At 62.6% G+C, this 56,978-nt stretch carries 47 protein-coding genes, 6 tRNA genes and 1 pseudogene; 15 read left to right on the forward strand and 39 right to left on the reverse strand.

What is annotated here, in order from left to right; genetic code table 11:
• Positions 1 to 12: 12 nt before the first annotated feature.
• The 4 genes and pseudogenes from GU3_RS06310 to GU3_RS06325 form a co-directional block, all read right to left on the reverse strand.
• Positions 13 to 558 (reverse strand): DUF1439 domain-containing protein, encoded by a 546-nt coding sequence (locus GU3_RS06310; RefSeq protein WP_014291694.1) that lies wholly within the window; start codon positions 556 to 558, stop codon positions 13 to 15.
• A gap of 102 nt (positions 559 to 660) precedes the next feature.
• Positions 661 to 1,098 carry a YaiI/YqxD family protein gene (locus tag GU3_RS06315; RefSeq protein ID WP_014291695.1) on the reverse strand — a complete coding sequence of 146 codons (438 nt, stop codon included), beginning with the start codon at positions 1,096 to 1,098 and terminating at the stop codon, positions 661 to 663.
• Positions 1,098 to 1,499 carry a DUF2750 domain-containing protein gene (locus GU3_RS06320; RefSeq protein WP_014291696.1) on the reverse strand — a complete coding sequence of 134 codons (402 nt, stop codon included), beginning with the start codon at positions 1,497 to 1,499 and terminating at the stop codon, positions 1,098 to 1,100. The genes GU3_RS06315 and GU3_RS06320 overlap by 1 nt, the downstream gene beginning before the upstream one ends.
• A 33-nt stretch (positions 1,500 to 1,532) precedes the next feature.
• A pseudogene (locus GU3_RS06325) lies at positions 1,533 to 1,727 on the reverse strand (DUF2061 domain-containing protein); the annotation flags it as partial.
• 225 nt (positions 1,728 to 1,952) lie between these two features.
• Between GU3_RS06325 and aroG the strand changes: the two are divergent.
• Positions 1,953 to 3,008 (forward strand): 3-deoxy-7-phosphoheptulonate synthase AroG, encoded by a 1,056-nt coding sequence (gene aroG, locus GU3_RS06330; protein WP_014291698.1) that lies wholly within the window; start codon positions 1,953 to 1,955, stop codon positions 3,006 to 3,008.
• A gap of 143 nt (positions 3,009 to 3,151) precedes the next feature.
• Here the strand turns inward: aroG and lipA are convergent, their stop codons facing one another.
• The 14 genes from lipA to leuS form a co-directional block, all read right to left on the reverse strand.
• Positions 3,152 to 4,117, reverse strand: a complete 966-nt coding sequence (gene lipA / locus GU3_RS06335) for a lipoyl synthase (RefSeq protein ID WP_014291699.1) — start codon at positions 4,115 to 4,117, stop codon at positions 3,152 to 3,154.
• Positions 4,114 to 4,767 carry a lipoyl(octanoyl) transferase LipB gene (gene lipB, locus GU3_RS06340; protein WP_014291700.1) on the reverse strand — a complete coding sequence of 218 codons (654 nt, stop codon included), beginning with the start codon at positions 4,765 to 4,767 and terminating at the stop codon, positions 4,114 to 4,116. The genes lipA and lipB overlap by 4 nt, the downstream gene beginning before the upstream one ends.
• A 12-nt stretch (positions 4,768 to 4,779) precedes the next feature.
• Complete coding sequence (gene ybeD, locus GU3_RS06345; protein WP_014291701.1) at positions 4,780 to 5,043, reverse strand: DUF493 family protein YbeD; 264 nt, start codon at positions 5,041 to 5,043, stop codon at positions 4,780 to 4,782.
• A 166-nt stretch (positions 5,044 to 5,209) separates the two neighbouring features.
• The gene (locus tag GU3_RS06350; protein WP_014291702.1) at positions 5,210 to 6,382 is read right to left on the reverse strand and encodes a serine hydrolase; all 1,173 of its coding nucleotides are present in this window, start codon (positions 6,380 to 6,382) and stop codon (positions 5,210 to 5,212) included.
• A gap of 70 nt (positions 6,383 to 6,452) precedes the next feature.
• Positions 6,453 to 7,277 (reverse strand): septal ring lytic transglycosylase RlpA family protein, encoded by an 825-nt coding sequence (locus GU3_RS06355; RefSeq protein WP_014291703.1) that lies wholly within the window; start codon positions 7,275 to 7,277, stop codon positions 6,453 to 6,455.
• Positions 7,261 to 8,232 (reverse strand): lytic murein transglycosylase B, encoded by a 972-nt coding sequence (mltB, locus tag GU3_RS06360; RefSeq protein WP_041542987.1) that lies wholly within the window; start codon positions 8,230 to 8,232, stop codon positions 7,261 to 7,263. Before mltB ends, GU3_RS06355 begins: the two co-directional genes overlap by 17 nt.
• Positions 8,233 to 8,249: 17 nt before the next feature.
• A complete protein-coding gene (rodA, locus tag GU3_RS06365; protein WP_014291705.1) occupies positions 8,250 to 9,350 on the reverse strand; it encodes a rod shape-determining protein RodA in 1,101 nt (366 codons plus the stop codon).
• A complete protein-coding gene (gene mrdA, locus GU3_RS06370) occupies positions 9,343 to 11,229 on the reverse strand; it encodes a penicillin-binding protein 2 (protein ID WP_014291706.1) in 1,887 nt (628 codons plus the stop codon). Before mrdA ends, rodA begins: the two co-directional genes overlap by 8 nt.
• 3 nt (positions 11,230 to 11,232) lie before the next feature.
• The gene (gene rlmH, locus GU3_RS06375) at positions 11,233 to 11,703 is read right to left on the reverse strand and encodes a 23S rRNA (pseudouridine(1915)-N(3))-methyltransferase RlmH (RefSeq protein ID WP_014291707.1); all 471 of its coding nucleotides are present in this window, start codon (positions 11,701 to 11,703) and stop codon (positions 11,233 to 11,235) included.
• Positions 11,700 to 12,044, reverse strand: a complete 345-nt coding sequence (rsfS, locus tag GU3_RS06380) for a ribosome silencing factor (RefSeq protein WP_014291708.1) — start codon at positions 12,042 to 12,044, stop codon at positions 11,700 to 11,702. Before rsfS ends, rlmH begins: the two co-directional genes overlap by 4 nt.
• 31 nt (positions 12,045 to 12,075) lie before the next feature.
• Entirely contained in the window at positions 12,076 to 12,723 is a 648-nt protein-coding gene (gene nadD, locus GU3_RS06385) for a nicotinate-nucleotide adenylyltransferase (RefSeq protein ID WP_014291709.1), read from the reverse strand.
• Positions 12,720 to 13,742 (reverse strand): DNA polymerase III subunit delta, encoded by a 1,023-nt coding sequence (gene holA, locus GU3_RS06390; protein WP_014291710.1) that lies wholly within the window; start codon positions 13,740 to 13,742, stop codon positions 12,720 to 12,722. The genes nadD and holA overlap by 4 nt, the downstream gene beginning before the upstream one ends.
• Positions 13,742 to 14,227 carry an LPS assembly lipoprotein LptE gene (gene lptE, locus GU3_RS06395; RefSeq protein ID WP_014291711.1) on the reverse strand — a complete coding sequence of 162 codons (486 nt, stop codon included), beginning with the start codon at positions 14,225 to 14,227 and terminating at the stop codon, positions 13,742 to 13,744. Before lptE ends, holA begins: the two co-directional genes overlap by 1 nt.
• 89 nt (positions 14,228 to 14,316) lie before the next feature.
• On the reverse strand, positions 14,317 to 16,896 hold the full coding sequence (gene leuS / locus GU3_RS06400; RefSeq protein WP_014291712.1) for a leucine--tRNA ligase: 2,580 nt from the start codon (positions 16,894 to 16,896) through the stop codon (positions 14,317 to 14,319).
• Positions 16,897 to 17,011: 115 nt separating this feature from the next.
• Here leuS and GU3_RS06405 point away from each other — a divergent pair, with 115 nt between their 5' ends.
• The 6 genes from GU3_RS06405 (at position 17,012) to GU3_RS06430 (ending at position 32,242) form a co-directional block, all read left to right on the forward strand.
• Positions 17,012 to 17,497, forward strand: a complete 486-nt coding sequence (locus tag GU3_RS06405; protein WP_014291713.1) for a zinc ribbon-containing protein — start codon at positions 17,012 to 17,014, stop codon at positions 17,495 to 17,497.
• Between the two features lie 341 nt (positions 17,498 to 17,838).
• Positions 17,839 to 19,419, forward strand: coding sequence for a TolC family protein (locus tag GU3_RS06410; RefSeq protein WP_014291714.1), 1,581 nt, complete (start codon positions 17,839 to 17,841; stop codon positions 19,417 to 19,419).
• A gap of 1 nt (position 19,420) precedes the next feature.
• Positions 19,421 to 20,161 carry an efflux RND transporter periplasmic adaptor subunit gene (locus GU3_RS06415; RefSeq protein WP_014291715.1) on the forward strand — a complete coding sequence of 247 codons (741 nt, stop codon included), beginning with the start codon at positions 19,421 to 19,423 and terminating at the stop codon, positions 20,159 to 20,161.
• 69 nt (positions 20,162 to 20,230) lie between these two features.
• Positions 20,231 to 28,771: a VCBS domain-containing protein gene (locus GU3_RS06420; protein ID WP_014291716.1), complete on the forward strand. Its 8,541-nt coding sequence runs from the start codon at positions 20,231 to 20,233 to the stop codon at positions 28,769 to 28,771.
• A 3-nt stretch (positions 28,772 to 28,774) separates the two neighbouring features.
• The gene (locus GU3_RS06425) at positions 28,775 to 30,121 is read left to right on the forward strand and encodes an efflux RND transporter periplasmic adaptor subunit (protein WP_014291717.1); all 1,347 of its coding nucleotides are present in this window, start codon (positions 28,775 to 28,777) and stop codon (positions 30,119 to 30,121) included.
• A gap of 3 nt (positions 30,122 to 30,124) precedes the next feature.
• The gene (locus GU3_RS06430) at positions 30,125 to 32,242 is read left to right on the forward strand and encodes an efflux RND transporter periplasmic adaptor subunit (RefSeq protein WP_014291718.1); all 2,118 of its coding nucleotides are present in this window, start codon (positions 30,125 to 30,127) and stop codon (positions 32,240 to 32,242) included.
• A 38-nt stretch (positions 32,243 to 32,280) separates the two neighbouring features.
• Here the strand turns inward: GU3_RS06430 and lnt are convergent, their stop codons facing one another.
• The 5 genes from lnt to miaB form a co-directional block, all read right to left on the reverse strand.
• A complete protein-coding gene (lnt, locus tag GU3_RS06435; RefSeq protein WP_014291719.1) occupies positions 32,281 to 33,798 on the reverse strand; it encodes an apolipoprotein N-acyltransferase in 1,518 nt (505 codons plus the stop codon).
• A complete protein-coding gene (corC, locus tag GU3_RS06440) occupies positions 33,799 to 34,680 on the reverse strand; it encodes a CNNM family magnesium/cobalt transport protein CorC (protein WP_014291720.1) in 882 nt (293 codons plus the stop codon).
• A gap of 3 nt (positions 34,681 to 34,683) precedes the next feature.
• Positions 34,684 to 35,151 (reverse strand): rRNA maturation RNase YbeY, encoded by a 468-nt coding sequence (gene ybeY / locus GU3_RS06445; RefSeq protein WP_014291721.1) that lies wholly within the window; start codon positions 35,149 to 35,151, stop codon positions 34,684 to 34,686.
• Entirely contained in the window at positions 35,148 to 36,191 is a 1,044-nt protein-coding gene (locus GU3_RS06450) for a PhoH family protein (RefSeq protein WP_014291722.1), read from the reverse strand. Before GU3_RS06450 ends, ybeY begins: the two co-directional genes overlap by 4 nt.
• An 87-nt stretch (positions 36,192 to 36,278) precedes the next feature.
• Positions 36,279 to 37,709 carry a tRNA (N6-isopentenyl adenosine(37)-C2)-methylthiotransferase MiaB gene (miaB, locus tag GU3_RS06455; protein WP_014291723.1) on the reverse strand — a complete coding sequence of 477 codons (1,431 nt, stop codon included), beginning with the start codon at positions 37,707 to 37,709 and terminating at the stop codon, positions 36,279 to 36,281.
• 173 nt (positions 37,710 to 37,882) lie between these two features.
• Here miaB and GU3_RS06460 point away from each other — a divergent pair, with 173 nt between their 5' ends.
• Positions 37,883 to 39,052, forward strand: coding sequence for an FAD-dependent monooxygenase (locus GU3_RS06460; RefSeq protein ID WP_014291724.1), 1,170 nt, complete (start codon positions 37,883 to 37,885; stop codon positions 39,050 to 39,052).
• Between the two features lie 124 nt (positions 39,053 to 39,176).
• Here GU3_RS06460 and GU3_RS06465 read toward each other — a convergent pair.
• The 8 genes from GU3_RS06465 to pth form a co-directional block, all read right to left on the reverse strand.
• Positions 39,177 to 39,251, reverse strand: a tRNA-Gln gene (locus GU3_RS06465).
• A 9-nt stretch (positions 39,252 to 39,260) separates the two neighbouring features.
• Positions 39,261 to 39,345 (reverse strand) — tRNA-Leu (locus tag GU3_RS06470).
• 7 nt (positions 39,346 to 39,352) lie between these two features.
• A tRNA-Met gene (locus GU3_RS06475) sits at positions 39,353 to 39,429 on the reverse strand.
• Between the two features lie 136 nt (positions 39,430 to 39,565).
• Positions 39,566 to 39,640, reverse strand: a tRNA-Gln gene (locus GU3_RS06480).
• 121 nt (positions 39,641 to 39,761) lie between these two features.
• Positions 39,762 to 39,836, reverse strand: a tRNA-Gln gene (locus GU3_RS06485).
• A gap of 4 nt (positions 39,837 to 39,840) precedes the next feature.
• Positions 39,841 to 39,917 (reverse strand) — tRNA-Met (locus GU3_RS06490).
• Positions 39,918 to 40,145: 228 nt separating this feature from the next.
• Positions 40,146 to 41,237, reverse strand: a complete 1,092-nt coding sequence (gene ychF, locus GU3_RS06495) for a redox-regulated ATPase YchF (protein WP_014291725.1) — start codon at positions 41,235 to 41,237, stop codon at positions 40,146 to 40,148.
• Positions 41,238 to 41,254: 17 nt separating this feature from the next.
• Positions 41,255 to 41,851 carry an aminoacyl-tRNA hydrolase gene (gene pth, locus GU3_RS06500; protein WP_014291726.1) on the reverse strand — a complete coding sequence of 199 codons (597 nt, stop codon included), beginning with the start codon at positions 41,849 to 41,851 and terminating at the stop codon, positions 41,255 to 41,257.
• A gap of 199 nt (positions 41,852 to 42,050) precedes the next feature.
• Here pth and GU3_RS06505 point away from each other — a divergent pair, with 199 nt between their 5' ends.
• Positions 42,051 to 42,779, forward strand: coding sequence for a sulfite exporter TauE/SafE family protein (locus GU3_RS06505; protein ID WP_014291727.1), 729 nt, complete (start codon positions 42,051 to 42,053; stop codon positions 42,777 to 42,779).
• 114 nt (positions 42,780 to 42,893) lie between these two features.
• Here the strand turns inward: GU3_RS06505 and GU3_RS06510 are convergent, their stop codons facing one another.
• The 3 genes from GU3_RS06510 to lolB form a co-directional block, all read right to left on the reverse strand.
• A complete protein-coding gene (locus GU3_RS06510; RefSeq protein WP_014291728.1) occupies positions 42,894 to 43,841 on the reverse strand; it encodes a ribose-phosphate pyrophosphokinase in 948 nt (315 codons plus the stop codon).
• 283 nt (positions 43,842 to 44,124) lie between these two features.
• Positions 44,125 to 44,952: a 4-(cytidine 5'-diphospho)-2-C-methyl-D-erythritol kinase gene (gene ispE / locus GU3_RS06515; protein WP_014291729.1), complete on the reverse strand. Its 828-nt coding sequence runs from the start codon at positions 44,950 to 44,952 to the stop codon at positions 44,125 to 44,127.
• A complete protein-coding gene (gene lolB, locus GU3_RS06520) occupies positions 44,952 to 45,530 on the reverse strand; it encodes a lipoprotein insertase outer membrane protein LolB (protein WP_148265860.1) in 579 nt (192 codons plus the stop codon). The genes ispE and lolB overlap by 1 nt, the downstream gene beginning before the upstream one ends.
• 125 nt (positions 45,531 to 45,655) lie before the next feature.
• Here lolB and hemA point away from each other — a divergent pair, with 125 nt between their 5' ends.
• The 5 genes from hemA to kdsA are packed head-to-tail and all read left to right on the forward strand — an operon-like array spanning position 45,656 to position 50,521.
• The gene (hemA, locus tag GU3_RS06525; protein ID WP_014291731.1) at positions 45,656 to 46,915 is read left to right on the forward strand and encodes a glutamyl-tRNA reductase; all 1,260 of its coding nucleotides are present in this window, start codon (positions 45,656 to 45,658) and stop codon (positions 46,913 to 46,915) included.
• 24 nt (positions 46,916 to 46,939) lie between these two features.
• Positions 46,940 to 48,025 carry a peptide chain release factor 1 gene (gene prfA, locus GU3_RS06530; RefSeq protein ID WP_014291732.1) on the forward strand — a complete coding sequence of 362 codons (1,086 nt, stop codon included), beginning with the start codon at positions 46,940 to 46,942 and terminating at the stop codon, positions 48,023 to 48,025.
• Positions 48,025 to 48,867 carry a peptide chain release factor N(5)-glutamine methyltransferase gene (prmC, locus tag GU3_RS06535; protein WP_014291733.1) on the forward strand — a complete coding sequence of 281 codons (843 nt, stop codon included), beginning with the start codon at positions 48,025 to 48,027 and terminating at the stop codon, positions 48,865 to 48,867. Before prfA ends, prmC begins: the two co-directional genes overlap by 1 nt.
• Positions 48,860 to 49,666 carry a SirB1 family protein gene (locus tag GU3_RS06540; RefSeq protein WP_014291734.1) on the forward strand — a complete coding sequence of 269 codons (807 nt, stop codon included), beginning with the start codon at positions 48,860 to 48,862 and terminating at the stop codon, positions 49,664 to 49,666. The genes prmC and GU3_RS06540 overlap by 8 nt, the downstream gene beginning before the upstream one ends.
• Before the next feature lie 9 nt (positions 49,667 to 49,675).
• Positions 49,676 to 50,521, forward strand: a complete 846-nt coding sequence (gene kdsA, locus GU3_RS06545) for a 3-deoxy-8-phosphooctulonate synthase (RefSeq protein WP_014291735.1) — start codon at positions 49,676 to 49,678, stop codon at positions 50,519 to 50,521.
• 72 nt (positions 50,522 to 50,593) lie between these two features.
• Here the strand turns inward: kdsA and GU3_RS06550 are convergent, their stop codons facing one another.
• From GU3_RS06550 to GU3_RS06560, 3 genes are all read right to left on the reverse strand, one after another.
• Complete coding sequence (locus GU3_RS06550) at positions 50,594 to 51,394, reverse strand: slipin family protein (protein ID WP_014291736.1); 801 nt, start codon at positions 51,392 to 51,394, stop codon at positions 50,594 to 50,596.
• On the reverse strand, positions 51,391 to 52,731 hold the full coding sequence (locus GU3_RS06555) for a nodulation protein NfeD (RefSeq protein ID WP_014291737.1): 1,341 nt from the start codon (positions 52,729 to 52,731) through the stop codon (positions 51,391 to 51,393). The genes GU3_RS06550 and GU3_RS06555 overlap by 4 nt, the downstream gene beginning before the upstream one ends.
• A gap of 63 nt (positions 52,732 to 52,794) precedes the next feature.
• On the reverse strand, positions 52,795 to 53,499 hold the full coding sequence (locus tag GU3_RS06560) for a (2Fe-2S)-binding protein (protein WP_148265861.1): 705 nt from the start codon (positions 53,497 to 53,499) through the stop codon (positions 52,795 to 52,797).
• A 79-nt stretch (positions 53,500 to 53,578) separates the two neighbouring features.
• On the opposite strand from GU3_RS06560, the gene GU3_RS06565 reads away from it, so the two are divergent.
• Positions 53,579 to 54,013, forward strand: coding sequence for a GNAT family N-acetyltransferase (locus tag GU3_RS06565; protein ID WP_014291739.1), 435 nt, complete (start codon positions 53,579 to 53,581; stop codon positions 54,011 to 54,013).
• Here the strand turns inward: GU3_RS06565 and GU3_RS06570 are convergent.
• A complete protein-coding gene (locus GU3_RS06570; protein ID WP_014291740.1) occupies positions 54,010 to 55,434 on the reverse strand; it encodes a VWA domain-containing protein in 1,425 nt (474 codons plus the stop codon). The two genes, GU3_RS06565 and GU3_RS06570, sit on opposite strands and share 4 nt — an antisense overlap.
• Position 55,435: 1 nt before the next feature.
• A complete protein-coding gene (locus tag GU3_RS06575; protein WP_014291741.1) occupies positions 55,436 to 56,890 on the reverse strand; it encodes an AAA family ATPase in 1,455 nt (484 codons plus the stop codon).
• Between the last annotated feature and the right edge of the window lie 88 nt (positions 56,891 to 56,978).

Genomic DNA, 56,978 nt, shown 5'->3' on the forward strand with positions numbered 1-56,978 from the left:
GTGGTGGTCGCATCAGTCGCCGAAGCGGGGGCTCAGCACCAGCCGGCCGGGGACGATGTCCAGGGCCACGGGCACGTTTTTTACCCAGCGGTAGCGGCTATCGTCCAGCCGGTACACCGGCTGGTTTTCCAGCACGGCGCGCACCAGCTGCATCATGCCCGCCGAGGCGGCGGCCACGTCGCCCTGGTAGCCAAAGGCGTTGACCTGGCTTTTGAGCAGGGCGAGATCCCGAATAAAGATGGCATTTTTCTGCCGGTCGTACACCGGGCGGCCTTCAAGCTGCAAATCCAGGGCGGCGGGAAAACGGGCGATCAGGGCGTTGATGGCGGTTTCACCGCGAATGTCGAGGCGCACCACCTCGCGGCTGTCGGGGCCAATGGTGAGATCCAGGTTGTCGATGCGGGTTTCCACCAGCCCCTGGGTAAAGCGGGGCGCCTGCTCTTCCAGCTGGGTGTAGAGTGCCTTTTCCAGCTCGCTTTCGGAGACGCTGTACTGGCTGAAACTGGCGCAGGCGCTCAGCAGCAGCGCACTCAGGGCAAGGGTAAGGGTTCTGAACATGGTGTACCTCTGTTTGAAGGAAAGACGTAAGATGTGAGAGGTAAGAAGACAAAGCAAATCCTCACACCACGTCTTACATCTCACGTCATACGTTTTTACGTCTCACCGCAGCAGCCGATCAAGCTGGTTGGCAAAGGCCTGGCGGTCGGCCTGGCTGAGAGTCGGCGGGCCACCGGTCTGCACGCCGCTGGCACGCAGGGTGTCCATAAAATCGCGCATGGTCAGTTTGGCGCGAATGGTGCCCTTGTCAAAGCGCTCACCCCGGGGGCTGAGCACCTCGGCGCCCTTGTCCAGGGCCTCGGCGGCCAGGGGAATATCGGCGGTGATCAGCAGATCGCCGGGCTCGAGGCGCTGCACGATTTCGTTGTCGGCCACGTCAAAACCTTTCGCAACTTGCAACTGGCGCACCAGCTTTGAGGCCGGTACCGGCAACACATGGTTGGCCACCAGAATAAGCGGGGTGCCGGTGCGTTCGGCGGCACGCAGCAGGATCTCCCGGATCACCTTGGGGCAGGCATCGGCGTCGACCCAGATCTGCATCAGTTGCGCCGCCCCAGCGACTTTTTGCGATCCAGAGCGTCTTTCAGCTCATAAGGCTCCACCACCACCCCGGTTTCGTCGGCGGTGGGAAAGACCGCCACCAGCAGCTCGTCGTCGGTCATGCCGGGTACCCAGCGCTTGAGCCACACGTTGAGGCTGATGGCCTCGGGAGTGCAGTCTTTCCAGTCGCCTACGGCCCAGTCTTTGGCGTAGTCGGCATGGGGCCACACCGGAATGCAGTCTTCGTCATCGTCGGTGGTCAGCATCATGCAGCCGTGCTCGTCGGTGAGGATCCAGATTTCTTCCTGCTCGCATACCCGGTTGACGAAGTGGTTGAAGCGCTCGTCATCGCCGAGGGCGAGCACGGTGGCTTTGTCTTGTTCTGTGAGGGAGTAACTCATGCCAATTCTCGCTAAGGGAAATGTGACGCATGTTCACATTGCCGGGCCGGTCTTGTCCAGCTTCGCCTTGCCAAAGCGGCTCCAGGCCCGCTCGTGAAAGAAGTAGGCGACGGTATTGATCATGGGCTCGACCAGCGCGATCAGACCGCCTACCAGCAGGCTGCCGGAGATCAGCCAGGCCACGGTCAGGGCCACGGTAAAATGGACCAAGGCAAAGGTAAGAGTCTTGTACATGGCGCGGTTCTCCATTACCAAATTCATAAGTAAATAGTAATGGTTATCAGTTAATGCGCTAATCGTTCTTTTTTATCGGCTCCATCGGTGGTTCCTGTCAAACAAATGGCGTCGGGAGGCAATAGAGCGTTTACAGCCGGACCCTGCTCGGGATAGATTGAAAACAAGTCTTTTCGATAGAAACGAGCGAGAAGCTCGGAAATTCAAGCAGGATGGCTCATGCATTTTCAAACCGACGATATCCGCATTAACGAAATCAAAGAATTGCTGCCGCCGGTGGCCGTGCTGGAAAAATATCCGGCCACCGACACCGCTTCGGCCACCGTGTTTGAATGCCGCGAGGCCATCCACCGCATTCTGACCGGCGAAGACGATCGCCTGCTGGTAGTGATCGGCCCCTGCTCCATTCATGACACCAAAGCCGCCATTGAATACGGCAAGCGCCTCAAGGTGCTGCGTGAGCGCTATGCCGACACCCTGGAAGTGGTGATGCGGGTGTATTTTGAAAAACCGCGCACTACCGTGGGCTGGAAGGGGCTGATCAATGACCCTTATCTCGACAACAGCTTTCAGATCAACGATGGTCTGCGCATCGGCCGCAAGCTGCTGCTGGATCTCAACGACATGGGCCTGCCCACCGCCAGCGAGTTTCTCGACATGATCACCCCCCAGTACCTGGCGGATTTGATGAGCTGGGGCGCCATCGGCGCACGCACCACCGAATCCCAGGTGCACCGCGAGCTGGCCTCGGGCCTGTCGTGTCCGGTGGGCTTCAAGAACGGGACCGACGGCACCATCAAGGTGGCGGCCGATGCCATTGGCGCCGCCAGCGCCTCGCACCACTTTCTGTCGGTGACCAAGTTCGGTCATTCGGCCATCGTCTCCACCGCCGGCAACCCGGACTGCCACATCATTCTGCGGGGCGGCAAGGAGCCCAACTACAGTGCCGAGCACGTGGCCGCGGTGTGCGCCGGGCTGGAAAAAGCCGAATTGCCGCAAAAGTTGATGATCGACTTCAGTCATGCCAACAGCAGCAAGCAGTACCAGCGCCAGATGGTGGTGGCCGAGGATGTGTGCGGCCAGCTCGCTGCCGGCCAGCGAGCCATCATGGGGGTGATGGTGGAAAGCCACCTGGTGGAAGGCCGTCAGGATCTGCAGGAAGGCTGCGAGCTGACCTACGGCCAGAGCATCACCGACGCCTGCATCGGCTGGAACGACACCGAGAGAATGCTGGCGCAACTGGCAGAAGCCGTGGCTGCCCGCCGCCAGGCGTGAACGTTTGACGTAAGACGTGAGGGGCAAGGTGTGAGGCGTTGCCCCTGATCTGAACAACAAAAAAGGAGCCGTTAGGCTCCTTTTTTGATGCTGGTTGACGTGGATTTTTCGTCTAACGTCTCCGCGTCTCACCTTTCACGGGCTTATTTCACTTCCACACCCTGGGCCTGCAGATCGGCGTGGTAGGACGAACGCACGAAGGGGCCGCAGGCGGCATGGGTAAAGCCGATGCTGTCGGCGACCTCTTTCAGCTCGTCGAACTCCGCGGGCGGCACGTAACGCTTCACCGGCAGATGGTGACGGCTGGGCTGCAGGTACTGGCCCAGGGTCAGCATGGTGACATTGTGCTCGCGCAGATCCTTGAGCACCTCCACGATTTCCTCGTTGGTCTCACCGAGGCCCATCATCAGGCCCGACTTGGTGGCCACCTGGGGGTGCATTTCCTTGAACCGGCGCAGCAGCTCCAGCGACCACTTGTAGTCGGCACCGGGGCGAGCCATGCGGTACAGGCGCGGGGCGGTTTCCAGGTTGTGGTTGAACACGTCCGGCGGGGTGTCCTTGAGGATCTCCAGGGCGGTGTCCATGCGACCGCGAAAGTCCGGGGTCAGGATCTCGATTTTGGTGTTGGGGCTCTGCTCGCGAATGGCGCGAATGCAGTCGGCAAAGTGCTGGGCCCCGCCGTCGCGCAGATCGTCCCGGTCCACCGAGGTGATCACCACGTACTTGAGACCCAGCTCCCGAATGGTCTTGGCCAACTTGGCGGGCTCTTCCGGATCCACGGGCAGCGGGCGGCCGTGGGCCACGTCGCAGAAGGGACAGCGGCGGGTACAGATGGCACCCAGGATCATAAAGGTGGCGGTGCCGTGGTTAAAGCACTCGGCCAGGTTGGGGCAGGACGCCTCCTCACATACCGAGTGCAGGTTGTTCTCGCGCATGATGTTCTTGAGGCCCTGTATGCGCTGGTTGCTGGGAGGAAGCTTGATCTTCATCCACTCCGGCTTGCGCAGCACTTCCTCTTCCTGGTCGGGCAGGTGTTTGACCGGGATCAGGGCCATCTTGTCGGCGTCACGCAATTTTACGCCGGGTTCGACGCGTACGGGTTTGCTCATAATTTCACTTTCTCTGTGGTGTAGAAGAGGTGTTGATAGCCCAGCCGTTCCGCCAGCAGGGGAACCAGGCGGGACTGGGCTTCATCGAGGGTCTGGGGGCCACCCAGGGCACTGCACTGGGTCATGGCCATGCCCGCATAGCCACAGGGGTTGATGCGCAGAAAGGGGCTCAGATCCATGTTGACGTTCAGGGCCAGGCCATGAAAAGAGCAGCCGCGCCGTACCCGCAGGCCGAGGGAGGCAATCTTGCTGTCGGCCACATACACGCCGGGGGCGTCGGGCTTGGCGTAGGCCTCGATCTGGTATTCCCCCAGCAGGCCGACGATGGAGTCTTCCATGGCGGTGACCAAGTTGCGCACGCCCAGTTTCTTGCGGCGCACATCCAACAGCAGGTAGAGCACCAGCTGACCGGGGCCGTGGTAGGTCACCTGACCGCCACGATCGGCCTGGATCACCGGAATGTCGCCGGCGTTGAGCACATGCTCGGCCTTGCCGGCCTGGCCCTGGGTGAACACCGGCAGGTGCTCCACCAGCCAGAACTCGTCACCGGTGTCGCCATTGCGCTGATCGGTGAAGGTCTGCATGGTGTGCCAGACGTGCTCGTAGGACGCCAGTCCCCAGTGTCTGATGGTGAGTTTGTCCTGCTGCATGAGAAAGTGACCTCAGAGAACGTACTTGACCAGCTCAATCTTGCCGAGCTCGGTATACAGCAGCTCGACATGCTCCTTGCTCTGCACCATGACATGCACGCTCACGGAGTGGTAATTGCCCTTGCTGCTGGGGCGGACCTTGGGACTGTAGTCGCCGGGGGCGTGTTGCTGCAACACCTCCACCACCAGGTCGGGCAGGCGCTCGTCGGCCAGGCCCAGCACCTTGAACGGAAACCGGCAGGGAAAGTCGAGCAACTCATCAAATTTGGTATTCATGGCAACCTTTGAAAACGGCAGTATTCGATTGGGAATGGAGGCAATATCCATCACCCTTGGCGCATTTTTATCATAAACGCGGCTAATTCGAAACCGACAACTTGCAGGGTCTTTTGGACGGGAAACAAGAAAATGGGGCCGGATGAATACCGGCCCCATGGTGCTATCAGTTGAACAACCCTTGAATCAGCAGGGTAATGTAGTCGATCAGCCGGCTGAACAGGCCGCCCTGTTCAATGTCTTCCAGGGCCACCAGCGGCACAGTGGCGACGTCCTTGTCACCCAGCTTGAGGTGCAGGGTACCGACCCGCTCACCCTTGGCCAGGGGCGCCTTCAGTGCCTGATCCAGAGTGAAATCGGCCTGCAGGCTCTGGGCCTGGCCGCGGGGAATGGTGACCGCCACCGCCTTGTCCACGCCCAGGGCCACGGTGTCTTTATCCCCCATCCAGATCTGCTGATCCACCAGCTTGCTGCCGGCCTCGTAGGGGGTCAGGGTCTGGTAGAAGCGAAAACCGTAGGTCAGCAGCTTCTTGCTTTCCGCTGCCCGGGCCCGCTCGTTGGCGGCGCCCATCACCACGGCGATCAGCCGCATGTCGTCCTTGGTGGCGGAAGACACCAGGTTGTAACCCACGGCCTCGACATGGCCGGTCTTGATGCCATCCACGTTCAGGGACTGGTCCCACAGCAGGGAGTTGCGGTTGTGCTGGGTAATGCCGTTGAAGGTAAACGACTTCTCGGCATAGATGGCGTATTCCTCCGGCACATCACGGATCAGCGCCTGGCCCAGCAGCGCCATGTCGCGGGCGGTGGTGTACATGTCCTCGCTGTGCAGGCCGTGAGGGGTCACGAAATGGCTGTCGTTCATGCCTAAGCGCGCGGCCCAGGAGTTCATCAGATCGGCAAAGGAGTTGACGCTGCCGGCCAGGTGTTCGGCCACGGCCACGGTGGCATCGTTGCCGGACTGAATGATGATGCCGCGGTTGAGATCGTCAACGCTGACCTGCTTGCCCACCTCCAGGAACATCACCGAGGAGCCGGGAAAATTCTGGGCCCAGGCGGCTTCGCTGATGGTGACCAGGTCATCGCGCTTGACCTTGCCTTCCTCCAGCGCCTGGCCAAGGATGTAAGAGGTCATCATCTTGGTCAGGCTGGCCGGGGGCAGTTTTTGATCGGCGTTTTCCGACACCAGCAACTGGCCGCTGGCATAGTCCATCAGTACATAGGACTTGGCGGCAATGGCCGGCGGCTCGGGGATCATGGACACCGAGGTTTGTGCCTGGGCGGCAAAGGACATCAGGCCGGCAATGGCGAGAGTAGGCAGAGTGTTAACCGTACGCATAAGGTGAGTCAGACCCTTGTTTGAAAAATGAATGGGCAAGGTGTGCCGTTAAAAATACGTTGAAATCCGTTTACTTCAGGAAATATGCCTGTTCATAGCCTTCGGCGATCAGCCGGGCCAGAAGATCGTCCGTCTGGGTTGCCGGGATGGGCCCCATTTGCAGCTTGTACCAGTCGGACTGGTGCTCCACCCGTGCGGGGAAACCATACTCCCTGCTCAGACGGGCGGCAAGCTCCTTGGCCTTGTCGCCGGAGCGGGTGGCCAGCAACTGAATGTGCCGCCCGGGCCCCTGGTTGGCCAGGCGCACGTCTTCCTTGCTGGGGGCGACCTTGATCAGCTCCACCTTTACCGGCGCCGTGCCCTTGCCGAGCATGCCCAGTTTCCAGGCGGCGGCATAGGACAGGTCGATAATGCGGCCGTCGTGAAAGGGGCCGCGATCATTGACCCGCACCACCACCTGCTTGCCGTTTTCGGTGTTGGTCACCCGCACGAAAGACGGCAGCGGCAGGTTCTTGTGAGCGGCGGTCATGGTGAACATGTCGTACACCTCGCCGTTGGAAGTGTGGTAGCCGTGAAACTTGGCACCGTACCAGGACGCCATGCCCTCGTCCTTGTAGTTCTGCACGTCCCGCCACACTTCATAGTCCTGGCCCCAGACGTTGTAGTCCTTGTTGCCCTGGCGGCTGTAGGGCTCAAAGCGGGGCTGAGCGTCCTTGACGTGGGACATGTCCGGCATTTCGCCCGGCGCCATGTCTTTGCGCATGCTGTAACGGCCGCCGGCGGTTTCCCGATCGTAGGCGTCGTCCTGAGTTTGCTTGGGCGCCTCGGGTTGGCTGCTACAGGCGGCCAGCAACAGGGCCGCCAGCGGCAATACACGTTTAAAGCTGTTGTTCATGGGCTTGCCTGATTGCTTCACTCAGTTGGTAGACCGCCATGGCGTACAGCGGACTGCGGTTGTAGCGGGTGATCACGTAAAAGTTGTGGCGCACCACCCAGTATTCCGGGCCCTCGGCACCGTCGAGCTTCAGCAGCTTGACCGGGGTATCGGGCGCCAGTTCGGCCTCGGTGCCGACGCCGGCGGCGGCCAGCTCTGCCCAGCTGTAGTCGAGCTCCAGCGCGGCGGAGAGCAGTGCCTCGGCGGCCTCTGGGTCGGTAACGGTGGCGCGGTGGGCCACGGGCTCATTCGGCTGCCACTTGTGCTCATGAAAGTAGTTGGCGACGCTGCCGATGGCATCGGTGGCCTCAAACAAGTTGATGTGGCCGTCCTGGTCAAAGTCCAGCGCGTAGTGGCGGTAGCTGGAGGAAATAAATTGGCCCATGCCCATGGCGCCGGCATAGGAGCCTTTTTGCTCGTCAAGCGTCCATTGCTGCTGCTCGGCCAGCTTCAGGTAGTGGCCGAGCTCGGAGCGGAAAAAGGCGCCTCTGGGTGGGTAGTGAAAGCCGAGGGTATACAGGGCATCAAGCACCTTGTGGCTGCCCATGTGGGCGCCGTAGAAGGTTTCCACCCCGATGATGGCGGCGATGATCTGGGGGGGCACCTGCAGCTCTTTTTCGGCCCGGGCCAGCAGGGCGGCGTGCTCGTGCCAGAAGGCCGCGCCCTGCTCAATGCGCTTGTCGGTGAGAAAGATGGGGCGGTACTGGTGCCAGGGCTTGGCTTCGGCGGGCCGGGTCATGGCGTCGATGATCGGCTGCTGGTATTGCGCCTGGGCCAGGGCCTGGTTCAGCGCCTCCTGAGACAGCTCGAACTTGCCGGCCAGCTCATCGAGCCACTGTTGTTGCTCCGTGACCGTCGGCGCCGCCGAGGCCGACATTGATAACCACACTGCCGCAGAAAGAAGGGCGAGGCGCATCTAGGGTTCCTTGTCTGTTATTTCGCCAACAGGCGCTTGTGAGTATGAACGGACATGAGAATGCCAAATCCGGCCATCAGTGTCACCATGGAGGTGCCGCCGAAACTGATCAGCGGCAGCGGCACCCCCACCACCGGCAGCAGGCCGCTGACCATGCCGATGTTGACGAACACGTACACGAAAAAGGTCAGGGTCAGGGCGCCGGCCAGCAGGCGGGGAAAGGCCCCCTGGGCCTGCACCGAAATCTGCAGGCCGCGGCCGATGATAAACAGGTACATCAATATCAGCAGGCTGACGCCCACCAGGCCGAACTCCTCGGCCAGCACCGCGAAAATGAAGTCGGTATGGCGCTCGGGCAGAAACTCCAGCTGGGACTGGGTGCCGTGCAGCCAGCCCTTGCCCCAGATACCGCCGGAGCCGATGGCAATCTTGGACTGAATAATATGATAACCGGCGCCCAGGGGATCGCTTTCCGGGTTGAGCAGGGTCAGCACCCGTCGCTTCTGGTAGTCGTGCATCAGAAAGTACCACAGTGCCGGCAGAAAGGCGGCCAGGCCTGTCAGCGCCAGCAGGATCAACCGCCAGGGCAGGCCGGCGAGAAAGATCACGAACAGCCCCGAGGCGGCCACCAGCACCGAGGTGCCCAGATCCGGCTGCTTGGCAATCAGCAGCGTGGGCACCAGCACCAGGGCAAAGGCGATGGCCACGTGCAGCAGGCCGGGGGGCAGGGGGTAGCGGCTGATGTAGGCGGCAATGGTAATGGGCATGGCCAGCTTGAGCGCCTCCGAGGGCTGAAAGCGGAAGCTGCCGATTTCCAGCCAGCGCTGGGCGCCCTTGCCGATGTCCCCCACCAGCAATACCAGCACCAGCAGTATTACTCCGATAATAAACACCGGCGGTGCCCAGCGGGCATAAAAGCTCGGTGAAAACTGGGCCAGCACTACCATGACGGTGAGCGACAGTCCAATGCGCATGCCCTGGCGGGTGACCGCCTGCAGATCTTCGCCGGTGGCGGAGTAGAGGATCACCATGCTGGCGCCGAGCAGCAGCAGCAGGCCCGCCAGCAGCGGCCAGTCCAGGTGCAGGCGTTCTCCCAGGGAGCGTTGATGCTTATTCATCGGCGATGACTTCCTCGTCGGACAGGGCGGCGGGCGCCAGATAGGCGTCGAGCATGGCGCGGGCGAGGGGAGCGGCGTGGGTACTGCCGCCGCCGACGTTTTCCAGCACCACCGAGACCACCGCCTCGGGATTTTCAAAGGGAGCAAAGGCCACGAACAGGGCATTGTCGCGCAGGTGTTCCCGCAGGCTCTGGTGATCGTACTGCTGGTTTTCCGCCAGGCTGAACACCTGGGCGGTGCCCGACTTGCCGCCGGCGACGTAGGCGGTGTCCTTGAAGGCCTTGCGTGCCGTGCCCTCGGTGCCGTTGACCACCCGCCACATGCCGGTGAGCGCCACCTTCCAGTAGTTGTCCTGCTTGAGCACGATGGGCTCGCCATGGCTGATGGGCATGCTCACTTTGTTGCCGTTGAGCACAATGGCATTAAGCAGGCGCGGGTGCACGGTGTCGCCGTGGTCCACCATGATCGAGGTGGCCCGGGCCAGCTGCAGCGGGGTGGCGGTCCAGTAGCCCTGGCCAATGCCCACCGAAATGGTGTCCCCCTGGTACCAGGGCTGTTTGTGGCGGCGCTGCTTCCAGTCCCGGGACGGCATGATGCCGGTGGCTTCTTCGTGCAGGTCGATGCCCGAGGCCTGGCCAAAGCCAAAGCGGCTCATGTAGTCGTGCATGGTGTCGATGCCGGTGCGGTAGGCCAGGTCGTAGAAAAAGGTATCGGCGGAGATTTCGATGGCCCTGAACACGTCCATCCAGCCGTGGCCCCAGCGCCGCCAGTCGCGGAATTTGCGCTTGGTGTTGGGGATCTGAAAAAAGGGCCCGCCGAAATAGCGGGTGGAGGGGGTGATGGCCCCCTCGTTCAGCCCCATTACCGACAGCATGGGCTTGACGGTGGAAGCCGGGGCGTAAATGCCCTGGCTGGCGCGGTTGATCAGCGGCCGATCCGGGTTTTCCAGCAGCGCCTTGTAGTCGGGACCGCTGATGCCGTGCACGAACAGGTTGGGGTCGTAGCTGGGGTTGGACATGATGGCCAGCACCTGGCCGTCTTTGGGGGTCATCAACACAATGGCGCCGCGCTGGCCTGCCAGCAGTTTCTGGGCCTGCTGCTGCAGCCTGATGTCGAGGTTCAGGTAGATGTCGCTGCCGGGCACCGGGGGCTCGTATTTGAGGGTACGGATCACCCGGCCCCGGTTGTTGACCTCCACCTCCTGGTAGCCGACGTGGCCGTGCAGCAGATCCTCGTAGTAGCGCTCGACCCCCAGCTTGCCGATGTCCCGGGTGGCGGCGTAATTGGCCAGCTTGTTGTCTTCCCGCAGCCGCTCCAGATCCCGGTCGTTGATCTTGGCCATGTAACCCAGCACGTGGGTCAGGGTGTCCTGGTAGGGATAGTGGCGCTTGAGATAGGCCTCGATGGCGGCGCCGGGAAACTTGTGCTGGTTGATGCTGAAGCGGGCCACCTGATCTTCATTCAGCCGGCTGACCAGCACCACCGGATTAAAACGGCGGTTACGGCGCACATCATGAAAAAAGCGTTCCTTCAGTTCCGGATCCAGTTCCAGCAGCGCGATCAGGGCGTCGACGGTGGCCTCCAGATCCCCGGCTTTTTCCGGGGTGATCTCCAGGCTGTAGATGGGCCGGTTTTCCGCCAGCAGCACGCCGTTGCGATCATAGATCAAGCCCCGGGTGGGGGCGATGGGCACCACCTTGATGCGGTTGTCGTTGGAGCGGGTCTGGTAGCTCTGGTGCTGGTTCACCTGCAGGTGGTAGAGGTTGGCAAACAGCACCCCCATCAGCAGCACGATGGCAATAAAGGACACCAGGGTGCGGCGCCAGTGCAAGGAGGATTCGGCGACATGGTCGCGCATTTTTACCCGGGACCTGGCCATGGCTTACTCCCGGTGGTAGGGATGGTTGTTGTTGATGCTCCAGGCGCGGTAGAGGCTTTCCGCCGCCACCACCCGCACCAGGGGATGGGGCAGGGTCAGTGGCGACAGTGACCAGGACTGCTCGGCCGCGGCCTTGCAGGCCGGCGCCAGCCCTTCCGGGCCGCCGATAAGGATGGCCACGTCGCGGCCATCGTGCTGCCAGCGGGTAAGCTGGCCGGCCAGTTGCTCCGTGGTCCAGGGTTTGCCGGGAATGTCGAGGGTGACGAGGCAGGCCGACTTGCTGACGGCAGCCAGCATCTGCTCGCCTTCCTTGTGCAGAATGCGTTCGATATCGGCGTTCTTGCCGCGCTTGCCGGCGGCAATTTCAACCAGTTCCAATGGCATGTCCCGGGGAAAGCGGCGCTGGTATTCCTGAAAGCCCGTGGTTACCCAGGCCGGCATTTTGGTGCCGACCGCCACCAGCTGCAGCTTCATCCGGCCATGGCTCCGGCCGTGCTGCCGCCCCAGAGTTTTTCCAGTTGATAGAAGTCACGGGTTTCTTCCTGCATCACGTGCACGATGGCCTCACCCAGATCTACCAGTACCCATTCGCCCGCGCCCTGGCCTTCAATGCCCAGCAGGTGCAGGCCGGCATGCTTGGCCTCGGTGGCCAGGTGATCGGCGATGGAGTTGACGTGGCGGCTGGAGTTGCCGGAGCAGATGATCATGCAGTCGGTGATGGTGGATTTGCCGGTGACGTCCAGTACGCGAATGTCGCGGGCCTTGAGATCGTCCAGTTTGTCGACGATGAAATCGTGCAGTTCTTTGTCTTGCAAGCGTGCATTCTCCTCGGTGAAACAGCGTAAATTATACCACGGACCCGATATAGAGTCCCTGTTGTCGAATATAGTTCGCTACCCCATCCGGCAACAAATATTGCGGATTGTTCCCCCGGCGGATGCCCTCGCGGATCTGGGTGGACGACACCTCCAGCTCCGGGTTGTCGAGCAGGAAAATATGGCCGGCGGGGGCGCGGTGCAGGCGTTCGCGATCCCGGGTGCCGTGGCGCCGGTACAGCCGCTCAAGGGCGTCGTTGAACTCGGGTTGCCAGCCGGGCCTGTGGCTTACCACAAGATGGGCGTAATCGAGCAGCTCCTGCCAGCGGTGCCACTTGTCCAGGCTGCACAATGAGTCCATGCCCATGATAAAGCACAGCGGTCGCGCGCCCAGCTCGGCGCGCAGCTCGATCAGGGTGTCAATGGTGTAGGAGGGCGTGGTGCGGTGCAGCTCCCGCTCGTCCACCGTCAGCCCGGGGGTGGCCGCCGCCGCCAGGCGAGTCATGGCCAGGCGGTGACCGGGGGCACTGTCGGGCGTGGCCCGGTGGGGCGGAATATGATTGGGCAGCAGCCGTACTTCACTCAGGCCCAGTTGTTCCTGCGCCTGAATGGCGGTGCGCAGGTGGCCGACATGAATGGGGTCGAAGGTGCCCCCCAGCAATCCGATGGGTGCAGTCATGGCAATATCATGGGCTTGTTGTCGTCAAGAAACCCCACGCACAGCGCCTGCAGCCAGCGCCAGGCGGCGTCGTCATCAAAGGCCGCCACGGCGGCGTCGGCGGCGGCCAGCATGCGCGCGAGGGCGGCGAGCTTGGGGGCCCGCAGCCGGTTCAGGGCCGCCTGCATCAGGGGCTGGCGGCTGGACCACACATGCAATGCGGCGGCGGCCTGGTGAAAGGACTGGCCGCCGGCCAGGGCCGCCTGCAGGGCTTGCAGGGTGGTGAGTTCTTTCGCCAGCAAATGGCAAAGCATGCCCGCTTCCACTCCTTCCTGGCGCAGTTGCAGCAAAATGCGGCAGCCCCGTTTGACCTTGCCCTGCAGCAGCGGATCCAGCAACTGAAAGGGATTGAAGTGGTAGTGGGGCTGCACCGCCTGCTGCAGGGCCGCCAGGGTCAGCGGCTGGGGCAGGTCGAGCAGGGCGAGCTTTTCTATCTCGCCGGCGGCGGCCAGCAGGTTGCCTTCAAAGGCCAGGGTCAGCCAGTGCAGGGCATCGGGCTCGGCCGAGAGATGATGGCGGCGCAGGCGCTGCTCCAGCCAGCGGGTCAGCTGGCGGGCGTCCGGGGTGAATACCGGCACCACCGGGCCAGCCTCGGCCAGCGCCTTGTACCAGGCGGTTTTCTGCTGTTGTTGGTTGAGGCGGGGGCCGCTTACCAGCAACAGCAGGTCGGGATGGCACTGGCGCAGCAGTTCCCGCAGCCGGTCGGAGCCGGTGCGGTCGAGCTTGTCGGGCAGGGTCAGTTCGATAATCTGCCGACGGCTGAACAGGCTCAGGGTCTGGCTGGCGTCAAAGATGGCGTCCCAGTCCAGGCCGTCGTCGGCGTCGAACTTGTGGCGTTCATCAAAGCCCTGGGCCCGGGCGGCCCGGCGCAGCTCGTCGAGGGACTCCTGTTTGAGCAGGGGGTCGTCGCCATAAACGAAATAGCAGGGCGCCAGCCCTGCCTGAAGATGTTTGCCCAGTTGCTCGGGATACAGACGCATCAGAACGACAGACGACTCAGCTGACGCAGGATCTGCTCGGCGGCTTCCTGCTCCATCTGTTCCCGCAGCTGCTGCTGCTCCCGGCTGGAGGCCAAGGCCTGGGCCGACTTGTCGAGAAAGCTGCGGTTAAAGGCCACATTGAACACCTGACGCGGCTCGTCGGGCATGTCGAGGGTAAAGCGGGTGCCAAAGCGCATGGCGTATTCCAGGGTATCGCCCCGGGGATTGATCGAGGCGGTGGTATTGGCCTGGCCCAGCGGGGCTATGGTCAGCACCGGGGTGTCGCCGTCGTTGTCCACCAGCACCACACCGGCGCGCAGCAGGCGGGCCGACACCAGCCGGTAGAACTGGGTCTTGTCGTCACCACTGAGCACCAGCCGCTGCAACTCGGGGGGCAGGTTGTCGCCGCTTCTGAGCTGAAAGCCGCAACCGGCCAGCACCAGGGTGAGCGACAGCAGCATAATGGCCTTGATTCGAGTGAGCATCACAACTCCTTGATTCTGCCGTGAGGAGTGAAGGGTGAGGAGTGAGGCGTTTGCTCCTCTCTCCTTTCACCTCACTCCTCACCGTCTGGTCAGTTGGCCACGATATTCAGCAGTTTGCCGGGTACGTAGATGACCTTGCGAATGGTCTTGCCATCCAGGTGGCGGGCCACGTTGTCATCGGCCTTGCCGGCGCTTTCAACCGCGTCCTGGCTGGCATCGGCGGGCACGGTGACTTTGCCCCGCACCTTGCCGTTGACCTGCACTACCACCAGCTTTTCGTCTTCCACCAGGGCCTCGGCATCCACCACCGGCCAGGCGGCGTGATCGATGTCGGTGTGGCCCAGGGCACGCCACAGCTCAAAGCAGGCATGGGGCACGATGGGATGCAGCATCACCACCACGGCCTCCAGCGCTTCCTGCAACAGGGCGCGGTTCTGCTCGTCGCTCATGTCCACCTTGGCCAGGTGGTTCATCAGCTCCATGATGGCGGCGATGGCGGTGTTGAAGGTCTGGCGGCGGCCCACGTCGTCGCTCACCTTGGCAATGGTCTTGTGCAGCTCCCGGCGCAGGGTCTTCTGCTCACTGCTCAGCCCGCTCAGGTTCAGGGCCGGAGCGGCGCCGTGGGACTGGTGCTCGAACACCAGCTTCCACAGCCGCTTGAGGAAGCGCTGGGCGCCTTCCACTCCGGAGTCGGACCACTCCAGGGTCATGTCGGCGGGAGAGGCGAACATCATGAACAGCCGCACGGTGTCGGCACCGTACTTGTCGACCATGACCTGGGGGTCGATGCCGTTGTTCTTGGACTTGGACATTTTGGTCATGCCGGTGTGCACCAGCTCGCGGCCGTCCTTGTCGGTGGCCTTGCTGATGCGGCCCTTTTCGTCCCGCTCCACTGTCACGTCCAGCGGGCTGACCCAGGTGCGGCCGCCCTTGTCGTCAATATGGTAGAAGGCGTCGGCCAGCACCATGCCCTGGCACAGCAGGCGCTTGAACGGCTCGTCGGACTCCACCAGGCCGGTGTCGCGCAGCAGCTTGTGGAAGAAACGGGCGTAGAGCAGGTGCATGCAGGCGTGCTCGATGCCGCCGATATACTGATCCACCGGCAGCCAGTAGTTGGCCTTTTCCACGTCCAGCATGCCCTGATCGTAGTCGGGGCTGCAGTAGCGGGCGTAGTACCAGGACGACTCCATAAAGGTGTCAAAGGTGTCGGTTTCCCGCAGCGCCGGCTGGCCGTGATAGGTGGTTTTGGCCCACTCGGGATCCGCCTTGATCGGGCTCTGAATGCCGTCCATCACCACGTCTTCCGGCAGCACCACCGGCAGGGACTCTTCCGGCGCACCGACGACGGAGCCGTCTTCCAGGTTGAGCATGGGAATGGGCGCACCCCAGTAACGCTGGCGGCTCACGCCCCAGTCGCGCAGGCGGAAGTTGACGGTGCGCCGGCCCAGGCCTTTTTCTTCCAGGGTTCTGGCGATGGCGTCAAAGGCCTGCTCGAAGTTCATGCCGTCGAATTCATTGGAGTGGAACAGCAGGCCTTTTTCGGTGAAGGCCTCCTGGCTTACGTCCAGTTCGCTGCCGTCGGCGGGCTTGATCACCGGCACGATGTCGAGGCCGTATTTGGTAGCGAACTCGTAGTCACGCTGGTCGTGGGCGGGCACCGCCATCACGGCGCCGGAGCCGTAATCCATCAGCACGAAGTTGGCGACCCAAATAGGCACCTGCTTGCCGGTGAGCGGGTGCACCGCCATCAGGCCGGTGGCCATGCCCTTTTTCTCCATGGTGGCCATGTCGGCCTCGGCGACTTTGTTGTGCTTGCAGTCGTCGATAAAGGCGGCAAGTGCAGGGTTGTTTTCGGCGGCCTTGGCGGCCAGCGGATGGCCCGCGGCAATGCCCACATAGGTCACACCAAACAAAGTGTCGGGGCGGGTGGTGTACACCTCAAAGCCGTCGTCGGCGCCGGCCACATCAAAGCGCAGGGTCACGCCCTCGCTGCGGCCAATCCAGTTGCGCTGCATGGTTTTCACCTGCTCGGGCCAGCCTTCCAGCTCGTCGATGTCGCGCAGCAGCTCATCGGCGTAGTCGGTGATTTTGATGAACCACTGGGGAATTTCCTTTTGCTCCACCGGGGTATCACAGCGCCAGCAGCAGCCGTCGTTGACCTGCTCGTTGGCGAGCACGGTTTCGTCGTTGGGGCACCAGTTGACCGAGGAGGTCTTCTTGTAGACCAGGCCCTTTTCATACAGCTTGGTAAAGAACCATTGCTCCCAGCGGTAGTATTCGGGGGTGCAGGTGGCCAGCTCTCTGTCCCAGTCGTAACCAAAACCCAGTCGCTTGAGCTGGTTTTTCATGTAGTCGATGTTTTCGTAGGTCCAGGGCGCCGGCGCGGTTTTGTTGTTGATGGCGGCGTTTTCGGCGGGCAGGCCAAAGGCATCCCAGCCGATGGGTTGCAGCACGTTTTTGCCCTGCAGTCGCTGGTAGCGGGAGATGACGTCGCCTATGGTGTAGTTACGGACGTGCCCCATATGTAGCCGACCTGAAGGGTAGGGGAACATGGACAGGCAATAGAACTTGTCTTTGCCGGGCTGCTCCGTGGCCTTGAAGGTCTGCTGCGTGTCCCAGTGGCGTTGCACCTGGGGCTCGATATTCTGGGGATTGTATTGCTCTTGCATTATGACGTCCGGTTCCGTAAATGAGTGGTAACACCAGCGATAAATCGGCATAGAATACCTTAGGGGGTAGTCAGCAACAATAGCTCACCCCGGGCCTGCCTGAGAGGACAAGACCATGAGCGAACAAGACGACAAACACAGAAAAGGTTACGACGCCTTTGTGGAAGAGTTGCAGCGACAGTGGGAAATGGCAGAGAACACCACCATTCGTGAAGCGGTGGAAAAGACCCAGGCCTACATGGAGGCCGCGGGGGATCTGACCAAGGACGAGCTGGCGCTGATCGCCGAATACGTGAAGCGGGATCTGGCCGCCTTCGGTGATGAAAAGGGCGGTTTTCGCGACAGCCTGTTTTACCGCCGGATCAGTGAAACCGTCTGGGGCTGGCTGGCCGGGGTGACCGACAAGAGCCAGCTGGAATGGCAGGAGCTGGGCGAAGATCTGGCGCACCACGGCGAATACCAGGCCGGTGAAGTGGTGGGCCCGGGCCTGTACGACTGTACCCTCTGTGCCCACCGCCATGAAGTGACTCATCCGGTGGTGCTGACCACCTGCCTGGAATGCGGCCACCACACCTTTATTCGCCATCCGCTCACGCCCTGACCGTGCTGGCATCTTGTGCGGACATATTTTGCTCCACTAGCGAAAGAATCTGTCGTATTTTCATTTGAAACTTCACCACCGCAATGTTAACGTTTGTGCGTTTTTAATACGCACTTTTGTCGGGTTACTCATGGACGATGGCTCGCGTTTGCAAGGCTGCTCTTACTGAACAGTCGGGAATCGGGGAGCCCGTTCCGCAGCATTTCGTATTCGACTCCTTCGCTCTTGTCCTACCTGCCCGCTTTTTTGAATTCACAAAGCGTCAATCGTTGTTGGCTAACATCAGCCTGCGTGCATGCGGCCAGACGGATGCTGGCTCCCGAACATTAAGAGACTGATACATGTTTAAAAAGACCTTGCTTGCCTCCTCACTGGTGCTGGCCATCAGTGGCTGTGCCGTGACCCCGGAAAGGATTTCTTCAGAACACATCAACGGCACCGTACAGGCCGATCTGGCCCGGCTGGCCGACGAGCAGGAGCAGGTGCAGGGCAGCATAGGACTGGAGGAAGCCATTGCCCGGGCGGTGCGCAACAACCGGGACAGAAAACTGAAGGCACTGGAGTCGGCCATGGAGCAGGGGCAGCTGGAACTGGTCCGCCATGAAATGTTGCCCAGCCTGGCGGCATCAGCCGGTTATTCTGCCCGCAGCAATTATGCCGCCTCGGCCAGTGTGCCGTTTGACAATGGCCAGCCGGCGCCATTGGGAGACAACCCTTCCTACTCCATCTCCCAGGACAAGCAGCGTTCCACCTATGATCTGGCCCTGAGCTGGAATGTGCTGGATTTCGGCCTGTCTTATGTGCGTGCCGGACAACATGCGGATCGCTACCTGATTGCCCGGGAGCGGGAACGCAAGGTGGCCCACAATATCGTGCAGGAAGTGCGCGGTGCCTACTGGCGGGCGGTGTCGGCCGAGCGACTGCTGCAGAAAATCGATCCGCTGATCAGCCAGGCCGGCTCCGCCCTTAATGACTCCCGCCGGGTGGAGCTGTTGCAGTTGCGCTCGCCGATGGAAGCCCTCTATTACCAGCGTGAGCTGCTGGATGTATTGCGGGCCCTGCAGACGCTGAAACAGGATCTGGCCAACGCCAAAACCGAGCTGGCCGCCCTGATGGGCCTGAAACCGGGCACTGCATTTGAACTGCAGGATGTCGAGCAGCCGGATTTTGACATACCCGCCCTGACGGTAACGCTGTCGACCATGGAAGAGCTGGCGCTGACACAGCGCCCCGAGCTGATGGAAACCTATTATCAGCAGCGAATTTCCGCCGCCGACACCCGTGCCGCCCTGCTGAAAATGTTGCCGGGAATCAGCCTGACCGCCGGCGCCTACCACGACAGCAGTGATTACCTGCTGAACCAGGACTGGACCAGCCTGGGCGCCCAGGTGAGCTGGAACCTGTTTGATGTCTTCAAGGTGGGCAGTGAACGACGGCTGGCCAACACCCGGGAAGCGATCGCCGAAGAGCAGCGGCTGGCTTCCTCCATGGCGGTATTGACGCAGGTGCACCTGGCCAATATTCGCTATCAGGAGTCACAAAAGTCCTTTGAACTGGCCGATCGTTATCTGCAGGTGGCCAGCCGCATCAGCGAGCAGACCGCCAATGCCGCCCGCATGAAGCGAGGCTCGGAGCTGGAGCTGATCCGCGAGTCGCTCAATACCCTGCTGGCCGAGCTGCGCCGGGATGTGGCTTATGCGGATCTGCAAAACAGCTATGGCCGTATCTTTATGACCATGGGCATGGATTTACTGCCCGAAGACTATGCCCAGGGCAGTGTAAAACAATTGTCTGACACTATTGGTGCCCGTTTTGAGCGTTGGCAGCGAGGCGAGCTGGCGGAGGCCGGTGTCGAGGCGCCGGCCGGGAACACGACACCGGCTTCGGCCAACAACGATGCCAAACACGCCGAGGGGGCCTGAGGTGGGCAAGCTGGTTGGTTGCAAGGGGCTGCTGCTGGCGGCCCTGCTGTTGCCGGCGTGGTCCGGCCATGCCGAGGAATACAAGGCGCGGGCGGTGATCAAGGCGCTGGACAGGGCCGTGCTCTCGGGAGAGCTGGCGGCCCGGGTCAATCAGCTGCCCAAACGCGTGGGGGACAGCTTTCGTGAAGGAGAGCTGTTGATCGGGCTCGATTGCAGCCTGTATGAAGCCCAGGCCGCCAAGGTGGCCGCCGAAAACAAGGCGGCCAGAGTCAAGCTGGACAACGCCCGCCAGCTGAACGAACTGCGCTCCATCGGCAGCCTGGATGTGGCCCTGGCCCAGTCGGAATATGCCCAGACCCAGGCCGAACTGCGCATCGCCCGGCTGAACACCGAACGCTGCAGCATCAAGGCGCCCTATGCCGGCAAGGTGGTGACGGTGCTGGTCAACCGCCATGAAAACATTCGCCAGCAGCAGGAGTTGCTGGAGATAGTGGCCGATCAACGCCTGGAAGCCGAGGTGGTGGTGCCCGCCACCTGGCTGACCTGGTTACAGCCCGAGCTGCCGCTGACCCTGGCGCTTGATGAAACCGGGGCCAGGGTCGAGGCAACCCTGGCCGCCATCAGCCCGGCCATTGATCCGGTTAGCCAGACCCTGCTGCTGCGGGCCCGGCTCGCGCAGCCTTCGGGCATGATGCCGGGCATGAGTGCCACCGCTTATTTCACCCGTGCCGGCGGCCAATAACGCCAGGTTGTTTTTCAAGGATGGGCAGGCCATGAACCTGTCCGTTTTTACCCATCAGGGACCGATGCCATGAACACGCCCAATAATGCCAAGCACTTACTCGGATTTCGTCGTAAACCGCTGATCACCGCCCTTGAGCCCCGCATCCTGCTCGACGGGGCGGCGGTGGCCACCGCCGTGGAGATGGTGACGGATGTCGACCACCAGGATGCGGCCAGCCACAGCACCGCGCCCGAGCAGTCGGTGCACTTTACCGCCCTGGCGCCAACCCAGGTGAGAGGAGCGGATCCGGCCCTGAACCAGGGCCGCAAGGAAGTGGCCTTTGTCGACACCGGGGTGGAAGACTACCAGACGCTGGTGGACGGCATTGGCGCCGGCATCGAGGTGCGGTTGCTCGACGCCGGCCAGGATGGGCTGGCGCAGCTGGCGGTATGGGCGCAACAAAATGAGGGTTACGACGCCATTCACCTGATGAGCCATGGCGATGAAGGTCAGGTGCAACTGGGCAGCCTGACCCTGAATGGCACCGAGGCCGAAAACCGCGCCGGCGAGCTGGGCATACTGGGCCGAGCCCTGAACCAGGATGGGGATCTGCTGCTGTATGGCTGTGACGTGGCCGGCGGCGAGGGCCAGGCCTTTGTGGAGCGGCTTGCTGAGCTCACCGGCGCCGACGTGGCGGCCTCGGATGACCTGACCGGCGCCGCCACCCTCGGCGGCGACTGGGAGCTGGAAGTGAACCGGGGCACCATCGACACGGATGATGACGGCATCTCGGCCGAGGCCATGGCGGCCTTTTCCCATACCCTGGCCGAACCCACGATCAAGAATGACTCAACATGGGTTATGGAGACGAACGGTAATGATGCTGTGGGGCAGTCCTTTACCGTTACCGAGAGTGGGCGGCTGACCAAGATTGGTATTGCCCATTCTCTTAACGGCGTTACGCAGCTACAAAATACTTCAACCTTGACGATTTACAAGGAGGAAGGTCTAGGCGGTGAAATAGTTCATGAACAGACCGGAATTGATCTTAAAAGCGTCGGTACCGTGAATGGCGACAATAGTTACACCCTTTATGAGATCGAGATTAACTACAACGGAGTACTTGAAGCGGGGTCGTATACCTTTGAATTCTCCAATCCCGAATCCTATAGCCTGGTCATAGCTCAAGGAGGTTATGGCGGTGGGCTGCTTTATTATAACGGGACGCCTTTTTCAGATTTTGATCTTGCCTTCAGTGTCACCATCGAAACGGCTCCGGCCAATGCCGCGCCGGCCTTTGAATCGTCCCTGGGCGACGGCAGCGAGACTGTTCAGCTGGACGAAAACAGCGCCAACGGCACCACCGTATTTGACGTTGATGCCAATAACGGCGATGGCGGTGCCACCGACAGCGGCCTGACCTACAGCATTGTGTCCGGCAATACCGACGGTGACCGGGACGGCAACCTGCCCTTTAACATTGACGCCACCACCGGGGTGATCACCGTCAACGACACCGCCGATCTGGACTTTGAAGACGGCACCGCCAGCTACACCCTGACGGTGCGGGCCGATGACGGCGGTGGCAGTAACAATACCGCCGATGCCACCGTTACCATCACCCTGCAGAACAGCGGCACCGGCGATGCCGTCGACTACGAGTCGGTCAGCAACAACGATGATAGCTTCGTCTCGTCCGGCCAGTCTTTTACCCTCACCGGCAACATGGTGGGGCAGAAACTCACCAACTATGGCTCGAGTATTCCCGGTGAAAATGGCAACTCCGATGCCTATATGGACTCTGTTTTTAGCCAGGATCGCACCGGTAATATTGGCGGTATCAGTGCCCCGGACGGCTATACCTTTCGCGCCAATATGTTTGATGTCTGGCCCTCGAGCAACGGCGGCGGTGCCGTCATGGCGGCGGGGCAGTCCATTACCGTCGTGGGCTTGCGTAACGGCCAGCAGGTGGTCTCGGCCACCGTCACCAGTTTTGCCTATGGCCAGGATCCCATCGCTCAGGGCGGTGCCTGGCAGCGCATTGATCTCACCGGCACCGACTTTTTGACCACCGACATCGACACCGTCGAATTTGTCATCGGCGGCTCGATGAATTACCTGGCGGTGGACAACTTTGTTTACGACCACCTGGTGTTGGCCAACGACGCCCCCGTGCTTGGCAACCTGGATGGCGACGCCGTGGCCTGGCCCGGTGCGGGCAATACCGTGAGCCTGGATGCTGGCAGCGATTTGACCGTGACCGACACCGAGCTGGGTGCGCTCAACGGCGGCCTAGGCGACTGGTCCGGCGCCAGCCTGACGGTGCAACGTGCGGGCGGCGGCCTGGTGAACGACGTGCTGGGCTTCGAGACTGCCGGTGCCAGCTTCACTGTCTCCGGCGACGCGCTGCAGTCCGGCGGCCAGACCTTCGCCACCTTTACCAACAGCAATGGCGTGCTCACCGTCAGTTTCACCGGCAGCGGCACCACTGCCACCACGGCCCTGGTGCAGGAGGTGCTGCAAAGCCTCAACTACCGCAATGACACTCCCTATGGCGATGCCACCCTGAGCGTTAGTCTGAGTGACGGCACCAGCGCCACCAGCGCCGAGGTCACCGTCGCCAGCGATACCATCTACGTGGATCAGCTGGCCGACGACGGCGATGGCGACACCGGCGACGGCTTCTCCCTGCGCGAGGCCGTGGCTCAGTCCGCCAGTCAGGACGGTGCTCAGACCCTGGTGTTCGGCTCAAGCCTGGCCGGCCAGACCCTGATCCTGGACTCAAGCCTGGCGCTGAGCGAGAGCCTGACCCTGGATGCCGATGCGGCCCCCGGCCTGATCATCGGCGGCAGCGGCATCACCCTGGTGTCCGGGGTTAGCCTTTCCATCGGCAACGGCGCGGGCGACGGCCTAACGGTCAACAGCGCCATTGCCGGCGCCGGTGCCCTGGTCAAGACCGGGACCGGCACCCTGACCCTGGGCGGCAGCAACGCCTACAGTGGCGGCACGACGGTCGAGGCCGGCACTCTGGCCGGCACCACCACCAGCCTGCAGGGGGACATCACCAACAACGCCACCCTGACATTCGACCAGAGCGCCAACGGTACCTATACCGGCGTTATCGGCGGCAGCGGTGCCCTGGTCAAGGCCGGCGCCGGCACCCTGACCCTCAGCGGGACCAACGGCTACAGCGGCACCACCACGGTCACGGCGGGTCGCCTGGCCATTACCTCGGATGCCAACCTCGGCAGCGGTGCCCTGACCCTGGACGGCGGCACCCTCAGCAACGGCAATGCCACCTTCACCCTCAGTAGGGATATTACCCTGGGGGCCGCGGGGGGCAGCGTCTTCGTCGTCAATGGTGACCTGACCCTGTCCGGCGTCATTTCCGGCAGCGGCTCGCTGACCAAGCTCGGTGGGCGGACCCTGACGCTGTCGGGCACCAATACCTACGGCGGCACCACTAACGTCTCGGCGGGCACCCTGTCGGTGGTGGGCGACGCCAACCTGGGCTCCGGCAGCCTGACGCTGTCGGGCGGCACCCTGGCGGTCACCGCCAACGGCACCATTGACAATGCCATCAATCTGGGCGTCGGCGGCGGCACGTTCTCCGCTGACAACATAATTACCCTGTCGGGGGTGATTTCCGGCACCGGCAGCCTGACCAAGACCGGCGGCTCCTGGCTCAGCCTGTACGGCAACAATAGCTATAGCGGCGACACCCACATCAACAGCGGCGGCGTTGGCGTCTATCACAACAATGCCCTGGGTGCCACATCCGGCCGCACCACGGTCGCCGATGGCGCGGCGCTGTCGCTGGGGAACAACATCACCCTGGCCGAGGACTTGACCCTCGCCGGCGCCCCCGGTTTCACCGGCGGAGGGGCACTCAGCTTGAGCGGCAGTGGTGATGCCACCCTCACCGGCGATATCACGCTGTCGGGGGATGCGGGCATTCGGGTGGCGCAATCCGGATCCCAATTGACCCTGAGCGGCACCATCAGCGGCGACCATGCCCTGACCACAACGGGTAATGGCACCCTGGAACTGAGCGGCGGCAACAGCTACAGCGGCGCCACCACCGTCTCCGCCGGTACTCTGCTGCTCAACGGCAGCCTGAACAACACCAGCGGTGTGACCGTGAATGCGGGCGCCATCCTGGCCGGCGGCGGCGATGGCGCGAGCACCGGCATCATCAACGGTGGCCTGACCGTCAACGGCACCCTGTCACCGGGCGCCGCGGCGGGGGACACCGCCATACTGGTGGTAAACGGCAACCTGGCCTTTGGCGCCACCGGCAGCCTGGTGGCGGATATCAAGGGCACCAGCCTGGGGGATGAGTACGATATTCTTTCCGTCCATGGCGGCGTGACCATCGACTCGGGCGCGACCCTGTCGGTCACCCATGATTACACGCCGGGTAACGGCGACAGTTATCGGCTGATCACCAATGACGGCAGCGACGCCATCAGCGGCACTTTCGCCGGCCTGGCGGAAGGGGGTACCCTCAGCGCCGGCGGCAACAGTACCGTATTGACCGCCTATTACGGCGCCACCGACGGCGGCGCTACCAGTGGCGGCAACGAACTGATGCTGCAGGCGCCGGTGAACGCGCCGCCCGCCTTCGGCAACCTCAACGGCGGCGCCACCTTTGTGGAAGGCGGCAGCGCCGTGGTGATCGACGGCGATGTGACCGTGTCGGATACGGAGCTGGATGCCCTGGCCGGCGGCAATGGTAATTACGACGGTGCCACCGTCACCCTGTCTCGTCAGGGAGGCACCAGTGCCGACGATCAGTTCGGCAACGCCGGCCTGCTGGGCGCGCTGACTCAAGGCCAGAGCTTCACCTACAACGGCGTAACCCTGGGCACGGTCACCACCCTTTCGGACGGCCTGCTCACGCTCACCTTTAACGGCAACGCCACCTCGGCCATGGTCGATGGGGTGCTGCAGTCCCTCACCTATGCCAACGGAGCCGAGGATCCGCCTGTTTCCGTTACCCTGGACTGGACCTTCAGCGACGGCGCCGCCAACAGCGCCGGCAGCAACCAGACCCTGGTCAACATCACGCCGGTTAACGATGCGCCGACCCTGAGCGCCACACCGGCCAACCCCACCTTCACCGAAGGCGGCTCGGCGGTGAACGTCTTCGATACGACCACCTTCAGCACGGTGGAAGCCGGTCAGAACATTACCGAGGTGACGCTGACGCTCACCAACCTGGCGGACGGCGCCCACGAAAAACTGGTTATCGACGATACCCAGGTGACCCTGACCGGCGGCACCAGCGGCACCTCGACCGGCGGCAATGCGGTCGGCTATGCGGTGTCGGTGAGCGGCACCACGGCCACCATTACCCTGACGGGGAATCGAGAGGCCGCCATCTGGTCGCTCTATGGCCCTACTGTGGCCTACCTGAACACCAGTGAGGACCCCACCGCCGGCGAGCGGGTGGCGACCATCACCTCGTTCAAGGACAGCGGTGGTGAGGCCAACGGCGGTGTCGACACGGCGGTGACGGCGGCGAGCTCCACCATCACCCTGGTGGCGGTCAACGATGCGCCGACCCTGACGGCCACCCCGAAAAACCCCACTTACACCGAGAATGGTGCTGCGGTGACCCTGTTCGACAACGTTAACGCGACGGCGGTGGAAAGCGAGCAGCACCTGAGCGGCCTGGTGCTGACCGCCAGCAACCTGAGCGACGGCGCGGCAGAGCGGTTCGGGGTCGACGGCAGCAGCATCACCCTGACCGACGGGGTCAGTGGTACCACCAGCGGCAATGGCCTGAGCTATTCGGTGGCGGTAAGCGGCGGCACTGCGACAGTGACGCTGAGCGGCGGCAATCTGTCGGCCGAGGGGCTGGAAGCCCTGATCGAGGGCATGACTTACCTTAATAGCAGCGAGGATCCGGGCACGGCCGACCGTGTGGTCACCCTCACCAGCCTGAGCGATGACGGCGGCGTGGCCGATGGCGGGGTGAACACCGCCTCCCTGTCCCTGGCATCGACGGTCACAGTAGTAGCGGTGAACGACGCCCCGGTGGCGGTGGATGACAGCGCCGCTGCGGTGGAAGCGGGCGGCATCGCCAACGGCACCGCGGGCAGCAGCGCCAGTGGCAATGTGCTGAGCGACGACACCGATGTGGATGGCGACGACAGCAAAACCGTGACCACCATTCGCACTGGTGCTGAGAGCGGCTCCGGCATCGGCGGTACCGTCGGCCAGTCGCTGGCAGGCCGGTACGGCAGCCTGATCCTGAATGCTAACGGCAGCTACAGCTATGTGGTGGATGACAATAACGCCGAGGTACAGGCGCTGCGTGTCAGCGGCCAGACCCTGACCGACAGCTTCAGCTATACGGTGACCGATACCGGTGGCCTGACCGACAACGCCACCCTGACCATCACCATTGAGGGTAGTAACGACGCCCCGGTGGCAGTGGATGACAGTGCCACTGCGGTGGAAGCGGGCGGCACCGCCAACGGCACCGCGGGCAGCGATGCCAGCGGCAACGTGTTGAGCAACGACAGCGATGCGGATGGTGCCGCCAATGGTGAGACGCAGACCGTCACCGCCATTCGCACCGGTGCCGAGGGTGGTTCCGGCACCAGCGGTACCGTCGGCCAAGTGCTGGCGGGCCAGTACGGCAGCCTGACGCTGAACGCCGACGGCACCTACAGCTATGTCATCGACGAGAGCAATGCGGCGGTGCAGGCGCTGCGCCAGAGCGGCCAGACCCTGACCGACGTCTTCACCTATACCCTGAGCGACACCGCCGGCCTGACCGACAGCGCCACCCTGACCATCACCATCGAGGGCAGTAACGACGCCCCGGTGGCGGTGAATGACAGCGCCGCTGCGGTGGAAGCGGGCGGCATTGCCAACGGCACCGCCGGCAGTGGCGCCAGCGGCAATGTGCTGAGCAACGACACCGATGTGGATGGCGACGACAGCAAAACCGTCACCGCCATTCGCACCGGCGCCGAGGGGGGCTCTGGCATCAGCGGTACTGTGGGTACTGTGCTGGCGGGTCAGTACGGCAGCCTGATCCTGAATGCTAACGGCAACTACAGCTATGTGGTGGATGAAAGCAACGCCGCGGTGCAGGCGCTGCGTGTCAGCGGCCAGACCCTGACCGACAGCTTCAGCTATACGGTGACCGATACCGGTGGCCAGAGTGACAGTGCCACCCTGACCATCACCATTGACGGTCGCAACGACGCCCCGGTGGCGGTGAATGACAGCGCCACCGCGGTGGAAGCGGGCGGCAGCGCCAACGGCACCGCGGGCAGCGAGGCCAGCGGAAACGTACTGAGCAACGACACCGATCTGGACGACGGCGACAGCAAAACCGTCACCGCCATTCGCACCGGCGCCGAGGACGGCAGCGGTACCGGCGGCACCGTCGGCCAGGCGTTGATCGGCCAGTACGGCCGCCTGACCCTGAATGCGGACGGCAATTACAGCTATGTGATTGATGAGAACAATACCGAGGTACAGGCGCTGCGCCAGAGCGGCCAGACCCTGACCGAGGTCTTCACCTATACCCTGAGCGACACCGATGGCCTGACCGACAGCGCCACTCTGACCATCACTATCGACGGTCGCAATGACGCCCCGGTGGCCCAGGGCACTGCCATTGATGAGCAGTGGAATTTTGGGGCGGATTATCGCCGAGATATTTCCACCCTGTTTACCGATGTGGACAGCGCCGCCAATGGGGAAGCACTCGATTTTGTCATTCAGGGGCTGCCCGAGGGGCTGAGCTATCACCCCAGCACCGGGGTGATTGTCGGTAAGCCGGTTGAGTCCGGCAAGTTTGTGATTACCCTGACGGCGGTGGACCAGGCCGGCGCCAGTGTGACTCGCCACTTCCAGCTGGAGGTGTTGGCTCCCCCGAAGGAAGAGCCGGCGAACCGGCCGGTAAACCGGATTGATATGCCTGCGGTCCGGGTAGAAAAAACGCCGGTGGTGGTTGAACTGTCTGCCTTGCCCCAGGGGCTGGTGAACCAGGATTCCGGCGAGCCTTCCGGGGCGGGCTTTGTGGCCCCCGTGGGCCCCGGCGAAAGGGTATTGCTGGCGGAGCCCGGCGCCTTGGTGGTGCAAACCGTGAATGCCGAAGGGCAGACCTCGCTCAGGGCATCGGTGGACGTCAATGTCAACGAGCAGGGGGAGGTGGTGTTCAGCGAGGGGCAGCAACAGGCCCTGGACGCGGTAGCGCTGAGGGTATCCCGTATCGTTTCCGCTGCCGGCAACGAGCTGGTGATCAGCATTGTTGATGGTCAGGGAACACAGGGACAGCGTTACAGTGGCGCCTTGCCCGACGGCACCGAACTGCCAGCCTGGATCAGCGTGGATCCCAAAACCGGTCATGTCCGCCTGCTGGCTCCCGCCGACATCCGTGAGCTGACCCTGCAAATTCAGGCCACCGGCAGCGATGGCCAGGTGCGCATCCTGGAAATCCGGGTAGACGTAGAGGCGCTGCAAGGTGGCCAGCAGGCCGGCACCCCCGAGCCCCTGGCTGCGGCTAGTGGTTTTGTTCCGCTGTCCGAGCAACTGGCCAGCGAGGTGGACGGAATGGAAAGCTATGGCAGCCGGTTGCTGGGCATCTTGAGCACGGTGTAAGGAATGGATGTGAATCAACAGGTTGCCGCCCTGATGGGGCTGGAACAACAATTGCGCAAGGCCGGCAGCCTTGCGCAGCTGTTTTATACCATTGTCAATCAAACGCACCAGTGCGTTGCCTATACCCAGGGCGTGCTGCTGACCGGCGAGCCCGACCGGCTGCAGGTGATGGCGGCGTCCGATATTCCCACGGTGGACTATACCTCGCCGTTTGTGGCCTGGATTGAGCGACTGGAGCGCCATCTGTCACGGCAGGAAAGGGCCGGGCAGTTACTGGCTCTGGAATGCGGCCAGGCCCCCGAGGCTTTGCTGTCCGACTGGCAGGAAATGGCGCCGGCGCATGTGCTTCGTGTCCCGCTTCGGGCGGCGGCACAGGAAGGGCGATTGCTGGGTGTGTTGCTGTTGTTTCGTTCCGAACCCTGGTCCGAACGGGAGCGGGGTGTCATGGAGCACCTGGGGGGCACCATGGGCCACGCCCTGTTTGCCCTGCAGCGCAGAACACCATTCCAGCATGTGCTGCGGCGCCTGCGTACCCGCAGAAACGGGCTGTTGCTGGCACTCCTGTTATTGCTGGTCATGGGGCTGCCGGTACGACTCAGTGCCCTGGCCCCGGTGGAGGTGATTGCCCGGGATCCTCGGGTGATCAGCGCGCCGCTCAATGGGGCCGTCAGGCATCTTGAGGTGGAGCCCAATCAGCCCATACGGCAAGGCGATCCGCTGGTGCAGTTCGAGGATACCGAGCTGGCCAGCGAAGTGGACATTGCTCAGCAGGCGCTGCTGGTGGCCCAGGCCGAGCTGAGAACGGTACAGCAAAGCGGTTTTATGGATCCCACGCAAAAAGCGCGCCTGGCAGAGCTGGAATCAAAAGTCAGGCTTCGGCAGGCCGAGCTTCACCACGCCCGCTCTCGCCTGGATAAAACCATGCTGACGGCGGCCGGCAGCGGCATTGTGGTGGTGGGGGATCCCAACGAATGGAAGGGAAGGCCGGTCAAAATCGGTGAGCGCATCATGCTGCTGGCCGACCCCGAGGTCATTGAGCTGGAGCTGATGCTGGCGGTGAAGGATTCGATTGCCCTGAGGCCCGAGGCCGAAGTCCGAGTGTTTCTCGACAGTGACCCCCTGTCCTCCCTGACAGCCAGGTTGCACCTTGCGGATTACAAGCCCCAGCAGACCCCCGATAACCGCATGGCATATCGGCTGGTGGCGCGGTTGGAGGCCGGGCCGCCGCCGGCGAGCCTGCCGCGCATCGGCACCCGGGGCACGGCAAAGGTCTATGGCGAGCGGGTCAGCTTGTTTTTTTACCTGTTCCGGCGGCCGATCACCAGCGCCCGTCAGTGGCTGGGCTGGTAAGTCATGCAGGAAACCACGGTGTTGCCCGCCCTGCGCCAGGATCTGCGTTTGCTGCCGGGGGCCCCCGACGAGAGTGGGGCGCCCCGCTGGTTGTTATTTGATGCTCTGCGTAACCGGTATTTCACGCTGTCGGCCGAGGCTCTGTATCTGGTCAGGCACTGGCAGGCCGGCCTCGCCGCCGCGCGTTTTTTATCTCAACTGCAAGCCCGCGGCCACGACTACCAGCCCGAAGAGTTAACGGCCTTTATTGAATTTATGGTGGCCAACCACCTGGTCGAGTCGCGCTCCGTGGACGACACTGAACGACTCTATCGGCATTACAGCGCCCGGTTGCTCGGCTTTTGGCGTTGGCTGATACACCACTATCTGTTTATTCGATTGCCCCTGTTCCGGCCGGATCCCTGGCTGGCACGCTGGACGCCCCGGCTGGGCTGGCTGTTTGCCCCTGCCACCCATTACCTGCTGCTCGGGCTCGGCGGTATTGGCCTGATACTGGCCATACGTCAGTGGGACACATTCTGGTCCACTTTTTTGCATTTCTTTACGCTGGAAGGGCTGGCGCTGTACGGAGTGACCCTGGCGATGGTGAAAAGCGCCCATGAGCTGGGGCATGCCTTTGCCGCCAACCGTCTGGGGTGCCGGGTGGCTTCCATGGGGGTGGCTTTGCTGGTGATGTTTCCCGTGCTCTATACCGATACCACCGATGCCTGGCGTCTCAGATCCCGGGCGGCCCGACTGCGGATCGTCACCGCCGGTGTACGCACCGAACTCTATCTTGCCCTGCTGGCCACCTTTCTATGGAACCTGCTGCCCGATGGCCCCTTGCGCAGCGCGGCGTTTTTTGTGGCCACTACCAGCTGGGTGACCTCGGTCCTGGTGAATATCAGCCCGTTTCTGCGTTTTGATGGCTACTATGCTTTTTCCGACTGGCTGGGCATGGAAAACCTGCAATCGCGTGCGTTTGCCTTTGGCCGCTGGCGTCTTCGTCATCTGCTGCTGGGGCTGAATGAGCCCCTTCCCGAGCCGCAGCCACGTGGCCGGGTCAGGCTGCTGGTGGCGTATGCCTGGGCAACCTGGGTATATCGGTTTTTTCTGTTTCTGGGCATTGCCTTGCTGGTCTATCACCTGTTTTTCAAGGTGCTGGGGATCGCCCTGTTTGTCGTGGAAATACTCTGGTTTATTGTACTGCCCATCTGGAGGGAAATCGGCATGTGGTGGAAAAAGCGGGCTGCGTGTTCACTGAGTGCCGGTCGCCTGCTTGGCTGGGGGCTGGCGGTTGGCATACTGCTGCTGGGGCTGGTGCCGTTGCCGGTCAGCGTGCCCGTCCCTGCCATTTTACAGGCCCAGAATGAGCAAACCCTGTTTGCCGCCGAGCCGGCGGTGATCGCCGAGGTGAGTGTACGCCAGGGGGATAGCGTCCGGGCCGGACAACCGCTGTTGCGGCTGGTATCCGAGCAACTGGACTTTGAGCTGCGGCAGGTGGAGGAAGAGCTGCGGCTGGCGCAGCAGTTGCTGGATCGCAGTGGCAGCTCATCCACAGAAAAAGGCAAGCTGGCCGTCTTCAAGCGGCAACGGCAACGCCTGCAGGAGCAGCGCAGCGGCTTGCTGGCGCGTCAGGCCCGGCTCACCATTCGAGCGCCCTTTGATGGCCGCATCACACAAATGGCCCAGTGGCACCCCGGAGTGTGGGTGGGGGCCGATACCGCCCTGCTGGCGGTGACGGATACGGCGCGTCTGCAACTGAAAGGGTATCTGGACGAACGGTACCTTCATTTGATCGGGCCGGGCAGCAAGGGAGTATTTGTCGCCGATCGCCCCGGCGTGAATGCGCTGCCGGTTGAGGTAAACGAGGTGGATATCGGAGCCATATTCTCGCTGCCCGAGGGAGAGCTGAGCTCGGAATACGGTGGTCCCATTGCGGTGCGGCGTGTCGAAGAAGGCCTGTTGGTGCCCGAGCAGGGGCGGTATCGTATCTCCATGACGCTGACCGGTGCCGGTGATGAAGCGGGGAGGAATACCCGCCTGCCCGGCCTGGTCAGGCTGGAAGGGGAGCGGCGCAGCTGGTTATGGCAGCAAGGGCGCAGGGTGATGGCGGTCCTGATCCGGGAAAGCGGCTTCTGACTTCATATCTTGTCAGGTAGCCGCGTTGTCCCTTCGGCTTACTTGAACAGCTGCCGCTCGGCCATGACCAGCTGCGCCGCCGGCTGACGGCAACGGGCGGCAATCAGCAGGCTGAGGGCCAGCACCGCCAGCAGCGGCAGGTTGCCAAAGCGGGCATAGGGGGTCAGCCCGGTCATGCCAATCACCTCGGCGGTCAGTACTCCCTGCTCAAACTGGGGCAGGCTGGCGGCCATACGGCCCTTCTCATCGGTGACCAGGGTCACCCCGTTGTTGGTGGCGCGGATCATCGGCCGGCCCAGCTCCAGGGCGCGCATGCGGGCGATTTGCTGATGTTGCCAGGGGCCGATGGAGCGGCCAAACCAGGTGTCGTTCGATACCGTTAGCAGGTAGTCGGTAGTGGGCTTCATGTTGGCCCGCACCAGCCCGGGAAAGGCCACCTCATAACAGATGGCCACGCTCAGATCCTGGCCAGCGGCGTTAATGTCGGCCTGGCCGGACTCGCCCCGGGAAAAGGATGACATCGGCAGATTGAAAAACGGTGCCAAGGGCCGCAGCCAGTCGCCAAAGGGCACGAATTCGCCGATGGGCACCAGTTGCTGCTTGTAGTAGCGGTTGTCCTGGCCCGGCTGGTACTGGCCGCTGCCCAGGCCCAGCACGGCGTTGTACACCTCGCCCTGTCCCGGGCGTGACACCAGGCCGGTGATGAGGGCCTGACCCCGTTCAAACATCAGCTTGTCGACCTGCTCCAGCCAGGGCGCCAGCTGCTGCTCCGAGGCGGGCAGCGCCGACTCGGGCCAGATCACCACATCGGCATTGAGGGCCGGCCGGGTCAGTGTTAGGTAGCGTTTCAGGCTGAGCTCCAGCTGGCCCGGAATCCATTTCAGCGACTGCTCGATATTGCCCTGGATCAGCGCTACCCGCAGGGCTTGGGTGGGAGAGACCCATTGCAGTTGCTGGCTGGCCATGCCAAGGCCCCACAGCACGCAGGCAAAGGCTGCCGCCCGCCAGCGCAGTTCGGCGCCCAGCCAGTACAGGGCGGCGGCGGAAAAGGTCAGCAGCCAGCTGATGCCCTGCACCCCGAGCATGGGGGCCAGCCCGGCCAGCGGGCCGTCCAGCTGGGAGTAGCCGAACCACAGCCAGGGAAAGCCGGTGAGCATCCAGCCTCGCAGCCAGTCGGCGCCGATCAGCAACACCGGGAGCACCCACAGCAGCCGCGCCTTGGGCGACGCCACCAGGCGGTGGGCCAGCCACAGCGCCAGGCCGGTATAGGCGGCGAGATAGGCGGCCAGCAGGGCCACCAGCACAAAGGCCACCGGCAGCGACAGGCCGCCGAACATCGTCATGCTGTTGTGGATCCACCAAAGACCGGGCAGGTATAACCCTAAGCTCCAGGCAAAGCCGCGGCGGGCAGCCGGGCCGGGGGCACAATGGTGAGTGAAGGCGAACAGCCCGGCCAGCGACACCAGCGCCAGGGGCCAGAAATCAAAGGGGCTGAAGGCCAGAACGCCAAGGGCCCCGCACAGCAGGGCCCCGAACAATGGCAGCAATTTACGCACTTATACCGGCTCCGACGAGGAGGTTTCCTGATTGTCCGGTATCTTAACCTGTAACTGTAGCAGCCGTCGACGGTCGGCATGGGCCACTTTGAATACGAAGCCGCCCAGCTCTACCTGTTCCCCCTTGCCGGGCAGGTGACCAAAGGCATGCATGACCATGCCGCCCACGGTGTCGGCCTCTTCGTCGCTGAAGTCGGTGTTGAAGAAGTCGTTGAAATCCTCGATGTCGGTGAGGGCGGCCACCGAATAGACCCGTTTGCTGATCTGACGGATTTCGGCGCTTTCCTCGGCGTCGTACTCGTCCTCAATGTCGCCGACAATCAGTTCGAGAATGTCTTCGATGGTGACCAGGCCCGACACACCGCCGAACTCGTCCACCACTATGGCCATGTGATAGCGCTCTTCGCGGAACTCCTTGAGCAGCTTGTCGAGGCGCTTGCTCTCGGGCACCACCACCGCCGGGCGCAGCACCTTGTCGATGGAAAAGTCTTCTTCGGTGAGGCCAAAGCCGTAGGGCAGCAGATCCTTGGCCAGCAGTATGCCCTCGATATGATCCTTGTCTTCGTTGACCACCGGAAAGCGGGAGTGGGTAGACTCGATAATCATCGGCAGGAAGCTGGATACCGGCTGGGATTTCTCCACGGTGACCATCTGGGAGCGGGGGATCATGATGTCGCGAACCCGCAGTTCGCTGACTTCCAGCACGCCTTCAATCATGTCCTTGGTGTCCTGATCGATCAGATCCCGTTCACCCGCGTCCATGATCACTTCAACCAGCTCTTCCCGGTTCTTCGGTTCGCCCTGAAACATCTGGCCCAGTCGCTCCAGCCAGTTTTTCTTTGCGGACGAACCGTTGTCTGAGTGTGAATTGTCGTCGCTCACTTGTTAACCTTCGTCGTCGTCTTGATAGGGGTTGTCCATGCCCAGGCCGGCCAGGATCGCAATTTCCCTGGCTTCCATTGCTTCGGCTTCGTCATCCTTAATATGGTCAAAACCGAGCAAATGCAAGCAGCCATGCACCACCATGTGGGCCCAGTGGGCCTGCAGCGGCTTGTTTTGCTCGGCGGCTTCCCGCTCCACCACCTGGCGGCAGATCACCAGATCGCCCAGCAGCGGCAGCGCCACGCCGGGGGGGGCCTCGAACGGAAAGGACAGCACATTGGTGGGGTTGTCTTTGCCGCGGTAGTCCCGGTTCAGCGCCTGGCTTTCGGCCTCGTCCACCAGCCGCACCGTCACTTCGGCCTCATCCCGCTCGCCCTCAAGGGCGGCGGCAAGCCAGCGTTCAACATCCTGCTCGGCGGGCAGGCCGGGCGCCTCATCACAGGCGAGTTGCAGATCCAGCCACAGGGTCATGCGGGGGATTCTCCCTTGGTCTGAGAGGCGTTTTGCTGGCGCTTCTGGGCGTCTTCAAAGGCCTCGTAGGCACGCACGATGCGGGCCACCACCGGGTGGCGCACCACGTCTTCGGCCCGAAAGAAATTAAACGACAGGCCTTCCACTCCGCTCAGCACCTCAATGGCATGACGCAGGCCGGATTTGGCGTTGCGGGGCAGGTCAATCTGGGTGATGTCGCCGGTGATCACCGCCTTGGAATTGAAGCCGATACGGGTGAGGAACATCTTCATCTGCTCCACCGTGGTGTTCTGGCTTTCATCGAGAATGATAAAGGCGTCGTTCAGGGTGCGGCCGCGCATGTAGGCCAGTGGCGCCACTTCGATGACGTTGCGCTCAATCAGCTTTTCCACCCGCTCAAAGCCCAGCATTTCAAACAGGGCGTCGTACAGGGGGCGCAGATAGGGGTCGACCTTCTGGCTCAGATCCCCGGGCAGAAAACCGAGCTTTTCGCCGGCCTCCACCGCCGGGCGGGTCAGCAGAATGCGGCGAATTTCCTGACGCTCCAGGGCATCCACCGCCGCCGCCACCGCCAGGTAGGTCTTGCCGGTGCCTGCCGGGCCGATGCCAAAGGTGATGTCGTGGCTGAGCATGTGCGCCACATAGTGCGCCTGGTTAGGGCTGCGCGGCTTGATCAGCCCCCGCTTGGTCTTGATGGTCACTTCCTTGCCGTAGCGGTAGCCGGCATCGTCTTCGTCGTCCTGCTCCAGTACTCTGGCTTCCTTGATTGCCAGGTGGATCTGTTCCGGCGTGATGTCGGGCACTGGCTGGCCTTTGATCGACTGGGTGTCCACATAGAGACGGGTGAGGATGTCGTTGGCCACTCGGGCCAGGCGCTCGGGGCCGACAATCTGAAAGTGCTGGTTCTGGTGATTGATTTCCACCCCCAGGCGGCGCTCCAGCTGTTTGATGTTGTCGTCAAAGGGGCCGCACAGGCTGGCCAGGCGCTGGCCGTCGGCGGGTTGCAGTTCAAGGTCCAGATGAGTGACGTTGGCTGTCAAGGTAACTCCTGAATATCGGGAATAAGAGAACAGGGATGGGGGAGGAGGACATCCAGTCCCTGTTCCCTGATCCCCATTCCCTGTTTTTTAAGGGGTGAAGGTGGCCACGCCGGTGTCGTCGGGCACGCCGTCGGGGCGGCGGGCCAGAATGCTTTGGGGCGACACCTGGCTGCGCAGATCCATCTCGTCCTCGCCGCGCAGGAATTTGCCCCGCAGGCTGTGGGGCATCACTTCAGTGATCTCCACGTCGGCAAAACCGCCGATAAGATGATGGGGGCCTTCAAAGTTCACCACCCGGTTGTTCTCGGTACGGCCGCGCAGCTCCATGGGGTTCAGCTTGGACGGGCCTTCCACCAGAATGCGCTGGGTGGAGCCGAGCATCTGCCGGCTGATCAATTGCGCCTGGTGGTTGATGGTGTTCTGCAGCCGGTACAGCCGTTCCTTTTTCTCTTCCATCGGAATGTCGTCGGGCAGATCGGCGGCCGGGGTGCCCGGGCGCGGGCTGTAGATAAAGCTGAAGCTCATGTCGAAGCCCACGTCCTCGATGAGTTTCATGGTCTTCTCAAAGTCGTCCGCCTCTTCTCCGGGAAAGCCCACGATAAAGTCGGAGCTGATGGTGATGTCGGGGCGGGCGGCACGCAGCCGGCGGATCTTGGACTTGTACTCGAGGGCCGTGTGCGGACGTTTCATCAGGGTGAGAATGCGATCCGATCCGCTCTGTACCGGCAGGTGCAGGAAGCTGACCACCTCGGGAGTGTCTTTATACACCTCGATGATGTCGTCGGTGAACTCGATGGGATGGCTGGTGGTGTAGCGAATGCGGTCGATGCCGTCGATGGCGGCCACCAGCCGCAGCAGCTCGGCAAAGGTGCAAATGTCGCCGTCATGGGTCTCACCCCGGTAGGCGTTGACGTTCTGGCCCAGCAGGTTCACCTCGCGCACGCCCTGCTCGGCGAGCTGGGCGATTTCATAGAGCACGTCGTCCAGCGGGCGGCTCACTTCCTCGCCCCGGGTGTAGGGCACCACGCAGAAGGAGCAGTATTTGGAGCAGCCTTCCATGATGGAGACAAAGGCGGTGGCGCCTTCGGCTTTCGGCTCGGGCAGGTTGTCGAATTTCTCGATCTCGGGGAAAGCCACGTCCACCTGGGCACCGCGGCCTTCCAGCACCGACTTGATCATGGCCGGCAGCCGGTGCAGGGTCTGCGGACCGAACACGATATCGACAAAGGGCGCGCGGGAACGAATGGCATCCCCTTCCTGGGACGCCACGCAGCCGCCCACGCCGATCACCAGCTTGGGGTTGGCTTCCTTGAGCGGACGCCAGCGCCCGAGCTGATGAAAGACCTTCTCCTGGGCCTTCTCGCGAATGGAGCAGGTGTTGAGCAGCAGCACGTCGGCCTGCTCGGCGTCCTCGGTGAGCTGGTAGCCGTGGCTGGCGTCCAGCAGATCGGCCATCTTGGATGAATCGTATTCGTTCATCTGACAGCCCCAGGTCTTGATATGAAGTTTTTTGCTCATGGCGCTCTTGAATTACTGCAAAGGGTCATGCGTTTTGGACCGGGCATTCTACTCTTTTCTCCCGGTAGTGGCCAGATAATATCCAGCCGCAAAAGGGCCTGGCGTGGGTAAATTGGCCCCGGCGAAATCAGGGAAATTGGGGTAGAATGGCCGAAAAATCCGGAGGTTGGACAATGCAACAGTGCGATATCGCCATTATCGGCGGCGGCATGGTGGGCGCCCTGGCGGCGGCCCTGCTGGCGCCGAGTGGGCTCGACATTCAGCTGCTGGAAAGCCGGCAGCCACAGGAATTCTCGCCCACCGAGCCCCACGACTTGCGCATTTCTTCCATCAGTGCCGCCTCGGTCCGCTTGCTACAGCAGGCGGGGGCCTGGGACGCCATCACGGCCATGCGTGCCTGGCCCTATCAGCGGCTGGAGGCCAGTGAGTGGCAGGGGTTTGCCACTCGCTTCAGCGCCGCCGAGCTGGATTGCGAGTACCTGGGCTATATGCTGGAGAACCGGGTGATCCAGCTCGGCCTGTGGCAGGCGCTGGCCCAGTGGCACAACGTCATCCTGCGCTGTCCGAGTGAGCTGGACTCTCTTGAGCAACACGAGCAGGGCGCCCTGCTGACCCTGAGCGATGGCAGCCAGTTGCAGGCGCGGCTGGTGCTGGCCTGCGATGGTGCCGAATCCCGGCTGCGCCAGCTGGCCGGCATTGGGGTGACCGCCTGGGATTATGCCCAGCAGTGCATGCTGATCAGCGTGGCAGGGGATGAACTGGAGCAGGACATTACCTGGCAGCAGTTCTGTGCCTCCGGCCCCCGGGCGCTGTTGCCGCTTGGGCACGGCAAGGGTTCATTGGTGTGGTATGACCGCAAGGCGCGTATCGAACAGCTGGCGGCCATGAGCAACGAGGCCCTGGCGTTGGAAGTGGCAAGGCAGTTTCCGGCCCGCCTGGGGCCGGTGCGCGTGCTGGGCAAGGGACACTTTGCCCTGCGCCGTCGCCATGCCAACCAGTATGTAAAGGGCGCTGTGGTGCTGCTGGGCGATGCGGCCCATACCATCAATCCGCTGGCGGGGCAGGGGGTGAACCTGGGCTTCAAGGACGTGGCGGTGCTCAGCGAACTGATCCATCAGGCGGTGGAACGGGGTGAGGACATTGCCGCGCCCGCGTTGCTCAAGCGCTTTGAATGCCGCCGCCGGCCCGACAACCTGCTGATGCAGGGCGCCATGGATGTGTTTTACCAGGCCTTCAGCAACGAGGTGGCGCCGCTGAAGCTGCTGCGCAACCTCGGCCTCAAGGTCGCCGAGCACAGCGGCCCGCTGAAAAAGCAGGTGATGAAATACGCCATGGGGCTGTAACTGCGGAAGATCAGGGAATGGGGAATAGGGACTGGCACGAATCCCTAATCCCTAATCCCTAATCCCTAATCCCTAATCCCTGGAAAGAAAAAAGCCGACCCAATGGTCGGCTTTTTTCTTGATATGGCTGGGGTACCAGGATTCGAACCTGGGAATGGCGAGATCAAAACCCGCTGCCTTACCGCTTGGCGATACCCCAATTTTTTAATGGTGCGGGAGGCGAGACTTGAACTCGCACACCTTGCGGCGCCAGAACCTAAATCTGGTGCGTCTACCAATTTCGCCACTCCCGCTAAAGAGTGGTGGCTATGGCGGGATTCGAACCTGCGACCCCATCATTATGAGTGATGTGCTCTAACCAACTGAGCTACATAGCCACATAAAGCATTGAGTCGCCTCAATGTTCAGACCCGTTATATTAACGCGCCTTGGTTAAATGGCTGAAGTTGCAGTTCGTGCCTGGGCATGAATGCCGAGATCAAAACCCGCGTTGCCTTCAACATTTCTTGAAAATGGCTGGGGTACCAGGATTCGAACCTGGGAATGGCGAGATCAAAACCCGCTGCCTTACCGCTTGGCGATACCCCAACAGCTGCGCCCGTATCTTTTAACACATACCAGCACATTTGAAAATGACCGAAGCTGCAGTCCGTGCCTGGGCACTGATGCCGGGAGCAAAACCCGTCTTGTCTTCAACCTTTTCTGAAAATGGCTGGGGTACCAGGATTCGAACCTGGGAATGGCGAGATCAAAACCCGCTGCCTTACCGCTTGGCGATACCCCAGCAATGGTGGCTATGGCGGGATTCGAACCTGCGACCCCATCATTATGAGTGATGTGCTCTAACCAACTGAGCTACATAGCCACTGCTTGTTGATGACCTTCCGTCACCGAACGGGGCGCATTATGCGTATCCGGACCGACAGCGTCAACCGTTTTTCCGTAAAAAGTTGGGCCGCTTTGGCTGTTTGGCCACAAAATCGGCACGGTGATGAAGGGCTGGTCAGTCAGACCGATTTTTTGTGCAAAAACAACGGGAGAAACAAAAAAGCCGGGAACATGCCCGGCCTTTGAAAGAGAGGATGGTGGGGGATCAGACGTTGAACAGGAAGTTCATGACGTCGCCGTCCTTCACGATGTAGTCCTTGCCCTCGGAGCGCATCTTGCCCGCTTCCTTGGCACCCTGTTCGCCCTTGTAGGTGATGTAGTCGTCAAAGGCGATGGTCTGGGCGCGAATAAAGCCCTTTTCAAAGTCGGTGTGGATCTTGCCGGCGGCCTGGGGGGCGGTGGCGCCCACGGGAATGGTCCAGGCACGCACTTCCTTCACCCCGGCGGTGAAGTAGGTCTGCAGGTTGAGCAACTGGTAACCGGCGCGGATCACCCGGTTCAGGCCCGGCTCTTCCAGACCCATGTCGGCCATGAACTCGGCGGCTTCTTCCGCATCCAGCTCGGCAATTTCCGACTCCATGGCGGCGCACACCGGTACCACGATGGCGTTTTCGGCGGCGGCAATGGCTTCCACTTCGGCCAGGAAGGGGTTGTCCTCAAAGCCGTCGTCGTTGACGTTGGCAATGTACATGGTCGGCTTGATGGTGAGGAAGTTCAGGTAGGCGATGGCCTCCTGCTCTTCCTTGGTCAGCTCGACACTGCGCAGCACCTTGGCTTCTTCCAGCACCGGCAGCAGCTTTTCCAGCACGGTGATTTCGAACTTGGCGTCCTTGTCGCCCCCCTTGGCCTTTTTGGCGTTGCGCTGAATGGCGCGCTCACAGGTGTCCAGATCCGCCAGCGCCAGCTCGGTGTTGATCACCTCGATGTCGTGCTTGGGAGACACCTTGCCCGCCACGTGGACGATGTTGTCGTTCTCAAAGCAGCGCACCACGTGACCGATGGCGTCGGTCTCGCGAATGTTGGCCAGGAACTTGTTGCCCAGGCCTTCGCCCTTGGAAGCGCCCGCCACCAGGCCGGCGATGTCCACGAATTCCATGGTGGTGGGCAGGATGCGCTGGGGCTTGACGATCTCGGCCAGGGCCTGGAGACGCTGATCCGGTACCGGCACCACACCGGTGTTCGGCTCAATGGTGCAGAAGGGGAAGTTGGCGGCTTCGATACCGGCCTTGGTCAGCGCGTTGAACAGGGTGGATTTGCCCACGTTGGGCAGACCCACAATACCGCATTTAAAACCCATGATGGTTATCCTGAAATTTACTTGGTGGAATCGGCGTTGAAGGCATGCAGGCGGTTCATTGCCTTGATCATGCCGTCATTGAATAAAATATCGGTGGCGCGGACGGCTTCGTCCACGGCGGCATCGAGCAATTCCTGCTCGGCTGCCGGGGCCTTGGTCAGCACAAAACCGGCGACCCGGGACTTGTCGCCCGGATGGCCAATGCCGAGCCGCAACCGGTAGAAGTCCTTGCTGTTGCCCAGGCTGCTGATGATGTCCTTGAGGCCATTATGGCCGCCGTGGCCGCCACCCTGTTTGAAGCGGGCGGTGCCCGGCGACAAGTCCAGCTCGTCGTGGGCCACCAGAATGCCTTCGGGGGGGATCTGGTAAAAATTGGCCATGGCCGCCACCGCCTTGCCCGAACGGTTCATAAAGGTGGCGGGCACCAGCAGGCGCACATCCCGGTTGCCGATGCGCACGCGCCCGGTCCAGCCGAAAAACTTGCCTTCTTCCTTGAGCTGGGCTCCGTGCAGGCGGGCCAGCTCGGTAACGTACCAGGCGCCGGCGTTGTGGCGGGTATGGGCGTATTCCGGGCCGGGGTTAGCCAGCCCGACAATGAGTTCGATAGGTTGCATAGCAAAATCGGCCGTTAAAATGACGCCATATTCTAATGAAGTGCGGCGATAATGGCCACCGTAAGGGGCGGATTTGCTATGGTGTTCAGCCGGATCCGATTTCAAATTAATTGTTTACAATCTGTGCTATGATCGTTCCTCAAAAACGGGCAAGCCGCTTCGCGCTGCCCGCCGCATAGCATATTTCACGGAACTCACCATGTTTGAACTCTTGGCTTGGTCCCTGCTGGCCGGCGTGGTCAATGCGCTGGCCGGTGGCGGTCTGTTCTTTACGCTGCCGGCGCTGCTGGCCGCGGGCATACCCAGTACCGGGGCGGTGGCCACCGCCAACGTGGCATCCTGGCCCGGGTATGTCAGCGCTTTTTGGGGCATGCGCCGTCGCCTGGGGGGCGGTCCGCTGCTGGCGCTCACGATGATTGGCCTGGCCGGCGGTGGCCTGGGGGCCTTCGCCCTGACCCGGTTTCATGCCGACCACTTCAACTATCTGGTGCCCTGGCTGCTGCTGGGGGTGAGCCTGCTTTATGGCCGCCAGCTGCTCAGCCGCAGTGGGTTTGAAGGGCCGCTGGTCATGCGCAACCGGGCCTGGCCGATGTTGCTTGGCGGCAGTTTCTACGGTGGCTTTTTTGGCGGAGGGCTGGGCGTGCTGCTGATGGCGCTGATGGGCCAGCTGCGCATGGGCTCCAGCCTGCAGCAGCATGCCGTCAAGCTGTATCTGTCGATGCTGGCCAGTGGCGCCACCATCATCGTCTATTCCCTGTCGGGGCTGGTGTACTGGCACGAAGCGCTGCTGCTGGCGGTGGGCTATTTACTTGGCGGCAAGCTGGGGGCCCGGGTGCTGGAATGGATTCGCCCCAAACTGCTGGCCTGGGGTATTGTCGCCTTTGGGGTGGGCCTGAGCGGCTATTACTTTATGCGTTTTTACGGATGACGGCGGTGAGGCGTGAGGGGGCTGGAGTGAGGTGATTTACTCCTCACCCCTCACATTCTACCGCCCACAAAAAAGCCCGCGAATGTCGCGGGCTTTTTGCTTCATGTTGCGAACTCAGTGCTCGAACATGGCGGAGATGGACTCTTCGTTGCTGATGCGACGAATGGCCTCGGCCAGCATGGGGGACAGGGTCAGTTGCTTGACCTTGTCCAGCGCCTGGATTTCTGGGCTCAGGGGCACGGAGTCGGTGATGATGACTTCATCGATCACGGAATCCTTGATGTTCTGGGCGGCGTTGCCGGAGAACACGGCGTGGGTGGCGTAGGCAAATACCCGCTTGGCGCCGCGCTCTTTCAGGGCTTCGGCGGCCTTGCACAGGGTGCCGCCGGTGTCGATCATGTCGTCAACGATCACGCAGTCACGGCCTTCCACGTCACCGATCAGGTGCATCACCTGAGACACGTTGGCGCGGGGGCGGCGCTTGTCGATGATGGCGATGTCGGTTTCGTCCAGCAGCTTGGCCACGGCACGGGCACGCACCACGCCACCGATGTCGGGCGATACCACCACGGCATCCTGCAGCTGTTTGGCTTTCATGTCTTCCAGCAGCACCGGGGTACCGAACACGTTGTCTACCGGTACGTCAAAGAAGCCCTGAATCTGCTCGGCGTGCAGATCCACGGTCAGCACCCGGTCCACGCCCACGCTGGACAGGAAGTCGGCCACTACCTTGGCGGTGATCGGCACCCGGGCGGAGCGCACGCGGCGATCCTGGCGAGCATAACCGAAGTAGGGAATGACGGCGGTAATACGACCGGCGGAGGCGCGACGCAGGGCGTCGACCATGACGATCAGTTCCATCAGGTTGTCGTTGGTGGGCGCGCAGGTGGACTGGATGATGAAGACATCGCCGCCGCGTACATTTTCGTTGATTTGCACGCTGATTTCGCCGTCGCTGAAACGGCCGACATCGGCAGCACTCAGTTTAATGAAAAGACGATCGGCGATACGTTGGGCGAGTTCCGGCGTTGCATTACCAGCAAACAGCTTCATGTCGGGCACGGTTTAAAACCTCGGGGTTGCTTCGTGGGTGGCGAGACTGGACGGGGCCGTGAACCCGTATCACGAAAAACGTTTTCGCTATCCAGCCCGTTTTCGAAATTATTCTGATTCCGGAACACCAGTCAGGCTGTTGAGTGAGAGCACTCAACGGTGAGTCGGCCTGGGCCGTATTTTCCTGCCGGCGACCGCCGGCAGCGAACTGACCCTTGGAATAAGGGAGAAAGCGAGCCCACCCCGCTTTCATGCCATCGCTGCCTGGTCTGTCTCGTTCAATAACGGGTGCTCAAAGGGCGTCCAGTGCCGTCAGCAGCGGCGAGCGGTTGCAGCCTTTGGCAACAAAACCGCGGGCGCCGGCCGGCGCTTTTTTCAGCGCCTGTTCCGCCGCTTCGCGACGGTCAAAGGTGCCGAAAACACAGGCGCCGGTGCCCGTCATTCGTGACGGCGCATATTCTAGCAACCAGCTCAGAAGTTTGGCAACCTCGGGGTGTCGCATTTTGACCAGCCCTTCGCAGTCGTTTTGCCAGGGGGAAGACAGCCGTTGTTCCAGGCTCAGCACCGGGCTGTTGCGGGGCAATGCCGGGTCGTTGAAGATGGCCGGCGTGGCCACTTCCACCCCCGGGTTGAGCACCAGATACCAGGGTTCGGGCGGGCTGGCGGCGGTGAAAATATCCCCTACGCCCTCGGCAAAGGCGGCGTGGCCATGGATGAACACCGGCACGTCGGCCCCCAACTGCCGGCCGAGATCGGCGAGTTCGTGCTTGGCTAGGCCCAGCCGCCACAGCCGGTTCAGCCCCACCAGGGTGGTGGCGGCATCGCTGGAGCCCCCGCCAAGACCGCCACCCATGGGCAGGCGCTTGGTAAGATGAATGTGCGCACCTTGGGGACAGCCAGTATGCGCCTGCAGCAGGCGCGCGGCACGAATAATCAGGTTGTCTTCGAGGGCCACCCCGGGCAAGGGCGGGCTCAGCATCAGCTCGGGGGCGGGCGTAAAGGCGAGTTCGTCGCCAAAGTCCACAAACTGAAACAGGGTCTGCAGGTTGTGGTAACCGTCAGGCCGGCGGCCGGTGATGTACAGAAACAGGTTGAGCTTGGCGGGGGCGGGCAGGCGCATCACGGATTCAGCTCCCACCGGCTGACGGCCAGCTTCAGGGTGGTGGTGTCGTGGCTGAGTTCCATGCGGCTGGGCAACCAGAGGCCGTCAATCTGGGTGTAGCCCTGGTAGCTGAGCTGCCAGCCATGAGACTGTACCTGGGCCGGACGACCGTTCTCGTCCAGGCTCAGGGTATCGGCCTCCCCGGGCAGGCCCTTGATCCAATCGGCCAGTTGTTCCACCGGCAGATCCCAGCCGGTCAGGGTATACACCAGATCCCGGGCGTTGCCGGCGGTGTGGCGCTGGCCTTCGCTGTCGACCAGTTCAATGCGACCGTTGCGGCGGCTGAGATCAAACACCCGCTTGCCCACCACATTGGTGAGGTTCAGCCGGTAGTCGTCGCTGTCCTGGCGCCAGAACAGGCTCAGGCTGCCGCGCTCGTCGGGGGTGATGATGCCGAGCTTGGCGGCCAGCTGCCAGCGCTCCAGCTCGGCCAGCTGTTGTTTCTGGGCCAGCCAGGAGCCCGCCGGGGCTTCCTCGGCCCGGTAGGCACAGCCCGTCACCAGCAACATGGCAAGGCAGATCAATAAAATACGCACGGCAAGCTCCCCGGTTCAAAAGGTGGCGGCCAGTATAAGGGCAAGGCCGGTGCCTTTTAAAGATTTGGCCTTTCTCGTACAATAGCCGGCTACTTGAAGAATGTTGTGAGCCGCACCAAACCCTCATGAGCCTGCTGGTACTGGGAATCAATCATAAGACAGCGTCCGTCGCCCTGCGCGAGCGGGTGGCGTTTGGCCCTGATCTTGCCCCCCGGGCACTGCAGGAGCTGATGAACACGCGTGGCGTGGCCGAAACCGTGATCCTGTCCACCTGCAACCGCACCGAGCTTTATTGCAGCCTCAACGAGGACGGCGACGGTGATGTCATACGCCACTGGCTGCAGCGCTTTCACCGGCTGGACGAAGACGAACTCACCGCCTGCCTGTATCAGCACCAGGGCGAAGAGGCCATTCGGCACCTGATGCGGGTGGCCTGCGGCCTCGACTCCCTGGTGCTGGGCGAGCCGCAGATCCTTGGTCAGATCAAGCAGGCCTACAGCCAGTCCCATCAGGCCGGCAGCCTCAGGGGGCTGCTGGAGCGGCTGTTTCAGAAGTCCTTTTCCGTGGCCAAGCGGGTGCGCACCGAAACCGATATCGGCGCCAGCGCCGTATCCGTGGCCTTTGCCGCGGTCAGCCTGGCCAAGCGCATTTTCTCGGATCTGGGCCGTACCCGGGTCCTGCTGGTAGGGGCGGGAGAGACCGTCGAACTGGTGGCGCGTCACCTGCGGGAGCAGTCGGTCACCCAGATGATGGTGGCCAACCGTACCCTGGAGCGGGCCCAGAACCTGGCCCAGGAGTTTGAGGCCGAGGTGATGACCCTGGAGCAGATCCCCGACTTTCTGCCCCGGGCCGACATCGTGATCAGCTCCACCGCCAGCCCCCTGCCGATCATCGGCAAGGGCATGGTGGAGCGGGCGCTCAAGGCCCGCCGTCACCGCCCCATTCTGCTGGTGGACATCGCCGTGCCCCGGGACATCGAGCCCGAGGTGGACGAGCTCAACGACGCCTATCTCTACACGGTGGACGATCTGCAGGGCATCATCGAGCAGAACCTGGAGGCCCGCAAACGGGCCGCGGCCCAGGCCGAGCGGATTATTCTGGAAGAGCGGGACCAGTTTATGGCCTGGTACCGCTCCCTGCGCTCGGTGGACATGATCCGTGACTACCGGGCCCAGGCGGAGGCGGTGCGCGAGCAGGAGCTGGCCCGGGCGCTGCAGGCCCTGGCCCAGGGCGACGACGCCACCGAGATCATGCAGCAGTTGAGCCGGCGCCTGACCAACAAGCTCATTCATACCCCCACCCAGGCCCTGAGTCAGGCCGGCAAGGACGGCGATCAGGACATGCTGGCGGTGCTGTCCCGCACCTTGGGCATTGGCCGGCCCTGAGCCGGCATAACGGCGAGACCCTTGATGAACGAATCCGTACTGAAGAAACTGGAAGGCCTGGAAGAACGCTACCAGGAAGTGCAGGCGCTGCTCGGCGAGGCCTCTGTCATTAACCATCAGGAGCAGTACCGGGCGCTGACCCGGGAATATGCCCAGCTGGAAGACGTGGTGGCCTGCTTTCAGCGTTACCGCCAGGCCGAGGCGGATCTGGCCGAAGCCAGAGAGATGCTGGCGGAAGACGATGCCGAGATGAAGGCCATGGCCCGGGACGAGATCGAGGCCGCCGAGGCCGCCATCGAGACCCTGAGCCAGGAGCTGCAGATTTTGCTGCTGCCCCGGGATCCCCGGGACGACAACAACTGCTTTCTGGAGATTCGCGCCGGCGCCGGCGGCGACGAGGCGGCTATTTTTGCCGGGGATCTGTTTCGCATGTACAGCCGCTATGCCGAAACCCGGCGCTGGCGGGTGGAGATCGTCAGCGCCAGCGAGGGCGAGCACGGTGGTTTCAAGGAGATCATCGCCCGCATCGAAGGCGCCGGTGCCTATGGCCAGCTCAAGTTCGAGTCCGGCGGCCACCGGGTGCAGCGGGTGCCGGAGACCGAATCCCAGGGCCGCATTCACACCTCCGCCTGCACCGTGGCGGTGATGCCCGAGGTGCCCGAGGCCGAGGCGCCGGAGATCAACCCAGCGGATCTGAAGGTGGACACCTTTCGGGCCTCCGGCGCCGGAGGCCAGCACGTCAACAAAACCGACTCCGCCATTCGCATTACCCACCTGCCCACCGGCATGGTGGTGGAATGCCAGGACGAGCGCTCCCAGCACAAGAACCGGGCCAAGGCCATGGCGGTACTGGCCTCGCGTCTGGCCCAGGCGGAGCAGGACAAGCGCCATGCCGAGGAGCAGAGCACCCGGCGCAACCTGCTGGGCAGCGGCGATCGTTCCGATCGCATTCGCACCTACAACTACCCTCAGGGCCGAGTGTCGGATCACCGCATTAACCTCACCCTGTACCGGCTGAGTGAAGTGCTGGAAGGTCAGCTCGACATGCTGACCCAGCCCATTCTGCAGGAGCACCAGGCCGATCAGCTCGCGGCCCTGGCGGGACAGTGATGCAACTGAGCGAGCTGCGCGTCCGGCTGCGCGAACAACTTGAAGGGGGCGAGTCGCCGGCGCTGGATGCGGACGTGCTGTTGTGCCATGTGCTGGGCAGGCCCCGCAGCTTTTTGCTGGCCTGGCCCGAATTCGAGGTGAGCGCGCAGCAAGAGTGCGAGCTGGCGGAGCTGGTTCGCCGTCGCAAGCGGGGTGAGCCGGTGGCGCACCTCACCGGCCAGCGGGAATTCTGGTCGCTGATGCTGGAGGTGTCCCCGAATACCCTGATCCCCCGGCCCGATACCGAGGTGCTGGTTGAAAGCGCCCTGGCGCGTCTGCCGGAGCGGCCGGCCCGGGTGGTGGATCTGGGCACTGGCACCGGCGCCATTGCACTCGCCATGAAAAGCGAGCGCCCCTTTGATGTCGTGCTGGCGGTAGAATTCAACCCCGGCGCCGCCGCCCTGGCACGGCGCAACGCCGCGCGGCTGGGGCTTGCGGTGGAAGTGCGGGAAGGCAGCTGGCTTGAGCCGCTCACCGGGCTCACCTTTGACATGATCGTCTCCAACCCGCCTTACATCGACGCCGCCGATCCGCACCTGGCGCAAGGGGACGTGCGTTTTGAGCCGCTGTCCGCCCTGGTGGCCGACGATGCCGGCCTGGCCGATATTCGCCTTATCGCCGGTGAGGCGCCAGCGCACCTGGTGGCCGGCGGCTGGCTGCTGGTGGAGCACGGCTGGCAGCAGGGCGACGTGGTGCAATCCATTTTTATCGACAACGGTTTTGACAACGTCGCTACCCTGCGCGATTACGGCGGGCAGGAGCGGGTGACGCTGGGCCGGTGGCCCGGGAGGAAGCATGCTTGAGAGCAATATCAGTGCGCGCTGGCACGGCGAGGAACCCCTCGACCTGATGACCTTGGCGCTGGACGTGGTGGAAAGCCTGGTTGGCCTTGAGGCCCGGGATCAGGCCGAGCGGGAACTGTTTGCCCTGGAGCGGGCCCTGGCCGAGGAGCTGGAAGGCATGGTGGCGCCGCTGCACCTGCTGCCCTGCCTGTATGATGGCCTGGGGCTGGCCGGCGACAGCGACACCTTTTTCTCCATCGACAACTGCCTGATGAGCCGAGTGCTGGCGCGGCGGCAAGGCATTCCCGTGAGCCTCGGGATCCTGCTGATTCACCTGTGCCGGCGCTTTGGAGTGGAGGCCGAGGGCATTAATTTCCCCGGCCACTTTCTGGTGCGTATTTGGTCGGAAGAAGAGGGGGCTATCGTCGATCCCTTTACCGGCCAACCGCTGTCCCGCAACGACATCGAGCGGCTGCTGCGGGGCGCCCAGGGTAACCTCGCCCGGCTCACACCCCAGCACCTCAAGGGCGCTGAAGACAGCGATATTCTGGCGCGGCTGCTGAACGTGACCAAGGCGGCCTTTATCAACGAGCGTCAGTTTGGCAAGGCCCTGGCCTGCAGCGAGCTGCTGCTGCGGCTCAAGCCCGACTGTCCCTTTGAGCGGCGGGACCGGGGCTTTTTGTATGAGCAACTGGACTGCGGCCGGCTGGCTGCCGACGACTTTGAATTCTTTATTCAGCATCGGCCGGACGATCCCATCGCCGACGTGCTGAAAGCCCAGATAGCGGGACTCGACATGAGCCCTAAAATCCTCCACTAAGGAGCCGAGATGAAAACCGTCCACATCAATGACATTGCGGTCGCCAACAACCAGCCCATGGTGCTGTTTGGCGGCATCAACGTGCTGGAATCCCGGGATCTGGCCATGCAGGCCTGCGAGCACTATGTGAAGGTGACCGAGAAGCTGGGCATTCCTTACGTGTTCAAGGCCAGCTGGGACAAGGCCAATCGTTCTTCCATCCACTCCTTTCGGGGGCCGGGTCTGGAAGAGGGCATGAAACTGTTGCAGGAGGTGAAGGACACCTTCAAGGTACCGGTGATCACCGACCTGCACGAGCCTTATCAGGCGGCCCCGGTGGCCGAGGTGGCGGACGTGATCCAGCTGCCCGCCTTTCTGGCCCGGCAGACCGATCTGGTCAAGGCCATGGCCGACACCGGCCGGGTGATCAACATCAAGAAACCCCAGTTTCTGAGCCCGGGGCAGATGAAAAACATCACCGACAAGTTTATCGAGTGCGGCAACGACCAGCTGATTTTGTGCGAGCGGGGCAGCAACTTCGGTTACGACAATCTGGTGGTGGACATGCTCGGCTTTGGCGTGATGAAACAGGCCACCGACGGGGCGCCGATCATTTTTGATGTGACCCACGCCCTGCAGTGCCGGGACCCGCTGGGCGAGGCATCGGGCGGTCGCCGTGAGCAGGTGCTGGATCTGGCCCGGGCCGGTCTTTCCACCGGCCTGGCCGGCCTGTTCCTGGAAGCGCACCCGGATCCGGACAAGGCCCGCTGCGACGGCCCCAGCGCCCTGCCGCTCAACAAACTCGAGCCCTTCCTGGCCCAGCTCAAGGCGCTGGATGAGCTGATCAAGGGCTTTGAACCGCTGGATATTCGCTGATAGCTTCAGTCAGCAAAGGCCCGGATATATCCGGGCCTTTGCTTTTTTTACTTCCGTCTTTCTTCGCCTGGATCAGGTGATCTCGGTGGGCGCATCGGGATCTTCCGACGGCTCGTCCGAACTCATTTTCTGCAGGATCTTGCCCAGCTCCATGGGCAGGGGAAACACCACGATCTTGCTGTTGTCGCTGCTGATCTCGGTAAGGGTCTGCAAATAACGCAGCTGAATGGCTTCCGGCTGTTGCCCCAGCATGCGGGCCGCTTCCAGCAGTTGCTTCGAGGCTTCTAGCTCGCCGGTGGCGTGGATCACCTTGGCCCGGCGGGAACGCTCGGCTTCGGCCTGGCGGGCAATGGCTCGAATCATGGATTCGTCCAGATCCACGTGCTTGATCTCCACCGCCGTCACCTTGATCCCCCAGTTATCGGTGCTCTGATCCAGTATGCGCTGCAGATCCGCGTTCAGGGTGTCCCTGGCCGAGAGGATCTCGTCCAGCTCGTGCTGGCCGAGCACGGATCTCATGGTGGTTTGGGCCAGCTGGCTGGTGGCCTCCAGGTAGTTTTCCACGTTGATGATCGCCTTTTGCGGATCCAGCACGCGAAAATACAGCACGGCGTTGACCCGCACCGTCACGTTGTCTTTCGAGATCAGATCCTGGGAGGGCACATCCATGGTGACTATACGCAGATCCACCCGCACCATTTGCTGCACCAGGGGGATCAGAATGATAAAGCCGGGCCCCTTGACCTTGTAAAAACGGCCAAGCAGAAACACCACGCCCCGCTCGTATTCCCGCAAAATACGGAACATGCTGGCGAACAGCATCACCACCAGGATGACGATCAGCAGCTGAAAATAGAGAAAGTCGATGATCATGCCTGATCCTCCTTGGTTGGTTCAACATCCAGTACCAGATCCCGCACCGCCACCACGATAACGGGGCGTTGCGCGGCCACGGCGGTGTGACTGTGAGCCTGCCAGCGCTCCCCCTGCACCAGCACGGTGCCGTCGGGATCCAGCGCGGTCAGGGTGATGCCTTGCTCGCCCACCATGGCGTCGGCCCCCGACACCGGCGCCGCCCGGCGCTGTTTCACAATCAGTCGTACCACCACCAGGATCAGGCTGAGGGAAAACACCGTAAAGGCGGCGATAAAGGGCCAGGCCACGCGAAAGGCCGCGTCGGGGGTGTCGAACAGCAGCACCGAGCCCAGCACAAAGGCTACCAGGCCGCCGCCCCCGAGAATGCCGAAACTGGGCGACAGTCCTTCCGCCACCATCAGTGCCAGCCCGAGGGCCAGCAGCCCCAGCCCCACGGTGTTGAACGGCAGCATCTGCAACGACAACATGGCCAGCAGCAGGCAGATGGCGCCAATGACGCCGGATACCCCAAAGCCGGGGCTGTAGAACTCCAGCAGCAGACCATATACCCCCACCAGCATCAGTAGATAGGCGATATTGGGATTGCTGATGATAATGATGAACTGCTGGCGCCAGTCGGGCTGGCGCGGCTCGGCCAGCAGCCCCGCCGTGGCCAGGGTGACGCTGCCGTTGTGAAGGGGGATGCGGCGACCGTCGAGCTGCTGCAGCAGCTCGGGAATATCCCCGGCCACCAAATCGATGACATTTTGCTCCAGCGCTTCGGTAGCGGTGAGGGTGGCGGCGTCCCGCACCGCCTGCTCGGCCCACTCCACGTTGCGGCCTCTAAGCTGGGCCAGGCTGCGCAGGTAGGCAATGGCATCGTTGAGGGATTTTCGCTCCATGGCACCACCGCCGGGCGAAGATGGGCCGTTATCTTGCTGCTCGTCCTGGTCGGTGTCGCCGGGAGCCGGGGTACCGGTGGGCATCATCTGCACCGGGGTGGCGGCGCCGAGGTGGGTGCCCGGGGCCATGGCGGCGACGTGGCTGGCGTAGAGAATATAGGTACCGGCGGAGGCGGCCCGGGCCCCGCCGGGAGACACGTACACCACCACCGGCACGCTGGACTCGAGCATGGCGCTGATAATATCGCGAGTGGCACTGTACAGGCCGCCGGGGGTATCCATGGTCAGCAGCACCAGGGCGGGTTGCTCGCTCTGGGCCTGATTGAGCTCGGTGACCAGGTAATCGGAAATGCCGGGACCGATGGCGCCCTTGATGTCGATCTGCCAGTAGCGCTCCTGAGCCAGTGCCGGTGAACTCAGCAGCAGCGCCAGCAGCAGCATTCGCCAGTACATGTTCCGGCTCCCCGTTGCCTGCCTACCTATGAGCTTAGCGCACGGATGAGAACTGTCTGTTTTTTAACCGGTGGTGATCTGGTTATCCAGCCATTGCCTCAGGTTAGCGGCCATTTGCTCGCGGCTGTAACGATTGCAGGTGCCGCACAGCTCGCCATTGCATACCTTGTAGCGCAGGCAGCAGTCTTTACGGTGCGGCAGCAACAATTGCCGGTCGGGCCAGTGAAAGTGGGCCCAGTCGATGGCCCCGGCGATGTCGTCGCCAAACAGCGCCATCCATTGCCGTGCCGGAGCCTCGAAACGGGCCGGCTCGGGCAGGGCCATGCCGAGCCGGGTCCAGGGGGCGGCCAGGTAAACGGCACTGTTGCTGGCGATGATGCGGGGCGGCAATTTGTGCTCGCGAAAATACCGGTTGATAAAGTGCACCAGTGCGATCAGTTCAGATGCGGTACCCGGCTTATTGCCCTGTGTAAATCCCTGCTCTGCGTCGAGGGACAGGTGCTCGGGAGCCAATGACGGCAGCCGGCCATCGCGCAGCCACTGGCAGGCCAAAGGCAGCAACAGCAGGCCACAGAGGCGCTTGTGCGCGAGGGACAGCGGCACCTTGCCCGGCCCGGGGGCGATCTGAGCCAGCGGATCTGCCAGCCACTGTGCCAATGCTATCGTCCCCTGTCCCCTGGCCAGTGTCGGCAGTTGCGCACGCAATTCGGTGGCGTCAGGATCCGCCAGGGCAAGGCGATAAAGCTGGTGCAAATGTTGGGCAGACATGAGAGTAACCACCAAAAAATAAAGCCAATGATAATTTTTATCGTTATCAAAATAAACGACAGAGTTTATGGGGGAATGGATGAAGATCAGAACCGCAAGCAAGGAAGATCTGGCCGGGGTATACCGGCTGGAAGGCAACGCCTTTGGCGACCATGGTTATCCGGACTTTTTTCTGCGCCAGGCCTGGGATCTGTGGCCGGGATCCTTGCTGGTGGCCGAGGAGAAGAGCGAACTGCTGGGTTACGTACTGGCGGGCCGGGGGGAAGCCGCGACCGAGGGCTGGATATTGTCGCTGGCGGTAGCACCAGCAGCACGGGGGCAAGGGCTGGGCCGGCAGTTGCTGCGGGCGGCGGTGAACGCCCTTGAGGGGCAGGGCTGCCGGCGCATCAAGCTGACGGTCCTGCCCGACAACCCGGCGCTGCACCTTTACCAAAGTCTGGGTTTTGCCGAGGCCGGCCGGGAAGAGGACTATTTCGGCCCCGGTGAACCCCGGCTGCTGATGGTGAAAGCTTAAGCCCGGGCCGCTTGCTCCAGGCTGCGCCAGTCGCTGAACAGATGCACCGGATCACAGACCTTGCGCATGGCGTGCAGGGCGGTGGCGTAGCCCAGCTGCAGGCCGAACAGGCGTACTCCCAGGGCCTCCTTGGCGTGCTCTACCTGGGCCTGCAGCTCGCTGGAGACTTCGAACTCGCCATCGCTTACCAGCAGAATGTCGGCCTGACGCCATTCCTGCTGCTGCAGCCGGGCCAGGGCGGCGTTGAGCGGGGTGCCGGCATCGGTACCCCCACTGAAGGAGCCGCGCAGCAGGTCCAGCAGCTCGGGCAGGGTCAGGGTTTGATTGTCGAGTACCAACAGCTCGTCGGCGCCGCCAAACAGATAGACCAGGCAGCCTCGTTGCTGTTGTTTGGCCAGGCGCAGGGCTTCCAGCACCATGGCCTTGGACACCTGCTCGGCCAGGCCGTGCATGGAGGCAGAGGTGTCCAGGCACAGGATAAGGGGTCCCTGCTGGGTGCCCTTGCCGTCTCCTTCGCCCTTGCCGGCCCGGGGCAGAGGCCAGTCGTTGCCGGCGTCAATGGGCATCACCCCGGCCACGGCGTAGCTGAGCAGGCTTTGCTCGGCCCGGCGGGCGTGCCACAGCATGTGCAATGACGGGTGTCCCAGCAGGGCCGCTTCCAGTGGCAGCATGCGCGACAGGTTATCGGAGCGGGTAATGCCCTGGGTTTCCATGGGAATGCCCGGTAGTCGCCGCTCCCGAGGGCCCTTGTCGCGCGGGCTCATCATTTGCTGCAACTGGCTTAAGCTGGCACTTTGCTCCGGATCCGGGCGCTGCTGGCCCATGAGTTTGAGCAGTTTCTGCAACTGGCGAATGTCCGCCACCCAGCGGGACAGCCTGATCAGATCAAACCAGGCCCTGTCCCGCAGGTGGCCGCTGTCCTTGTCGGTGCCGATGGCCGGGGCGATACCGAATTCCTCGGCCACATCATCCAGCGCCTGCCACAGGCTGATGCGCTGCTGCCACTGCTCCGCCAGCTTGCTGATGGCCCGCCGGGTATGGCGGGCCCGGGCACGGCGCTCGGCCCGCTCGGGCGTGACGCCCTGCTGACACAGCAGGCCGGCGGTGGCCGGCCAGGACAGCTCCACCTGCTCCAGCACCAGCAATATGTCCTGCACGATGGCCCGGGCCACGTCCGGGGTGTCCTTGCAGTATTCCAGGGCATTGGCGCGCACCAGCAGCTGGCGAAGGCGCCGCTCGGTGCTGGAATTCAGCCAGTCGCCGGGCGGCGGTAGTCGGCCTTTGTCGAGCTCGCTCAGCATGGTCAGCACCCGCTTGGCCCGGGGCAACAGACTGCCCAGCGGATGGGTGACCACCAGGCTGAACAGGCTGTCGGGCAGCTCGCTCAGGGGGGCCAGGCCGGCGGTGTGGGCGGGTGCCATCTCAGTCTTCAACCGGCAGTTCGGCAAAGGCCCGGCGCAGGGCTTGCAGCCGCTGATGCTGGCGGCTCAGCTCGGCCTGCTGCTCTTCAAGCTGACTGCGAGCGCGCTCGCCCAGCTCCGGGCTCAGCCACAGGTGCTGGCGCAGACGCTGGCCCAGACCCTGTTGCTGGGTGTCGAGCCATTCGAGATAACGGGCCAGCTCATCAATGCGCTCGTCCAGCTGGTGCAGGCGAGAAGCCAGGTGGCTGGCGGGCCAGGCCCTGGGCTGCAGGGCGCTGGGACGCTGGTAGCTTTCCATCAGTGGCTGGTACTGATCCCGGTTGCCGCCCAGATTGCGAATTTCCTGTTCGGTAAATACCGCATCCGGCAGCCGGGGCTGACGATAGAGTAGCTGGCCGCTTTCATTGCGCTTTTGCCGCTGGCCTTTGGCTTCGGTGACCGGTTGGCCCTGTTCGTCGAGATAAAGCTGGTAGCCCTGTTCGTTGAGGGATGGCAGCACCGGATCGGCATCCTGATCCAGCCGCTCCTGCCAGCTGTCTACCATGTCGCTCACCAGTTGCGGGCTGAAGCCCGGATCGGCGGCAATGTGCTCGTGCAGCCAGTCGGCCAGGCGGCCCTGTTGCTCCGGTTGTTGCCACAGGCAGTGGGGCAGCAGCCAGGCGTCGAGCAGATCAGCTTCCTGCTGACCGTTGCAACAGGCGGACACCTTGAGCAGTTTGACCACCTTGCGCCAGCGCCGGTCGGAGACCGGAATGTCCTGCTCGGCCAGAAAGCGGCGCAGGCTGTGCAGCAGGCGAATGAGTGCCGGTGCCAGCGGCAGTTGCTCGGCTTCTTTACGCAGCGTTGCCAGCTCGGCACCGGTCAGTTTCAGCTCGGTGGCCGGCGCCTGATAGCCCTGGTTCAGGGTGAGCAGGCCGGTAAAGGCGTCGTCGCTGACCGGTGCCACCTGATAACGCAACAGAAAACGGTCGTACAGGGCGTTGAGCTCGGCCCCTTCCGGCAGCTCGTTGCTGGCGGCAATCACCGACACCAGCGGCACCGGCAGGCGCTGGTTGCCGTTGTCGAACTGACGCTCGTTCAGCAGGGTGAGCAGGCTGTTGAGAATGGCGCTGTTGGCCTTGAAGATTTCGTCAATAAAGGCGATGGAGGCGTCCGGCAGGTAGCCTTGCGTCTGGCGCAGGTAACGGTCCTGCTCCAGCGCCTTGATGGAGAGCGGGCCGAACAGTTCTTCCGGCACCGAAAAGCGGGTGAGCAGCCGCTCAAAATAGCTGCCGTCGGCCATCAGGGTGTGCAGCCGGCGCGACAGCTCGCTCTTGGCGGTGCCGGGTGGGCCCAGCAGCAGCAGGTGCTCGCCGGAAAGGGCTGCCAGCAGGGCCAGCCGGACCGGGGTTTCCCGCTCCAGCAGCCCCTGCTGTAGGTGTTCGATTAATGCGGCGATGCGGTTTTTTGCGTCCATGTGCCAGACCTGTGAGTAATTTGTATTAAAAGCTTGGCAATATTGTACTTAAAAAGCGATGAGTGACCAGAAGGGATCAAAAAAGCCG

The sequence above is a fragment of the Oceanimonas sp. GK1 genome (genome assembly GCF_000243075.1).
Classification (GTDB): domain Bacteria; phylum Pseudomonadota; class Gammaproteobacteria; order Enterobacterales; family Aeromonadaceae; genus Oceanimonas.

Excerpts from the sequence above, each read along its gene's own strand:
- GU3_RS06310 (WP_014291694.1), bottom strand. The coding sequence starts at position 558 with ATGTTCAGAACCCTTACCCTTGCCCTGAGTGCGCTGCTGCTGAGCGCC.
- GU3_RS06315 (WP_014291695.1), bottom strand. The coding sequence starts at position 1,098 with ATGCAGATCTGGGTCGACGCCGATGCCTGCCCCAAGGTGATCCGGGAG.
- GU3_RS06320 (WP_014291696.1), bottom strand. The coding sequence starts at position 1,499 with ATGAGTTACTCCCTCACAGAACAAGACAAAGCCACCGTGCTCGCCCTC.
- aroG (WP_014291698.1), top strand. The coding sequence starts at position 1,953 with ATGCATTTTCAAACCGACGATATCCGCATTAACGAAATCAAAGAATTG.
- lipA (WP_014291699.1), bottom strand. The coding sequence starts at position 4,117 with ATGAGCAAACCCGTACGCGTCGAACCCGGCGTAAAATTGCGTGACGCC.
- lipB (WP_014291700.1), bottom strand. The coding sequence starts at position 4,767 with ATGCAGCAGGACAAACTCACCATCAGACACTGGGGACTGGCGTCCTAC.
- ybeD (WP_014291701.1), bottom strand. The coding sequence starts at position 5,043 with ATGAATACCAAATTTGATGAGTTGCTCGACTTTCCCTGCCGGTTTCCG.
- GU3_RS06350 (WP_014291702.1), bottom strand. The coding sequence starts at position 6,382 with ATGCGTACGGTTAACACTCTGCCTACTCTCGCCATTGCCGGCCTGATG.
- GU3_RS06355 (WP_014291703.1), bottom strand. The coding sequence starts at position 7,277 with ATGAACAACAGCTTTAAACGTGTATTGCCGCTGGCGGCCCTGTTGCTG.
- mltB (WP_041542987.1), bottom strand. The coding sequence starts at position 8,232 with ATGCGCCTCGCCCTTCTTTCTGCGGCAGTGTGGTTATCAATGTCGGCC.
- rodA (WP_014291705.1), bottom strand. The coding sequence starts at position 9,350 with ATGAATAAGCATCAACGCTCCCTGGGAGAACGCCTGCACCTGGACTGG.
- mrdA (WP_014291706.1), bottom strand. The coding sequence starts at position 11,229 with ATGGCCAGGTCCCGGGTAAAAATGCGCGACCATGTCGCCGAATCCTCC.
- rlmH (WP_014291707.1), bottom strand. The coding sequence starts at position 11,703 with ATGAAGCTGCAGCTGGTGGCGGTCGGCACCAAAATGCCGGCCTGGGTA.
- nadD (WP_014291709.1), bottom strand. The coding sequence starts at position 12,723 with ATGACTGCACCCATCGGATTGCTGGGGGGCACCTTCGACCCCATTCAT.
- holA (WP_014291710.1), bottom strand. The coding sequence starts at position 13,742 with ATGCGTCTGTATCCCGAGCAACTGGGCAAACATCTTCAGGCAGGGCTG.
- lptE (WP_014291711.1), bottom strand. The coding sequence starts at position 14,227 with ATGCTCACTCGAATCAAGGCCATTATGCTGCTGTCGCTCACCCTGGTG.
- leuS (WP_014291712.1), bottom strand. The coding sequence starts at position 16,896 with ATGCAAGAGCAATACAATCCCCAGAATATCGAGCCCCAGGTGCAACGC.
- GU3_RS06405 (WP_014291713.1), top strand. The coding sequence starts at position 17,012 with ATGAGCGAACAAGACGACAAACACAGAAAAGGTTACGACGCCTTTGTG.
- GU3_RS06410 (WP_014291714.1), top strand. The coding sequence starts at position 17,839 with ATGTTTAAAAAGACCTTGCTTGCCTCCTCACTGGTGCTGGCCATCAGT.
- GU3_RS06420 (WP_014291716.1), top strand. The coding sequence starts at position 20,231 with ATGAACACGCCCAATAATGCCAAGCACTTACTCGGATTTCGTCGTAAA.
- GU3_RS06425 (WP_014291717.1), top strand. The coding sequence starts at position 28,775 with ATGGATGTGAATCAACAGGTTGCCGCCCTGATGGGGCTGGAACAACAA.
- GU3_RS06430 (WP_014291718.1), top strand. The coding sequence starts at position 30,125 with ATGCAGGAAACCACGGTGTTGCCCGCCCTGCGCCAGGATCTGCGTTTG.
- ybeY (WP_014291721.1), bottom strand. The coding sequence starts at position 35,151 with ATGACCCTGTGGCTGGATCTGCAACTCGCCTGTGATGAGGCGCCCGGC.
- miaB (WP_014291723.1), bottom strand. The coding sequence starts at position 37,709 with ATGAGCAAAAAACTTCATATCAAGACCTGGGGCTGTCAGATGAACGAA.
- GU3_RS06460 (WP_014291724.1), top strand. The coding sequence starts at position 37,883 with ATGCAACAGTGCGATATCGCCATTATCGGCGGCGGCATGGTGGGCGCC.
- ychF (WP_014291725.1), bottom strand. The coding sequence starts at position 41,237 with ATGGGTTTTAAATGCGGTATTGTGGGTCTGCCCAACGTGGGCAAATCC.
- pth (WP_014291726.1), bottom strand. The coding sequence starts at position 41,851 with ATGCAACCTATCGAACTCATTGTCGGGCTGGCTAACCCCGGCCCGGAA.
- GU3_RS06505 (WP_014291727.1), top strand. The coding sequence starts at position 42,051 with ATGTTTGAACTCTTGGCTTGGTCCCTGCTGGCCGGCGTGGTCAATGCG.
- ispE (WP_014291729.1), bottom strand. The coding sequence starts at position 44,952 with ATGCGCCTGCCCGCCCCCGCCAAGCTCAACCTGTTTCTGTACATCACC.
- hemA (WP_014291731.1), top strand. The coding sequence starts at position 45,656 with ATGAGCCTGCTGGTACTGGGAATCAATCATAAGACAGCGTCCGTCGCC.
- prfA (WP_014291732.1), top strand. The coding sequence starts at position 46,940 with ATGAACGAATCCGTACTGAAGAAACTGGAAGGCCTGGAAGAACGCTAC.
- prmC (WP_014291733.1), top strand. The coding sequence starts at position 48,025 with ATGCAACTGAGCGAGCTGCGCGTCCGGCTGCGCGAACAACTTGAAGGG.
- GU3_RS06540 (WP_014291734.1), top strand. The coding sequence starts at position 48,860 with ATGCTTGAGAGCAATATCAGTGCGCGCTGGCACGGCGAGGAACCCCTC.
- kdsA (WP_014291735.1), top strand. The coding sequence starts at position 49,676 with ATGAAAACCGTCCACATCAATGACATTGCGGTCGCCAACAACCAGCCC.
- GU3_RS06550 (WP_014291736.1), bottom strand. The coding sequence starts at position 51,394 with ATGATCATCGACTTTCTCTATTTTCAGCTGCTGATCGTCATCCTGGTG.
- GU3_RS06555 (WP_014291737.1), bottom strand. The coding sequence starts at position 52,731 with ATGTACTGGCGAATGCTGCTGCTGGCGCTGCTGCTGAGTTCACCGGCA.
- GU3_RS06560 (WP_148265861.1), bottom strand. The coding sequence starts at position 53,499 with ATGTCTGCCCAACATTTGCACCAGCTTTATCGCCTTGCCCTGGCGGAT.
- GU3_RS06565 (WP_014291739.1), top strand. The coding sequence starts at position 53,579 with ATGAAGATCAGAACCGCAAGCAAGGAAGATCTGGCCGGGGTATACCGG.
- GU3_RS06570 (WP_014291740.1), bottom strand. The coding sequence starts at position 55,434 with ATGGCACCCGCCCACACCGCCGGCCTGGCCCCCCTGAGCGAGCTGCCC.
- GU3_RS06575 (WP_014291741.1), bottom strand. The coding sequence starts at position 56,890 with ATGGACGCAAAAAACCGCATCGCCGCATTAATCGAACACCTACAGCAG.